The sequence below is a fragment of the Salinivibrio sp. IB872 genome (genome assembly GCF_001995345.1).
GTDB classification, from domain to species: Bacteria; Pseudomonadota; Gammaproteobacteria; order Enterobacterales; family Vibrionaceae; genus Salinivibrio; species Salinivibrio proteolyticus.
This window is the reverse complement of sequence record NZ_MUFO01000008.1, coordinates 1-57,671: the sequence shown is the minus strand read 5'-3', so window position 1 is coordinate 57,671 and position 57,671 is coordinate 1. Positions and strand designations below refer to the sequence as shown.

Sequence of the window (57,671 nt, the reverse complement as noted above, 5' to 3'; positions counted from 1 at the left end):
GCTTCGGCAATAAAGGCCAGCGAGCCTTCCGCGCCACATAGGACGCGGCCGATATCAAACCGACTCAATGCGTCATCATAGACATGCTTAAGATCGTAACCAGTGAGAAAGCGGTTTAAAGGCGGAAAGGTACGCGTGATCAAATCTCGGTGCTCTCGACACACCGACGAGACAGTCTCTAATGCACGACCGGCAAGATCGTCTCGCTCCATCGCATGATTTAATTGGTCACTATCTAAAGGTTGCGTATCTAACACACTGCCATCGACGAGTACCGCCTTTAACCCCAATACATGGTCAGAGGTTTTCCCGTAACGAAGCGAGCCTTGTCCCGATGCATCCGTATTGATCATACCGCCAATGGTGGCGCGATTACTGGTGGAAAGGTCGGGCGAGAAGAAGAAACCGTAAGGCCGCAGGATGTCATTGAGCTGATCTTTAATCACGCCAGCTTGTACCCTGACCCAGCCTTGCTCTGGGTTTACCTCCAATACCTGATTCATGTGGCGAGAAACATCTACCACCACATGTTTCGTCAGTGACTGGCCGTTAGTGCCCGTTCCGCCACCGCGAGGAGAGAATTTAATCGCATTGAAAGGCGGCGCTTGTACGGTGTGCCCAATGAGTGCGAGGTCGTCCACACTCGCGGGGAAAAGCACTGCTTGTGGCAGTGCCTGATAGACGCTGTTATCGGTCGCCACCGCCAATCGGCTCGCGTAAGTTGACTCAATATCGCCTTCAAAGCCTGCTTGCTGCAAAGCGGTTAGAAAATCAACGACGGCGGACGACAAGCCCGCCTGTGGGTGTATTGCCGGTATCATTGCTGTTCCTGTGCGCAGTATCCACCATGCCTGGTGTGACTTTTTGTTGTGCTGTCACTTTACCTTAACTCTACGCGCAGCCAAAGCGATCACCCATAATTCACCATCAACCCATCACAAAACACCGTTCGCCAAACGTAGCTATAACGATTGCATGCCTATTTTTCGGGCTAACCAACGTGCTAACTCAGGGCTGGCGATCAATGCCCAAGGCGGTATGCTCCAAATTGCCATGCACGTGAAAATCAGCAACACCCAACTGACCCCAGTTAACTGGCTGACACCATAAGCAATACCGAGAATGATCCCCGCGCCGAGAATAATCCACGCAAACGTGAATATTTTTCCGCCTCGTGTTTGTGCGGGTTTACGGGTTGGGAACAGCTTATGCCAAACTTGACCGGTATAAACGCCGGCCGCGAGGGCAGCGAGATACAGCAAATTTGGCAACTTCACCGCTAATGCTGCAAGCGCCAATATGATGCATACCAACAGCCATATCCGTGCGGTATTGAGCAGTGGCCGCGCATTTTTTACCGTCAGACCATCGAGTTTGACGGTCACACTTGCAATGCCGGCACCAATCAAACCGCCAATGATGACATCACTGGCAAAGTGTACACCGAGGTACATCCGATTCAGGCCCATCAATACAATCACTAATACTGTCAGCGCCAACGCTCCATAGGCGGGCGGATGCTCAGCGCGCCGCTTAAGATACCATGCCGTTGTTACCGCTGCCGCCAGTAAGGTGTGGCCGCTCGGTACTGTAAAACCTCTCGCATCACCGATTTTTAACTCGGGCCAAATAAAGAAAGGCCGAGGCATTGCAAAGCCGCTTTTTAGAAGGGTTGATACCGCGGCAGCACTGATCAGCAAAAACAACAAAGACAAGGCCGATTTATGGCCCCTGAAGACCAGAAATAGCGGCACAAAAGCAAGATAGAATGCCGTTTCCCCTAAAATATTGACCAGCCAAAAGACCTGAGTGGTGAACGAAGCCATGGTCTCGCCCATTGCGGCAACGGCTTGCTGAACACCTGAGACTAACCCGTACTGACTCACATAAAAGGCAGGGGCGAGTGCGCTAAAGTCTGCCAACGCGGTCACATCGCTGCTTGGCACTTTATCGACCAACGACCACAGTAGCGCTCCCCTGTCATTAAATCGGTATTGATAGTCTTCAGCGTGCGCTTTGGGTACGAGTCGGGCTTCGTCAATTTCAGAGGCAAAGTTCGGCGCCAGCCACGCAGGCAAGATGCCAGTACCATCCGCTTGGGAGACAACCGGTAATGGGGCCAGGCTGCGACAATCAAACAAGACGCCGCGATGATCCTGATAGCGCACCTTAGCAACATCGACGCGAATAGCGGTCTCTTCAAACACTTCTCGTGCTAATGCTTTTTGCGGGGATTCCGCAAGGCTTACACGGCCGCCCGGTAATCCATAGCGGCCACTGACGCGGTCTTTGACGAGCAGCAAGCGCCCTGCAGGATCAACCACCATACAAGCCACGCCAGCGATCCCTTGCTCAGGTGAAAACGTATTCTCTGCGTCGGCTAACACAGGACTCGACACCAACCAGCTAACAACTGACAATAGTAAGGCGATACTCCATTTCATGCGGCAGCTCCTGAATGCATGTGTCGTAACAAAACAAAAAAGGACAAAGGATGACGCAGCCTGACCCTCTTTCTCCCTATTATTATCATCATAACTTCCTATGCTTGATGGATTTAGTGTCTGAACGTGATTGGGATCTGCTCAATCACGCAGAGCGTCATTGGATCACTACCTTTCAACAGCTTAGCTTTAAGGCGCAATGTTTGCTGATCCGATTATTGATGCGTCGTCATGATTGGTTTGTCGCCGAAAAATTGGTGTATCACGAACTCGGCGACTTGTCTCCTTTACTCGACGAATTAGCCACGCAGGGCTATGTTCGCCTCACCCATCAGGCGGCCACCGAGGTGGTGCTGAATCTCCTGACCAAACCCCAGATGGCTCACGCTTATCCGCAGGCTGACGTGCTCAAAAGCGCCAGTAAAGCGCAATGGCAAGTCGCGATTCAAGCGACTTATGGCGACACCTTGACCAGCCCAACCATGCTCATTGAGTGTCTGCAACCCGAGTTGTTATCCGTATTTTTACTGCTCTACTTTGGTAACTCGCGTCAAGACTTGAGTCAGTTTGTGGTGGCCGAGCTGGGTATTCAAACCTTTGAATCTTACCCGCTCAGTCAATCAGAGCGCCTCTTTCAATGCCGTGAACATATCGACCATTGGTTGCACTTGTCGGCATTGAATGAGCATTATTGGCAAGCGAAAAAAGCCAAGCAACCCGACATCATTCTCGCCCTAACTGACCAGCTTCCTGCGCGGTACGCATGGCCACTACTGGAACGGAAACGCCAACGGTTAGTGAATCGCATTGCCCGTGAACACGAACGCCATGCAAACCTTGATACGGCACAAATGCTCTATCAAACCACCACACAGCCTCCAAGTCGTGAAAGACAAGCGCGGATAGCCATCAAGCAAGACGATATCGACTTGGCCGCCACACTGATCGGCACCGTGTTGCGCGCTCCTCATGATGAGGATGAACGTGACATCGCCTGTCGCCTCGCCAAACAAAAAAAGATCCAACAACATATTGGGCTCCATGAATTGCCTGCGACGCCGATCAGCGAAATACACACAGAGCACCTGGCTTTACCCTTGCACGATCGCGTTGAGTGGGAAGTTGCCGATTATTATCGCGCTCAAGGTTGGACAGTCTGGTACAGCGAAAATTGCTTATTGAACGCACTGTTTGGATTATTTTTTTGGGACATCCTTTTTATGCCCGTCCAAGGAGCATTTCTTAACCCATTTCAACGCGGGCCACGTGATTTATACAGCGAGGAGTTTTGCACTGCGCGCCAACCTGCCATTGACGATCGCCTCAGTGACATAGACAACGCGCGTGCGCTGATAAAGCAGCATTATGCAGAAAAGCACGGCATAACCAATGATTGGGTCCACTGGGGAGTTATCGAATGGCCGTTACTGGATGCAGCGTTACGCGCGCTCTCCACCCACCAACTCAAAGCGTGTTTCGAAAGAATATTGTTTGATCGACGACATAATCGCAGCGGTCAGCCTGATCTTTTTATGTGCCGAGCCGATGACTATCAGTGGGTCGAAGTAAAAGGACCCGGCGATACGCTCCAGCACCATCAAAAACGCTGGCTGCACTTTTTTAATCATCATGCCATCAATGCAAAAGTCATCTATGTGCAGCGCTGCCCGCAGTGATAATGATGCGATTACTGGACAGCGCATGGCGATGCAAGGCCTCGCCTAAAGAGAGTGGAGGGAGCTTAAAGTGACACTGTCACTCATCACTTTCAACGGTGGGATTAAAAATGTAGCGTGAGCCGTCAAAGACTAAGCGTTTAATCAATTCACGACAGTGCTGAAGTCCCGATTGATCAAAAGACAAGCCGTAGCGCTGCATGCCCCACTTTTGTTGACGATTCTCTACTTGTCCACTCAGTACAAAACAGTCATCCCCGTGAGAAGGCCGGACTTGAATCGCGAGTTGGTGCTTCATTTCAAACACGGGAGCAATAGCATCAAAACTAAATCCACAGCCACCGGCGGAGATATCGGTTAGGTTGACCGACAAACGTCGCTTCTCAAGTGGGATTTCACCTTTGACGTTGAGCTCATAACGGCTTTCTTTCCGCTGTTGAATCAGCTTGGCTTGCTGCGGTAATTCCACCAGCATAATCGCGACTGGCGACATCATGATGTGTGAGATCCGTGAGGCAAAACGAATTTTGGTGCCTTCTCCCTCATCCGATACGCCATCAACCGCAATGCGATACCCTTCGACAAAGAACTGGTTTAACTGCTTAATGTTACGGGTGGGAATGGTAAAGAACAGTCGCTGGTCGCCATCAAAGCCAATGAAGGTACTCTGGCAGCTAAAAATTTGCCCAACCGGGGTTTTAATTTGTACGTGAGTGGCGGTGCCATGTTTAAGAAAGCCAACCGCACGTAAGCCAATCACGGCTTCTTCACGCACTGTTTTATACTTTTTGGCTTTAAGATCGGGGAGTGCTTGGGTCATGAATTATCTTATAGCGTTATAGTTATCAACTATTTATACAGCTAGCGAAATAAGGGGTCAACAATGGAGCACACTAAGACTGTGCCCCATCACTGATTGTGTTAGATCATTAACATCGCAAATAGCATCAGCGGCATCGACTCGCCATTGCTAGACACAATTTGATTACCCTCAATAGTGGCAGTGAGCTCAAACTGTCCCTCATTCATCGTCGCGTATCCCGCTTTGATCAACTGCTGTTTTTTCGCCTGCCATTGCGGCTGGCTTAGCAATGCATCTGGCACGGTAATGTCGATATTGCCTGACAAACGGCTGACCAAGGCATTTAAGTCTAACTGCGCAGCGGCTTGTGGGTCCGCTTTGGCTAAGTTCAGCGCAACATTAGCGCTTACATCGCCATCCGGTAAGGTGATGCTCGCCGGTGCAATATCTAACGCTAGTCCTTGCTGTAATAGCGTCATCATCGCTTGATCCAGTGCGTCAACTTGCTCTGGGTTCTCAAGATCAGATGATAGGCCGGCGATGGTCGCCATCGCCTGATAGTCTAGCCCTTTCGCATCAAAGACCAACGCGATGTTGCGCCATTCACTGTTATCCGGCAACGTAAATGAAGACACGGTAATGCGGTTCGCATTATCAATGCGCGCACGCGTGTTTTCGTCTGCATTGACCATCTGGTTGCTGATCTGAATTTGACTTTTTCCGACTCGATAAGCTTGATTGCTGGTATCAACCAGACGCATGCCTTCAACCGAAAATGCCTGCTCACCAATCCAAAGATCATCTTGTAAATAACCCCGTCCTTGACCTTTAGCCGTATCGATTTTTATCTGCTCGCCGTTATCGGCGTTCAGCGCCGCCGCTGGCCAGTTAAAATCGAAGGTAATTTCACCATCGCGTGCCAAGCTCCCCATCAAGGTTAGCTCGCTGGCTGTCAGATTCTTGCCTTCATTCGTGAATGAGAAAGGCGCGACGGTCAACTGATAATCCGACGCTCCTGTCACAAGCGTTTCCATGTCCAATCGGATAGGAGTCGGGTTACCCGGCCATAGGCGCTGGGTGAGTGTTTGTAGATCGGGGGTCAACACTAAGGTATTCGTCGATGATACGCCGAGCACACCATGCGTGATCTCTGAGGAAAGATCATACTCACTGGGCAGGCCCGCTTCTTCTAAGGCTAGTTTGACGTCACCTTTAAAGTGCAAACGCGTCACAGCACGAGAATCAAGGTAACCGCGATGGTATTCCCGTTGTTCAACCGTAATGTCTGGCGAGCTAAATTGTGCCACTTCGCGCTCATACATAGATTGCGCGATTTGACCGGTGGCAAACGGCCAACATGCCGCCACCGCAACAGCGCCAGCCATGGCGCCGTATTTTCCTAGAAACATATCTTTTGCCCTCAAGGCATTCGAAAAGCTCTAGTGTAACCAAAAATAGACGGTGACGATAACACTGACATGAGTCTTTTGGTCGGATGGTTGTTCCACCGCCGTACGCGTAAACGCCGCAGCCAACTCACCACCGAACAGGAAACCTTGATCGAGTAATACTGAGTACAAGGCGTCAGCACATCATGGGTTGGCGCCTATTTTGTGTAAGGATGTGACAAAGTGCGTTATTGTCGACCGATTCGCATCATCGCTGGCTAAATCCGCTTACAATGCAAAGCATTGAGCAGAAATTCAGCGATTCCCTATGAATGCCTACGTGATTTTGTGCGTCGACCACGATCCCATCATTATCGAGAAGCTCACTCACGATTTAGCCCCTTTTCGGGATGTTTTCGATCTGTGTAGTGCCGATAACCCTGATGACGCCAACGCACTTCTTGATGAATGTCAGCATCAAGGTCAACAAGTGGCAATGTTGATTTGTCATAATCAACCCGGTGATGACAGTGGCATCAATATGCTCGTCAACATCGATAATCACCCAGCTAGCATCGGTGCGCGCACTCTATTGCTCAGTGATGCGCCACAGTATGATGCCATTTTGCAGGCGGTGAATGAGGGACGGTTAAACTATTGCATGCACAAGCCTTGGCGTCGGGATGAACTACAACGCGTGGCCGAAAAAGAGCTAACCACTTATGTGTTACGCTACTGCCAGCATGATTTACTCCGCTATGCTGAAGCGCTCGATCACCGCGCCTTGCTTGATGCACAAGTGGAACGCGAAATTAACCAGTTCCAATCTCAACTGTTCTCCCCCTCAAGTAGTGACACCCGCGCCATTGCCGACAAAGTAATTCAAGGTCTCTATGCTTTTTTCGAAGGGAATGATGAAAGCAAAGCGTGTCGCACTTACAGCCCTCACCATGTTCTTACCAAAGAAAATCAACCCAATGCATTTCTCTGGTTTATTGCCGAAGGCGAAGTGGGGTTGTACAAAACCGATGACGATGGCCAAGAGCATCATGTTTCTACTCTAAAAGCAGGCAGCTTGATCGGCAGCATGTCATTTGTCACCGGCGAAGTGTCTTTCTCAACGGCCCGCACCCTGACACGCACCCAGGTGATCAAAATTGACCACGAGCTATTTGCCAAAATCATGCGTAGCCGCTCGGAGCTATTGCCGCTGTTTATCCAGCACCTACTACTGCATTTTAACCAGCGCTTAAAGCGCAGTATTGGCACCGAAATTCAATTGCAACAAACCCTCGCCTCATTGGACGCCGCCAATCAGCAATTGGTCGAGAAGGAAAAAATGGCGTTGCTTGGGCAACTCGTGGCCGGTGTCGCCCATGAGCTAAACAATCCCGTGTCGGCCATTCTGAGAAATAGCGACGCCCTCGGTGATGCATTACAAGCGGTCGCACAAGCACCATTAACGCCTGATAGCCTTGAGCAAGCACTCACATTATTGCAGACGAACCGCGAAGCTACGCCTCTCTCGACGGCTCAAGCACGCACCTACACTCAACACTTAACCGACCAAGTCAGCGAACGTCATCTTGCCCGTGATTTAGTCGGGATGGGACTGTATCAAGCTGATGAGGTCTCGCACTGGCAACAGCAACTGGGCGATGCCTTCTCGCCCACGGTGGAAATCTGGCGACAATACGCCCGCTGCGGCCGCTTGCTGCGTTCAAACCATGTCTGTGCCCAACGCATTGCCGATTTAGTCAAAAGCTTACGCACCTATGCGCGCCAAGATACTGAGCAGCGTCAGCGCACCCAGCTGCTGGAAGGCATTGAAGACACCCTGACCTTATTTGAGCATCGACTGAAACCCCATCAATTGGATAAACGCTACCACCCATTGCCGGAAATTGTCGCCCAGCCCTACGCGCTGGCGCAAGTGTGGACCAACTTAATCGCCAATGCGCTCGACGCCATGCCAGAGCCCGGCACACTCAAGGTACAAACCGACCTTGTCGATAACGATGAAGCAAGTTACATCCAAGTCGCGATTTCAGATACCGGCGTGGGCATGACGCCAGAGCAACAAGAAAAAATCTTTGCCTTAAACTACACCACCAAACGCGAGGGCCACTTTGGCTTGGGCATTGGTCTGACCGTGTGCCAACAAATTATCCAGCAACATGGTGGTGATATTCGTGTGTCATCTGTTCAGCAACAAGGCACCACAATGACAGTGACACTACCCGTTTCGCTCTCCCCTACTACCCGTAAGGAGCCCCAGTTATGAGCCAGTATATGATTTTATGCGTGGATGACGAACGTGACGTGCTTGATAGCGTCATGGATGACTTACAAAGCTTTTCTGATCATTTTGAGTTAGAAGCCGCAGAGTCGGTTGCAGAAGCGCGCGATGTGATTGAGCAAATGGCGGCGCAAGGCACGCAATTGGCACTTATCCTGTGTGATCACATTATGCCAGGTGAACTTGGCGTCGATTTTTTGATTGAGCTGGCGAAACAACCGCAAACCGCAGGGGCGCGTAAACTGCTTCTCACCGGCCAAGCGGGACTGGAAGACACAGTATCGGCGATTAACCACGCCAGTTTACATTACTACATTGCCAAACCATGGCAGAAAGCGACGCTTACCAGCGTAGTCACCGATCAATTAACCAGCTTTATGATTGAGCACGAACCAAATCTGTTGCCATGGACCAGTGTACTTGATACGCCAAGACTTGTGGACGCCATCAACAAGCATAAATTCGAGGTGGGCGGCGAATAAGCGCTTTTTGCCTGAATACCCGCCATTGGGTCAGAAATCGGTAAAAAAGCCACGTCTGCCACACGGATGTGCTTGTTTATTCGTTCAATCGTCTTATAGAATGATTTCAACACCAATAACAAGTGGAATTGATAATGCGTAAATCTCTATTAGCCGGCGCTATTGTCGCTCTGGCCTCATTCAGCGCCGCGGCCAATGAAGACGACGCCAGCCTGAGCACCATGAGTAACTTCAGTTACGATTACGTTGAAGGGCGCATTGGTGTCAGCCCACTCACCTATGGTGCAGGATTTAGCATGTCTATCCATCCTAATGCACACATTCGCGTTGAGGCAGACACCGAGTTTGATTCAGACTGGGATACATCAGCTGGGGTTGGCTTTCATGCCCCGATTAATAACTGGGCAGACCTGACCGGTGAGCTGCTTGCTCGTGGCGTGAACAAAAAAGATTACGACAGTGATGTGGGCCTAGAAGTGAACCTAGGTATCCGTCAGTGGTTGGGTCCACAGGTAGAAGTTGGCGGCCAAATTGGTTTGCTCACCGTTGATGACGAAGAAGATACCTTTGGCTCTGCATACGGCCGTTTCCACGCCACCGAACTCTTTTCTTTGGGTGCCGAGTATCGTGTAAACGAGTGGTATGGCGACCAATTTATGTTTACCACACGCTTTAAGTACTGATCCCCAAACGTACTAAAGACAAACGGTCAACCGATACAAAAAAACCCGCATCATGCGGGTTTTTATTTGCTTGCTATCCGGCGCGGTTAGCGGATCAACAGCATAGGCACCGTTGATTCAACCAGCAGCTTGGTGGTGTTGCTGCCCAAAAAGAACTGACGCAGTTTCGAGTGACCATAAGCCCCCATCACAATCAGTCCAACTTGGTTGGCCGCTTGATAGTCTAGGATAGCGCGGTGCACCTCACCGGTTAACTGCACTTCAACCACATCGACACCCGCCGTTTTCAAGCGCTCTGCCGCACGTTTAAACGCTGCCAGCTTTTCTTGTGAGTCTTCTACCATAACCAAATGACATGTCATCCCTGCCAACAGCGGCGTGCTCAAGGCTTTTTCTACCAACTTTTCGCTGATGTCGCTGCCATCAAAGGCCAATAAGTAAGACTCTGGCGCACTGAACTCACCATTCGCGACCAAGGTATGCGCCTTGATAGAGCGGATCACACTTTCCAGCTGCGATCCAATCGCTTTGGTATCGTTTTGATGCAATTCACCCGATTTACCCAATACCAAAACACGAGTTTGTGGCTCAAGCTCAAGTAATGTTTCTACTAAATGGCCGTGGCGTTGCAGTTTACGCACATCGTCCAGCCCTTTGGCTTTGGCGTCGTCTTCCAGCTCAGACAGCAGCGCTTTGCCGTGTTTCATTTCCAGCTTGGCACGCTGCTCATCCAGCGACACCAGCTCTTGTAGCAATTGTTCACGGCTACCCACGCCCAGGTTGCCTGATAGTTCAGGCTCCGCTTGGTTTGAGGATTTATCCAGCACATGCAAAAGTGTCAAGGGCACAGACAAGCGCTTGGCGGCCCAAACGCTTAAATCTGCGACTTGCTTTGAATAATGCGGGCCATCTACGCACGCGGTAATTTGTTCCATGGTCGGTCTCCTTAGTGGCCACCCATCATTTTTTCTACTTCTTCCGGCTTATCGTGCACGCCGAACTTGTCGACGATGGTCGCCGTCGCATCATTCATACCCACGATGTTAACTTCAGTGCCTTCACGACGGAATTTAATCACCACCTTGTCGAGTACAGACACGGACGTAATATCCCAGAAGTGCGCTGCAGAAAGGTCGATGGTGACACGCTCCACCGCTTCTTTGAAGTCAAACGATGATAAAAATTGATCTGACGAGGCAAAAAAGACTTGGCCAACAACGCGATACGTGCGCTCGTCGCCATTGTCTGCATTGTCGCTTTTGACCACCATAAAACGACCAATCTTGTTGGCGAAAAATAGCGCCGCGAGTAACACACCCACAAACACACCAATCGCCAAGTTATGGGTGAATACAACCACAGCAACGGTCGTCAGCATAACGATATTGGTCGACAGTGGGTGCGACTTCAGATTAATGATGGACTCCCAAGAGAAGGTACCGATCGAAACCATAATCATGACCGCGACCAACGCAGCCATCGGAATCTGGCTAATCCAATCGCTGAGGAACACCACCATGATTAGCAGCAAAGTACCGGCGATAAAGGTCGATAGACGTCCGCGGCCACCCGATTTCACGTTGATAACGGACTGACCAATCATCGCACAACCGGCCATACCACCAAGAAAACCGGTCGCAATGTTAGCCACACCTTGGCCTTTACATTCACGGTTTTTATCGCTGCTGGTATCGGTCAAATCGTCCACGATAGTGGCGGTCATCATCGATTCCAACAGGCCGACCACAGCCAGCCCCGCAGAGTATGGGAAGATAATCGCCAGCGTGTCCCAATTTAGCGGCACGTCCGGCCACAAGAATACAGGTAAGGTATCCGGCAGCTCACCCATATCTCCGACAGTACGTAGATCAAGGTTATATGTCATCGCGATGCCGGTAAGGACCAAAATACACACTAACGGAGAAGGAATGGCTTTACCGATACGCGGGATATACGGGAACAAATAGATAATGCCAAGGCCCGCTAACGTCATCGGATAGACATGCCAGAGGATATCGCCCTCGCGCATGATCTCGGGGCCAAACAGCTCAGGGAGTTGCGCCATAAAAATCAAAATCGCCAAGGCGTTCACAAACCCTGTCACCACTGAGCGCGAGACAAAACGCATAAGGTTGCCGAGTTTTAGATAACCCGCACCGATCTGCAGAATACCGGTTAGCACGGTAGCGGCAAGTAAGTATTGCAAGCCATGCTCTTTCACCAAGGTGACCATCAGCAATGCCATCGCACCGGTGGCTGCCGAGATCATCCCCGGACGACCGCCCACAAAGGCGATAATCACGGCAATACTGAACGAGGCATACAGACCGACTTTGGGATCAACGCCGGCAATAATCGAAAAGGCAATCGCTTCAGGAATCAAAGCCAATGCCACCACGATACCCGCGAGGATATCGCCGCGTACATTGGAGAACCAATCACGCTGAATTCTATCTATCATGAACGTCTCTATAAATTGGGATTAAAAAGTGATGTCGCGTTCTGATCTCGGGCCTACTGCAACCCAGAAAATCAAAGGGCGTGATCCTAGTCAGTTATTAACCAAGCGTCAACCGTCACATTTTTATCAATAAAAGGCGTTATTCCTATAAATCAAAGTCTTATTGCGTTGATGTGATATTTTTAGCGTAGATTTATTGCCATCTTTTCTTGATACACGCTTTTCCGTATTGTCTGGACAGGTGATTAGACTTACAAGCGCGGATACACAGGCACCAACAGCACGGTAAAGGAAAGAATCATTCCAATGAGTGCATAAGTCATCTCATTAAGCGTCCAGCCGATATCGATAACAATACCAAACACCCAAGGCGCTAACGCGGTGGAAAGGATCATCATGCCCGTGACCAAAGAGCGAATGGCACCAATATGCGAGACTCCGTACATTTCCGCCCATAAGGTATTAATCACCGGATTGGTTGCACCAATCGCTAAACCAAAAAGGCACATAAAAAGCGGCGCCGCTAAGGTGTGATTGACGTTGGCAATCACCATCAACCCGAGCAACAGTGGAATGGGGATTAAGATAAGTACATTTCGCGAACGGTATTTATCAATCAAGCTGCCTGATATCACTGAACTTAGCCAATGCACGGCACCGTAAAATACGAAACTGCCTGCTAGCACGCTAGGTGTCCACCGTTTCGCTTCTAGGATAAAGTCCTGTTGGATAAATACGCCGGTGACCAAAAACGGCGTCACCAAGGCTATCGGTATGATCATCCAAAACCGCCAGTCGCGAATAACTTGACGCCGACTCGCATCACTGGCGTGGTTTTGATTATCTGCCTCAATACGCGTCCGTTTAAGATCTGCTTTTCGGATCAGCAATAACACTAATGGTAAAAACACCACTAACAGGGTGGCGCCAATGAACAACCAGCTTTCACGCCAGCCTAAAAACGCGATTAAGCCAATGACGATTGAGGGTAAAACCACCTCGCCAATGGCGACACCACTGCCGACCAAGCTAATGGCTTTACCTTTATCCTGCTGCGCACGCTTAATCACAGTGGCTTGCGCAATGTGAGGTAAAAAACCTTGTCCGCAAAAACGCAGTAAGAAAAAAACCAGCAGCAGCCCTACCACACTATCAACCGAATACATCAACGCACACGCGACCATCAGTAACGTGGCAAAAAAGATCAGTAATTTGTCGACCCGCACCCGATCGACCACACCACCAAAGCTAATCACCAACACACTGCTGGTCATGGTCGCAATAGCGTAAACCCCGCCGTAGGTTGCATCGCTCAACAACAGCGCATCTTTAATACTACTGCCATACCAACTGATGAAAAACGATTGACCAATGTTGCCAAAAAAGATCGATAGAAAGCCAAAAGCAATTAACGGCCATTGGTGCTTAATTAATGTCACATACGATCGCGCTAGCATACGCCCCCGTTGTCCCCTGTCATTCCATTTTGAAACGTCATATATCAACACGCCTTCAAAGGTTTACTTAATGCATGAGGTGAAAGCTGACTATGACATGCCTGCACTGAAGAAAAAATGAAACCCGACCCGCTTACGTTGGTTTTGTGATGCCTTTTAATCCATATTGGCGATGAATCAATCGCTTATTCATGTTTTCACCGCTTACTGACACACAAACGGGCTGAGATGCGCTAGGCTTTGCGCCCTCTCAATATCACAGACAATAACAACAATATGAATCCAGTCATGTCAGCGCCAACCAAGATGGCGTTACGCTTCCCAAAAGGGCGATTCGCCATGTTGAGTGTGTACAGCTTTACCGGTGCCGCTATTGTGGCTTCTACCATTTTTTCCCTGCTGCTGTTCTTATCCCTTGACGACAACCCGCTAATGCAATGGTTGTTCGGGGCATTGGCAGTGATTTTTGAAGCGGGTAAGTTTTACGCATGGTACGAGTTTGGTGAGCGCCGAGCGCACGGCAACTATGTGGGTGCCCTGTCAGCCTTGGCTTTTTATCTCATTTTGGCCTTAATCTCGATCGGAGGCAGTATTGGCGGTATCAATAGTGCCACCAATGCTGCGCAAAGTGAGCAGCGCCAAGCCCAAGCGCAGATTGACGCTTATAATCGGCAAATCGACGCTATCGAGCAACAAATCACATTGAATAATCAAGCCGCTGAGCGTTATATCGAATTGGATAGAATTGCTACGGGTGTGGCGCGATTACAAAAAGAAAACAACCAATTACGTAAAGAGCAACAGCAGCTCGCGTTCGAGCGCGATAGTTTGCCCGCGGTGGCACAGGGATCCATCTTGGGGTTGATTAGCAACCTTGCTAACACATTAGGCATCAGCGCCGATCAAGCCCAATCTTGGCTGGTGATTTTTCTCTCTGTGTTGCTCGACCTATTCGCCGCTTTCTTTGTCGGCGTGATCGGTGAAGAGCAGCGTTTCCGCCATTGGTATCGTCACCCACATACCACACCCTCTACGCCAGTGAGCACCAAAGCGTCAGCTCGAGCCAATGAGATAGACACGAAATCCACAACGCCTTCAGAGGTTCCTAACGAGGATGCGGATGCGCCTTATGCCGATATCAAAGCCGCGTTAGCCGCCAAAACGCTACGTTGTAGCAAGAAAGCCGTAATGGCGGAGTATGCGCTCAGCCAAGAGGCTGTCGATGCCCTATTTACCCACTTACAACAACAGGGATTGGTCGCCAAAAAGCCGAACCACCATTATCACTGGGTGGGTTAAGCCACCAACATCAATATACCGCTGAGTATCATGGCGGGAAGCCCACTTAAAAACAGCCACAGTCCGAGCTTGTCATCGGGCGGTGACGATGAATCGATCACCATCGCGTGTTGTTGAGCCGTGAGCGCCCGCCGTGTTACTGAATCACGATACCAATAGCGGCTTTTGTAACGACTATACGTCACAAGCCCCGCTGCCGACCAAACGAGCCCCCCGACGTAAAATGCACCATCCCCAAACGTCGTCAATGTTATCCACCCCGCCTGCCATGCACCAACCACAGCGGCACTGGCTATTGCCGTTGACACTAACCAAACATAGAGAAAATGCACGCTTGGCGGTGTTGATCCCTTCAGGCGATGCGGTGCTTTCATCGTGTTTCCTTTCTGTGTCTTAGTGAGCCACTCTGGCTGTTGATAATCCCATCTCTTTGCGGCATGGCGGTGATGTGATACAAACATCTGGTAAGTTTGTTAATCAGTACGTTACCTGACCTTTTAGCACCTTACCGATAAAAACAATTTATAACTAAGCAAATACAACAAAAAGGTGATCTATGCATAAGGCTGCACAAGAGGTGCATGCGCCTGAGGCATCAGTATGGCGCGCATTAGGCGATGTGAGTCCGTTGTGCCTCGCCGTCCTGCCTTGGGGGATACTCTGCGGTTCATTAGGGCTGCAAATGGGATTCAGTGCGCTGCAAACACAAGCCATGTCATTACTGGTTTTTGCAGGGGCGGTGCAATTGTCTGGCACCATGATGGTGGGCAATGCGGCGGGCTTGCCAGCGGTGCTCGGTTCCACACTGGTGATTAGCGCACGGCACCTTCTCTATGGTGCCCACTTTCGTCAGTACATCACTCCCTTGCCACTTAAATGGCGTCTCGGCCTCGGCTTTTTACTGACCGATGAAATGTATGCGCTTTCAACCGCACACACCAGCAAGCAGGGAAGATTTTCTAAACACTACGCCCTGTATACGGGCGCCGCGTTTTATATCGGTTGGAACCTTGCTACCTTGGCAGGGATTCTCGCCGGTTCTCAGCTGAAAGCCTTGGAAGCCATCGGGCTCGACTTTGCCATTGCGGCCACCTTTATCGCACTGACCGTGCCCAGTATAAAAACCCGCCCCGTGCTACTTTGTGCCTTGGCGAGCGGTGTCAGTATGCTGCTATTCACCTATTACCACATCCCCAATGCGTTAATCATTGCAACCGGCGTAGGTATGGTCGCGGGGCTAATGGCTGAGTCTCTACCGACACGGAGGGCAGCAACATGAGTTACTGGTTTATCATTGTCGCGATGGCGCTGATCACCTTCTCGGTACGTTATCTGTTGCTTGCACGAAGTATCCCTGTACGCATAGGTCCGCGGTTACAACGACTCCTGACCTACTCTGCACCGGCGGTTCTAACCGCGCTATGGGTGCCGATTGTCTTTTTCCCTGAAGGACACCTCTCTGTCACCCTAACCAATCCTTACTTATTAAGTGCACTTTTAGCGATCGGTTTAGCCTGTACACGTTTATCCACCTTGTTAGTGGTCGGGCTATCGATTGGCTTTTTTATTGCCCTTCAGCTCTGGGTTCTGGGATAAATAGCGATAATAAACCAACCAGTGCGATGCCACCATAGCAAGAGGCAGGGTCATCACCCTGCCTCTTGGGTTTATTCGCCTCTTGGCTCAGAGGCTAATGAATTTATAATTGATTGAGTAACCGTTTGTTATGCTGTGTTCTGTGCCCGTTGTTGCACGCGCGAGACATGGACCAAGCTCATCAACTTGATACTCGGTTTTAACAGCAGCTGCGCGCTTCCGACAATGAAAAGCCAGGTACCACTCTCCATCAATGCATCGTTTAAGAAGAAAAAACTGCCAATCAAAAACCAAATCGCGATTAAAAGGTCGTTAAAGGCCCCACACGCCTCATAACGACGTTGAATCACCAAATGTTTATTACCGATATCAATATCCAGTTCTCGGCCGTGACGTTCAATCATGTTGCCTCCTCTGGACCTTGGTATCAGCAATCAAGGTGTTGGCGTTTAACGATCAATACCGTTTGTACCATTTTAAACGCAAAAATCACCGCGCTCACCGCGAGGAATAGCCATGCAAGAGGGATAAACGCAAAGGGTTCTTGCAGCGTGCCGTTGGCAGCAATGTTCGGAGTGGATAAATTGAACGCTAAGAGGCATCCAATGCCAAGCAGAAAGAAGATAAATGAGGTACGAAAATTTCGTAATAGGGTTAGCATAAAACCTTTTTGTTGTTGCTTCAGTGCTTAGTGTGACCAAGCTCACTGAATAAAGTTCCGTTTTATCTTCATTTTTTTCAAAAAATCTGGCTACCCCTTGGCGTCAGGGTAGCCAGATGCGCGTTTAAAGTTTGTAGGTTGCCACTTTTTCGCTAAGGTTCGCCGCTTGAATACGCAACCCATCCGCCTCTTCAGACGCATCGTTCGCACTATGAACAAGGTGCTCAGACACATCTTTAATTGAGGTAATATTTTGCGTGATCTCGCTAGTCACATGGGTTTGTTCTTCAGCAGCCGTTGCAATTTGAGTCGCCATATCGCTAATTTGGTTAACCGCCGCGTCAATCTCACTCAATGCCGCAGTGGCTTTATCAGCGTCCGCGACTGAATCACCGGCCAATGATGAACTGCTTTCCATAATAGAAACGGCATTGGCTGTGGTGGTTTGCAATGTCTCAATCGTGGATTTAATTTCTTCAGTCGATGCATGGGTGCGCTGAGACAAGATGCGCACTTCATCGGCAACTACCGCAAAACCACGGCCCTGTTCGCCTGCACGCGCCGCCTCAATCGCCGCATTCAGCGCCAACAAATTGGTTTGCTCAGCAATATCTTGAATGGTCGACAGAACGGTCGAGATTTCTTGGGAGTGACTATCCAACTCCGCCACGATGGTACTGGCCTGCTTCAACTCATCGGCCAAGCGCGTAATTGACGTCTTGGTGTTCTCCACCACCGCCCGACCATTATTGGTGCTTGCGGTTGAATCTTGTGCGGTGCTTGCGGTGTGCTCTGCATGAGAGGCAATTTCCTGCGTCGCCGAGGCCAGTTCTGTCACGGCCGTCGCCACCATGGTAATTTCTTGTTGTTGCTGATTAATATCATCCACATTGCGTTGTGCACGATCGGTACTGCTTTTTGATTGCGATGTCAGCTGACCGGCCTGCTCTCGAATATGGCTGATGAGTTGGTGCATACTTCCGACGAAAGTATTGAAATTGTGCGCCAACTGCCCGACCTCATCTTCACTCTCTACTTCAATCCGCTGGGTCAAATCACCGCTACCATGGGCAATTTGCTCAAGCGCATTCGACACATTGGTCAGTGGTTTAAACAGGACGTTAACCAGCAGGTTAAATAACAAAGTACACGCAATCACCACCCCGATGGTCACGGCAATTTGTCCCCACACCGCATCGAACAAAGGCGCTACCAGCGAGTCATAATTGATCACTGTGACCGTCATTAACCCTGTATCGGCAATCGGTTTGGCATACACCACACTTTGCTCACCGTTCACCTCTGCCATGAGATCTTGGCCCGAATTAGCGGCATTTTTTACCGTACTTAACGATAGGCCTAAATCACTGACGGGTTGGTTAAGAAGATCCGTATTGGCATGGGTAAAGATGTTGCCATCGCCATTGGCAATCAACATATAACCGCGCCCAGGCAAGATAACCTTCTCAAGCCCCTCAATGATGTCGCCAATTTCAACGTCAGCACCCAGCACCACCATGTCGCCACCCAGTTGCAAGGCTTTACCTAAAGAGACCACATTGGCGCCCGTCGCTGCGGCTACCGTAGGGTTATCCATAAACACACTGGACGGATCCGCTTTGGCATTGATGTACCAACCCCATTTGCGTGGATCATCATTACCGGGTGGGAGGACCACACCGTTCGCGTTGTCTTGGCTACCATCGGGGTAAGCAAGGAACACATTGTCAAACCCACCCGAATCGCGAACCTGTTTTAAGTGCGTCACAATGCTATTAAGGTTGGCGTCACTACTTAGCGACGTCATCGCACGTTCTTTCGATACGATCCAATCCGCCACATACTGGTTATATGAGGCCGTCGTGCTTTCGAGACGTTGCGATACCTCGGTATCAAGCCGTGATAGTGACGCCCGAAATGAGAGAGCTTCAACCAATAAACCACCAATGATGATGGCGACACTCGCCGATAGCGCAAGCTTATTTTTTAATGAAAGTTTTTTAAACATAACTGCCTTGTTTGTTTATCAAAGTCTGATTGTGATTGTTGTCTAGTCAGTAAAACTGTGATCACAAAAGCCCGCAAAACCGCTCACTGTCAAATGGTATCCGCATCACAACAATCTTACTGATGCGTTACGCAACACGTTGAATGACGGCACTGTTTTATCCGCCAAACCGCCAAACTTGTGCAATCGACTACATCCGATAAGCGGGTGCGTCTTCCAGACTATCAAAGACAAACAGAGCTGTTATGTGCTAGATCAGTGATCTCTAATGAGGTATCGAAACAAACTCACTAATGCAGCAACATGATTCTAATTGAATGCGTTATCCCAACTCGCAACTTTTATTTTGCTCAACTACGCTTTAGTTAATTACGAAGTACGCGAATAGAGGCGAAGATCATGGACTTGTTTGCGGATCAGCGTGACAACGCATCTCCATCCCCACCAGAAGCGAATCAGGCTTCCACTCACGAGCCTTGGCGTATTCTGTTGGTGGATGATGATGATTTGATGCACGAGGTGACGCGCTTGGCGTTAACAGGGTTTACGTTTCAAGATCGCCCGCTCGAGATTTTATCGGCATTATCAGGGCAAGAAGCAAAAGACATTCTCGCAAAAGAGGAAGGTATCGCCCTGGCACTTGTGGATGTGGTGATGGAAACCGAGCACGCGGGTTTAGATCTAGTGCGATATATCCGCGATGAGAAAAATGACCACGTGATCCGGTTGGTATTGCGGACTGGCCAAGCGGGACAAGCCCCCGAAGACAGAGTCATCCGCGAATACGATATTGACGATTACAAAGAAAAAACCGAACTCACCACCCAAAAGCTAAAAACCTTACTCTACTCTATGCTGCGCTCTTATCGCGATTTGTGCATGATTGAGGAACAAAAACAAGGATTAAAGCGGGTGATTGAGGCGTCGGCCAACGTCCAAAACACTACTAACCTGCAACACTATGCGACAGCAGTGTTGGAGCAACTTACCTCATTGCTACACATTCATGACTCAGCCTTTTACTGCGTGGTACAACCTCGCCCTGGCGCAGAAGAGTCACGCGCACTGACCCTCGCCGCGACAGGGGAATACGTCGATTGCTACAGTGAATGTGCGTTTGAGAAGTTGCCTAAAACAGTTTCAGAGCGTTGCCAACAAGCCCTGAACAAACAACAAAGCATCCAATTTGATGATGGGTTTGTGCTGTTCCATCGTGACGAGGAGGATGTTGAATTTCTCCTTTACGTGAATCACGCGAAAACACTCTCCGAGCTCGACCAACATTTGCTGAAAATATATATGCAAAACATTGGGCTCACGTTCGAGAATCTCAGCTTGATGGTGGATTTACGTGAAACTTCCAAAGAGCTGGTTTACAACCTCGCCAATGCGGTGGAGGCGCGGAGTAAAGAAACGGGGGCGCACGTACAAAGGGTGTCTTTGTTCTGTGAATGTCTCGCTGAGCTTTATGGTCTGAGTGAGCAAGAGGCCACCATGATTAAACACGGCTCACCTCTGCATGATGTGGGCAAAGTGGCTATCCCAGATGCCATTTTGCACAAACCTGGCAAACTCGATGCTGACGAGTGGGAGATCATGCAAAAACATGTGGAATATGGTGTTGAAATTCTAAGCCATTCCAAACGCCGTTTAATTTTGGTTGCCAAAGAAATCGCCGCGACTCACCATGAAAAATGGGATGGCAGTGGTTATCCCAATAAATTGGCAGGGGAAAACATCCCTGTCAGTGGACGGATTTCTGCATTGGCCGACGTGTTTGATGCACTCGGGTCAAAACGGTCCTATAAAGATGCGTGGACTGATGACGACATTCGTAACGAGCTGGTCGCACAGCGCGGCAAACATTTTGAGCCCAAACTGGTCGACTTGCTGATCGATAACTGGGACGACTTTATTGCAATCCGCGAAGCGCATCCAGACTAACCGTATGCTTTTACCCAGCAATCAAAACGCGCCGTTTGAGCGCGTTTTTTGTGCGTGTTATCCAAAACGATTGCTTATCCCAAAATGTGCTGACCAACGTTATCGTCAGCACTTAGGCTTTCATCCTCACGCCATCAATCAATGTTTTGCCACCGTGAAGAAGGCGTCAACGACCAGCGTTCCATTTCACTGGCACTATAGATCGCACGCCCTTGGCGACCAATTTGAATCGGTATCGTGCTTGCGTCAGCACCAGCATTAATTTGTTTGACGAGCTCGGCGGCATGTTGGCCTTGTGACTCACCGAATAGCACAACGCCACCAGCGGTCTTCCCTTTACCGACGGAAAAGTCCCAAAAGCCAAAGGTCGGCACCTCCACATGTTGATTAGTCCAACTGAGCACCTGATTTGAATCAACATTGTTTCCTTCACTGTCCACCAAGGTTTGATATAAGCCAACAATCACTGCATCAAAGCCACCGGATTGTGTGGCGGCGATTTCTCGTTGCCAGCCTTGAAAGGTCACGGCATTAGCAATATTGATTTCAATACCCAAGCTTCGTCGAATTTGCTCGTATTGACGCAATATATACTCGGCAGCAATTTCGGAAGTCACCCCCGAATCGAACATCACTTTTACTTTGATGTTTTTCTTACCTAGCAGCATGCTGATTTCACGCATATTCCGTACAAATAACGGCAACTCCAGCACCCCCGTGACTTTTGCCTGCCCCTCATACTCGGCAAGCAAATGGCGAGGGTTAGAGTTAATACCTAAAAAAACAATCGAAATGGGCTCATCATAGAGCCTTGGCAACATGTATTTCAGCGCATTATCATCGCCGAGTACCACGATTTCAGGCTTTTCTGCTTGGTATGCGGCAAAGGCTTTATCCGCCTGCTTTTCAAACTCACGGGGTGGCAGCCGCTTGGTATCCATTTCAAAGCGAGATAGCGTGTAATCACTGCCCAATGCCTTTTCTAGACCAGCGATATAGCTTTTATCCCAATCATAGCCATAGTGATAGCTTTGAATCAGCATCACATTCGTGGCCCAAGCAGGGGCCGTTGCAAAAAGGAGTAAACTAATGAGTACTTTTATCAACCGGTGCATGATGAGCTCCATAGTAACCGAACCTTTTTAGTGTAGGCGAGCCAAGACAGATACCATGGGTATGACATCCTGTTTTTTCATCTACACTTAAATTTGATTCCGTTGCCATCGATGACTGTAGACGTATGAGCAAAAGCCATAAATTCGATGAAAGTATCCGTAACCCTTTCTTCAGCCTTGTTGGCCGTCGAATTTTGCTGATCATGATTTTTCTCAGCGGCTTCTTCACCATTTTCACCACGCTTTTGCAAACGTATTGGGACTATGACGAAGCATTCAACAATGTGGATAGCCGTCATTATGAAATTGAGAATATTCATGCCGATTTATTGGCAAGCTCGCTTTGGATTTATGATCTAAGCAGTGTGCAAGAGCGTCTGGATGGCTTGGTCAACCTTCCCCATGTCAATTATTTATCCGTACGCTCAGAGAACTATTTGTTCGACGCTGGAGAACCTGTCGAGGTCAGTAAGCTCGTCAATGAATACCCACTCGAATATGATGATCCAGACACAGGGCGTACACAGCGTATCGGGACGATTTATGTTGAATCGGACATCAATACGATATACACACATTTGATTCAGCAGTTTTTTCTTACTTTGCTACTCAACGCTATTAAGACCTTGCTAGTTTGTTATCTGATTCTACTGGTCTTTCATCACACTGTGAGCCAGCGCGTATTCCATGTTGCTCAATTTTTACGGGGCTACAATCCGCTAGACCCAGCACACAAAACGCTCACTCTGCCAAAAACGAAATACATCATGGAAAAGGAAGACGAGCTCGACTGGCTTGCAGCTGAAACCAATAAAATCACCGACAACATGTCAACGCTGTATCGCAACATCATGCTAGAGCGAGAGCGCCTTTCTGATTTCACCCATGTGTCCTCGGATTGGCTGTGGGAGACCGATGCCGACCTCAAACTCACGTTTTGCTCTGACCCGATGCGTCACGCTTTGGGTATCGATGCTAAACAGTTACCCTATTTACATGACGTGCTCACCACCATTGGTTGTAACCAGTTCATTGGTAATTTGCAGCGTCAGCAAGATTTTGCGATGTGTGAGGAAATCATCCAAATTGATGAAGACACCCGCTATTTCGTCTTTCAGGCACTCGCCCACTATGGTGTTGATGGATTTCGTGGGTTCCGCGGTACTGGTATCGATATTACGGAGCTCAAAAAGACCCAATTTGAGCTCGAAACGTTAAACCAGAACCTCGAAGTCACGGTCGATGAACGCACCCGCGAGCTACAAGAAAGCATGGAGCGACTAAAGGCCGCGCAGGATCAATTAGTGGAGTCCGAGAAGTTAGCCGCACTAGGGAGCTTGGTGGCTGGCGTTGCGCACGAAGTGAATACCCCGCTAGGCATTGCAGTCACCGCCTCCTCGGTGGTGAAAGAGATCACCACGTCGCTCAACGAGGCCTTCAAGGAACAGACACTGACGAGCACTCAGTTTGCGTCACTGATGAAGCAGGTAGATGATAGTATCAACATGCTCGAGCATAACCTAAATCGTGCGTCTCATTTGATTCGCGACTTCAAGCAAACCGCTGTCGACCAAGTTTCAGAAGCACATACTGAATTTGATGTAAAAAGAACCATCGATGCACTTATTGCCAGTTTACATCCTGAAACGCGTAAAGTGCCCGTCGAGCCGATAGTGAAGGGCGAGGAAAAAGTCATCATGCACAGCCTTCCCGGCGTGCTCACTCAAGTTATTTCCAATTTGGTGATGAACAGTATTAATCATGCATTCGACGATACCAACACACCACAAATTCTGATTGAGTTTGAACGCCAAGATGAGCACCTCTATCTGTGCTACCAAGATAACGGCTGTGGCGTTCCCGAAGAGTTGCATCAACGCATTTTTGAGCCCTTTTATACCAGCAAACGCGGACGTGGAGGCTCAGGGCTTGGACTGAATTTGGTTTTTAACTTGGTCAAGCAAAAGCTACAAGGCGAGTTACAGTTTGAATCGACGTCCGGAGACGGCGCCAAGTTTATGTTTTTAATTCCATTGAACCTCGCCAATATCACTTCGCAACAACAACGCGAAGATGATCAGCATACGATAGGGAAGCAATGAGTCAACTGCAGAAGTTTGAGGAGAGCATTAATCACCCGCTGTTCAGCATTGTCGGACGGCGGATCATCTTATTGATGGTGTTTTTGAGTAGCTTTTTTACCATCATGACGACCCTGCTGCAGCTTTCATGGGACTATGAAGAAGCGTTCGACAACGTCGATCGTCGCCACTACGAAATTGAAAACGTACATGCCGATTTGATTGCCTCCTCCCTGTGGGTTTTTGACTTGGTGAGTGCACAGAATCGCCTCGATGGGCTCGTGAACTTGCCTTATATCGACTATTTGTCAATTGAGTTCGATGGTGTCGTCCTTGATGCGGGTCAACCTATTAGCCAGAACAGTGTGATGAGTAGCACTGAGCTAATTTATTTTCATCCTGACACAGATCGACGCATTGAGTTAGGTACCTTAACTATCAAGTCAGACGCTAAAAAAATCTACGACATTTTGTTACGTCAGTTCGTTATCACGCTACTCCTCAACGGCATCAAAACCCTGATTGTCTGCTCATTAATTATGTGGGTGTTCCACCAAAGCGTCAACCAGCGGGTCTTCTCAATTGCCAAACACCTAAGTCATTTTGAGCCGTTAGCTCCCATTCATCAGCCACTGGAACTAAAGCATCGCAAGTTCATCATGGCAAAAGATGACGAACTTGACTGGCTTGCCGAAGAGACCAACAAAATTACCCAGCGTATGGCTAACCTATACCAAAATATTATTTTGGAGCAGGAGCGTCTTGCGGACTTTACCAGCGCGTCATCAGATTGGTTGTGGGAAACCGATGCCGCACAGCGTCTCACGTTTTGCTCAGATGCCATGCAAACAGCACTTGATATTGATATACACAATACGCCCAAAGTCCGCGATCTGCCTTTACTCGCCAACTGCCAGTCGTTACTTGACCATCTTGAAGACTACGAGAACTTCACCATGTGTGAAGAGCAAGTACTATTGAATAAGCGTCCTCATTACTTTGTTTTTCAGGGCATTGCTCACTTCAACGATGAAGGATTTGTCGGTTTTCGCGGAACGGCAATTGATATCACCGAGCTAAAGCAAACCCAGCTTGAATTGCAATTACTGAACCATAACTTGGAGAAAACCGTCCATGAACGGACTCAAGATTTAGAACAGAGTATGGAAAATCTGAAAGCGGCACAGAACCAGTTAGTGGAATCAGAAAAACTGGCTGCTTTGGGAAGCCTTGTTGCCGGTGTTGCGCATGAAGTAAACACACCACTCGGGATCGCGGTGACTGCCAGTTCGGTGATTAAAGAGGCGGTAGCCACACTCAATCATGCCTTCGCGGACCAATCCCTTACCAGTCAACAGTTTGAAGCGGTGATGAAGCAGATCGTCGATGGCTCCGACATGTTGGAAAACAACCTCAATCGTGCCGCCCGCTTGATTCGTGATTTCAAACAAACGGCCGTCGACCAAGTCTCAGAGAGCCGCAGTCAGTTTCGCGTCGTGCAAGCGCTAGACGCGCTTATGGGGAGTTTACGCCCTGAAACCAAAAAAGTGCCCGTCGTCCCCATTATCGAAGGTGATGCCAACCTAGAAATGAGTAGCTTGCCCGGAGTATTGACCCAAGTCGTCTCAAACTTGGTAATGAATAGCGTGCGGCACGCATTTGAGAATATCGAAAACCCAGAAATAAATGTTAAAGTCAGTGACTTAGGCGACGAAGTACAAGTCGTATACACCGATAATGGTGTAGGTGTACCGTCTGAACTGCATCAGCGAATTTTTGAGCCTTTTTACACCAGTAAGCGAGGCAAAGGAGGCTCGGGGCTTGGCCTCAACTTAGTGTTTAATCTGGTTAGACAAAAGCTTCAAGGCAAACTAAGTTTTGACTCAGATATCAACCAAGGCGTGATGGTGGTGCTCACGTTACCGAAGTTCTTACAAGTATCCGCCCCATCGGAAAGTGAAAGCGTTTCACGATAAACCTGGTCTTATTCTCTACATCTGCTTAATAAAGGTACGCGTGATGAAATGGTTACGTCAGTGGCTGGCCGCCGCACCGAGCGATAAGCAAGCACAGCGCTTATTTCAAAGTCTGCTCACTTTGGCGTGGAGCGTGGAATCGAAAGACCCGTATACCGGTGGGCACCTTTGGCGAGTATCGCGTTTTGCTTACACACTGGCGGAGGAGGAAGGCTGGTCAGAGGAAGATCGCGCTGCGGTTACACTTGGAGGCTTTTTACACGACTTAGGTAAAGTCAGTGTGCCCGATGAGATCTTGCGCAAGACAGCTCAACTCACCGATGACGAGTTCGCTGTGATCCAGAACCATCCCAATGAAGGCTTGTATATCCTTGAAGGCCACCCTCTCGCTACTATTGTCAGTAATGCCGTTGGACTTCACCATGAGCGCATTGATGGTAAAGGTTACCCCAATCAACTTCACGACCACCTTATCCCAGCGGATGCCAAGGTAATTGCCATTTGTGATGCGTTTGATGCAATGACCAGTCAACGCCCCTACCGCAATGCCATGCCAAAAGAAAAAGCCATTGCCATTATTGAAGAGAACCTTGGCACGCAGTTCGATGAAAAGCTGGGCGCGCGCTTCGTTGCGTTAGCCAAGGCCGGTAAACTGGATTCGATCATTGCGCACACCGACGAAGGGATCCCCTTATATCATTGCCCCACATGCGGCCCGACCATTACACGGTATCGCTCTGATAAATCAGGACACCTCCTCCACTGCCCCGTTTGTTTGCAACAAGCGAAGCTGGTGAAGGCTGACGGCACTTACACCCTCGCACCCACCGGGGTTCAACTTTCACCGGCTAAACAGCGTCGCAAGCCTGATACGGCATTAATTCGTCGGGTGATCCAAGAAACCATCGATACAATCCCCACCCAAGCGCTACTTGCTCGGGCGAATGAACGTCATCTTGGTCTGGACACCTGATGCGATCGCTCATTCGCATACTCGTAGAGCGAAGCTTGGTCATTAACGCGATCAAAATAGCTTTAGTGGTGGGGACAATACTCAATATTATCAATCAAGGCGATGCGCTGTGGGCCGATGGCTCATTTAGTATCGGCCATGCCCTACTCAACTATCTCGTTCCCTACAGCGTGGCAAGCTATAGCGCGGCAAAGTACCAACTCAACCAGTCAACAAGCCCTTCAGATAACACGGACAACGCCCCATAAAAAAGCCAGCATTCTGCTGGCTTTCATCCGAAAACAGCGGCCGATTACGCCACGTCAGCCGTCGCTTTTTCTACCGACTGAGATCCAGTTTCTGGCACATAACGGTAATACTCAGCGTCTTTCGCGGGTGCGAGCGTATGCCCCATGATCATATCTGCCGCCTTTTCAGCTACCATGATCGTCGGCGCATACAAGTTACCATTGGTAATCGCAGGGAAAACGGACGCATCGACGACACGTAGATTTTTCACCCCATGCACGTTCAAAGATTCATCCACGACCGCCATTTCATCGCTCGCCAAGCCCATTTTGCAGGTACAGCTGGGGTGGTAAGCACTTTCCCCTTCGCGTGCCACAAATTCGAGGATCTCTTCATCGGTTTGCGCATCGCTGCCCGGTGATAACTCTTTACCGCGAAGGTGGTCAAACGCAGGTTGCGCAATGATATCTCGAGATACGCGAATCGCTTCCACCCACTCTTTACGCTCTTGTGGCGTAGAGAGATAGTTAAAGAAGATCTCTGGCTTCTCATCTGGATTGGTGCTGCGAATTTTAACGTAACCGCGCACATCGGTATTCATTGGCCCCACATGCAACTGGAAGCCATGTCCTTTGTTGGGTGCCGAACCATCATAGCGAATTGCCAGAGGTAAAAAGTGGAACTGCAAGTTCGGGTACGCCACCTCATCATTACCGCGTACAAAGCCACCCGCTTCAAAGTGATTGGTCGCGGCAGCACCTTTACGACGGAACAGCCAATCAAAACCGATTTTCGGTTGATTATGGAACTTAAGCGCGGGATACATGCTGACTGGCTCTTTACATTCATACTGCACGTAAAGCTCAAGGTGGTCTTGCAAGTTTTCACCCACCCCCGGCAAATGGTGAACCGGCTTAATCCCCAAGTTTTTCAACATGATCTCATCGCCAATACCCGATAGCTGCAACAGCTTCGGTGAGTTGATTGCACCACCACAACTAATAATCTCGGCACCATAGGCGGTTTTCTTCCGTCCCCACTTGCGGTATTCCACACCGATAGCCGTTTTGTCTTCAAACAGCACTTTGTCGGTTGTCGCGCCCGTGATCACGGTAAGATTTTTACGATTCATCACCGGGTGAAGATACGCTCGCGCAGCGCTGTGGCGACGACCGCGATAGATATTTTGGTCGAAAATGCCAAACCCTTCTTGCTGATAACCGTTCACATCGTCGGTTAATGGATAGCCCGCTTGCTGGGTGGCATTAAAGAAAGCACTAAACAAAGGGTTATCGCAATCTGCTGTACTGATTGCCAGTGGGCCATTGTTGCCATGGTAGTCATCTTGGCCCTGCAAACGTGTTTCACACTTGCGGAAATACGGCAGGCAATGGGCATAATCCCACTTTTTCAATCCGTGCTCGTTGGCCCACTTCTCATAGTCCATGGCGTTACCACGGATGTAAATCATGCCATTAATGCTGCTGCAGCCGCCAAGCACTTTGCCACGAGGCTGCGCGATACGGCGATTATGCATGTTCGGCTCGGGCTCGGATTCATATAACCAGTTATAGGTGCCATCAGTCAGCAAGTATGTCAGTGCGGCGGGCATATGAATGCGAAAATCAAGTCGATAATCAGGACGACCCGCCTCAAGAAGTAGCACCTTGTTATCTGGATTGGCGCTCAAACGGTTCGCCAACACACAGCCTGCTGAACCCGCGCCAATAATGATGTAATCGTAGTTTTGTTGCAGTCCCATAAAACCTCCAGTTTTCCTTCCCGCGCGCAGTGACGTGTTCGCCATCTTGGTGGCGCGGTTATGGGTGAATATAGTTAGAGGTTTCCTTTTTGAAGTGTTTTTTATTATTTGCTTGATGCTTGTGCATCAATGCATTGTTGTAGCAACCGATAGTGGTGGCTGATCGTTGCCTGCGCCTTAAAAGGCTCTGCGGCAACAATGTGGTGGACGGTCTGCTGCCAGTTTTCCACCGTTTGGCGACGATACTCCGCCACCTGATAAAGGGCATAATCGTGCGAGCTAAAGCCTTGTTGCAGCGCATGCATCACCCACTCAAAAATTGGGTTGCCTGACATTTCAGCAATCAGCAGGTTTAGCGCCCGATCTAGCTCCCCTAATCGATCAAGATCTGGGCTCACACTCGCCGCTTCAGCTGCTAAGGCTTCTACGGTTTCCTGCAGTGTGACTTTCTGCGCCTCACTCCCGCGACTCATCGCAAGTAAAACCAAGCTTTGGTCGACCGTTTCACGAAACTCCGCCACTTTCTCTGCATTGATATGGCTTTGCTTGAGAAACAGCGCCAGTGATTCACTGATATGATGGACATCCACTTGGCGTACGACAGCACCGCCTTTCTGACCCTTGCGGATTTCAATCAGGCCTTTTTGCTTGAGTGCCTGAATCGCCTCACGCACCACACCACGCCCTGTTCCGAACTGTTGCTGAAGCTCACGCTCACTGGGTAGTTTGTCACCCGGCTTTAGCGCCTCAGACAGAATCGCTGACTCAATTTGTAATGCCACATCTTCACTGGCCCGGCCCATTTGCACCGGATGAAAAAGGCTATTAGTGGATGTCGTCATGATTACCCCTTCTATTTTGGTAGGACCAAACTAACAAAAAAACACAATATTAGTCAAATAAAGAGGTTTTTACTATTTATGGTAGGACCAAACTTCCCCTTACTGCTGCAGTAAGGGGAAGATAAAACAGCTATCGGAACGAGCGTCCTTTAAGTGGTAAATGAGTGTGGTTTTTTGGTAAGTCTCGACTCGGTGTGTCGATCTGCTTTTTAACGATACCCAAAGGTTTCAACGCATTCGGCAACATCAAATCTTTACACAACGCATCAATACGCGCTTCGCTGACATCCCACATCGTGAATAGATGCACGTATTGCCTCTGAAAACTATTGTCATTGGGATCTGTGATCGTCTCTTTCGCTAACGAATATTTAGCAATAACTTCATCACTCGGCTGCGAGAAGATCAGTGATAACGATAGTGGAGTGTGCTGCAACCACAGCCCATCAGGCGGGCATTCCTCCTCGGGGCGACCTTGAGACACTTCACGCCAATAGGCTGCTACCTCCTTTAGCTTCTCAACGGCATAATAAGCAAGTTCGATGGCATAAAGCGCTTTTTCACGTTGTTGTTGATAGCTATTGGTAGCGAAGAAGTGCCATAAAATCAATGGTGATAAACCGCTCCGTGATCCCGCGAAGGTAGTATCTGGCGAACCAATATATTCAGGATCGTCTGGCGGCGAGACCATGTATTTTTGTTTGGTCATATACACGCCTGTTGGCCATGGACTCCCCGGCCATTTATGACCACTCGCAACCATCGAATGTACCATTGGTAAACTGAAATCAAATGCTGGCATCGCTGCAATGTCTTCCTTTGGAATGCGCGTGCCGAGTTCATTGTGAAGGGGCATATCGTGTGGTGACGCCATTTGAATAAACGGCGCATAATTCGCCCCCAGAGCGCCGTCTATATGAACCCAATAGCCACTCCGCATTTCCTCATAGGTTTTACCCGTGTCCGTTTTCACCGTGACTTTTCGTTCGAAAAGTCCGGTCTCTTTGAGTACTTGCTCAAGTTCTGATAAAGCCTTGGGAATATCATCGTACGCCCCTTTAAATGTGGTACCAAAGTTCAACACAACCAAAATCGGGTGCCCCTTTTGGGCAAAGAAGCGTACGAGTGTAATTAGACTATCAATATCAACAGCCCCAGACCCTACAGGAAGCGCCTCCGTCGGCCCTTGAGATGGGACAGCATCAGGCCAAGGTTCTCCTTCGTTAAGTGGGTTTTGTTCGGGGTATAACCGGCGACCTAAGGTTGCGAACGTATCAATTTTCTCTACTTCCATCGCTTTTACGATGGAGTAATGTGTATCTTCTGAAAAAAATGCGACGGGGTGATACTTAGCCTCGCCGGTGTCCGGATACACAGAAAAGTACTCACTTTGCTCATCAATACGCGAATTTTTCTGTGCACTCAGTGCTTGTTCAGCCAGTTGGTCGCGTAACAACATTCGTCCTGACAGATAGTCACGTGCATTAAGCATCGCATATAAGTTCCCTTCTGTGCTGCCCATCGTCAGCACATATCCCCAGTAACTTTCATTTTGCTGTGCAGGCGTTACGTGCTCAGTCTGTGGTTGATAACCCAGTGATGGCCATTGAGCTCGCCACAGGCAGGCATAATAATCTAACACCATACGCTCAATATTTTTTGAGTTGAGCGTGAAGTCACCATCGACAAACGGATCCCCAACATTATTGAGGCTCATAGTCAAAAACGGCGCAATGCGTGATGGATAGTCGACTTGGCGCCAATTCCCTTGTTCTGAGCCTGACTGCACAGGCGCATAGTCACGGTCGCTTGGCTCTGCCAGCATAAACCTCGATTCGACTTGATACCCTAAAAATCGATCAGCTTGTTGCGCGCTATAGACATAAAATGTCCTCATTGCTTGATATTGCTCTGTATCCGATAAACCAAGTGGAGGGATCTCAAAGTCTTGACTGCAAAGAGACGTTTGCTGCAACGCAAAGGACTGGTTTCGCTGCTGGTAGACGACAAGAGGATCATGGGTGGGCGCCGACACATAGTCTTTCGCAAAGTCAGGCACCTGTTCGCACCAAGGGCGCTGCGAAGGCCCATAGGGAATATTTGTCTTTTTCATCAGACACTCCATATGAAAAGAAAGTGATATTTGGCCAGCGCAGGCTGACCCTGGGGACAACTAACCAACTTTCTGACTATAGACCGTATTGCTTATTGCCATACAGAGTGTCTTATTTTTTAATCACAAATCACATTACTGACTCAAATATTATTAATTGCCAGAATAGACCATTCGCCACTCACGCTCTCCGGTATGTGGATCCGTTTGCTCTTTATCAACCACAAAACCGTGACGTAGATAAAAAGCGTAACTGGCGGTATTTTTCTGATACACAGTGAGGTCGATAGTGGGCTTTTGCAGTTTGGCATGATCGAGCAATTGACTGCCCACACTGGCACCCTGATGGGCAGGATCGACAAAAATCGCCGCCAGCGTATTACCATGCAATGCATAAAAGCCAAGGATAACCTCTTGATGGGTTCCTACCCACACCTCAGCCATCGGTAAATAAGAGGCACGCATGGCATCACGTTGCTGATGCCAGAACGCCTCATCAATGAAATCATGGGCCTGCAGTGAGGCATTTAACCAGATATCTAGAACCGGCTCCGTATCGTCCGGCCGCATACGACGAATGGTTAATCGATTGGACGCCGTCGTTGACATACTGTTCCCTTTTTATTGCTCGGAGAGTAACGCAGGCTGAACCACCAAATTACGTACACCGTGCGCATGATGCTCTTCAAATACGTTTGCCTGACACCAGCGCTGAATACTTGCGATGTTGACCTTTTTGACCTTCGGGCGGACCCGCCACGTTACTTGGTACGGCGATCCTTTCTCGTTGTAGGCCGGGCCGGTCGTTGAGCCGAGATAGCTTACCGCCTGACCACTATCTTCGGGCAGGTGAATCGCTTGATAGCGCCCTTTGCGCTGACCAACCGCCGTTAGGCGCGTGAAATCAGCGGCACTGTCATCATTCACCGCCACAAGCACTTGTGCCTCAACCCGCAACTGTGGATTCACCGTCGCATCACTTAAGCGTGATATGCCATGCGCTCAGCGTCGGTTAATTGTCCCGTATAAAGGTAACCGGATTGGTAACCCTGCCCGTCCCCGATCCCAGCATATCGCGTAAATTCGCCGCCTTTATGCTCTGCGTTTTTATGAAAATGAATATTGCACAAATTCATCTGCGGTGCGGCAGGTGCGTACTGAAACCGTTGTGGGTTAGTGCCTGAGAGTTGATCGATATCTCGGGGTGACTGAGGACCAAAGCCCTTACCTAACGTCGCTTCAGTAAGGGATTGATGCTGGTTAGCCAGTAATGTTTCATCATTACTGACGGTCGCGAAAACGGAAGTGGAAAGCAGCACACTGAGGGAGGCCGCTAAAAATGAACGTGATGTCTTCATGATTCCTTTCTATCTGTGAGTCAAAAACTTGCGAGTCTAGTCCTGTTACTCGCAAGTATATTGATCTCAGCCGTAGCCCGTTGATAAACCACACAACGCGACCCGTTTTTTGGAATCTTTATCACTGTTTTATCACGACAAATCAGTCAGTTGCTTGTCGGAATGAGAATTTAACCCGCTCAATGTTCGACTCAGTCCGCAAGCTTTTTAGTCATAAAGTGCAGAGAATGGTTGAGGGGATAATCATCTAACGTCATCTGACATTGATAGCCATGTTTTTCATAGAAAGGTTTAGCTTGAAAACTAAAGGTATCGACAAAGGCCATCTTACAACCTACCTCTTTGCCGTACTCTTCCAAATTGCCCAATAGATGACTACCAACATGGCGTTGACGAAAGGCGTCATCCACCCAAAGGTATTTAATCAACAGCCATTGTCCCCAGGTGTTGGCTATAATTCCACCCACTCGCTCATCATGATCATTAAAGGCATAACCAGCTAACGACCCTTCTGGGATCCCGGCAAGAAACGGGTGATTACTTTGCTTTAACCCTTGGCGAATGGCTGTAATATCATCATCACTCGGGTTAGCATCCATACGATATTTCATGTGTTTACGTATCCATACTGATTAACACAGAAACGAGTATGCCTTGGGTGGCATGGACAATCTGTGTCCATGCGCACTTTATCGGTTCTTACTCCGCATTGATTGGCTTAGCTGCCACCGAACATTGGGTTGTTACCGTTAGCTTTGGCCAATGGGTTAGCCATTGCTTGTGATCAATTCGCTGCTGGAATACCGACCAAGGGCGAGCGGGATTATGGCTGAGTTTCAGTTCAAACAAAGACTGTACACCGAATGCAGCGATCACTTCACAGCGCTGATTCATATCGAGGCGAACCGCAATGGCCGTTTCCTTTTCGGGCCAAAAACGCATCGCATCCAGTGTGCTCGCATACGGCCGATCTTGATGCTTCTCATGCATTCTTGCTTGGTTGCGCACCTGCCAAGTCATCTCCGGCATGGTTTTTTGCAACAAGGCTTCAAGGTATTGCTCGCGCTCAATGCTGGTGTCTGAGGGATCAAAGTAGATCACATCAATATCATTGAGCGCACTCGGCGGGTACTTATGGCATGCATCCCAGACCAAGTTGCGAACAAACCCGGCGGCGATATAGCACTGGGGTAAATTGAGGGACTGAACACATCGCAACGCACGCATCCTCACAGGATCTACCTCAATCAAATCAATTAAGGCGCGACGATATGTCTTCTGGCATAAAAAGAAATGGTGCTGGTGACGTTTACGGATCCGACGACGTTTCATGAATTAGTCACCACGACGGACGTGTTCGAATATTTCGCGTGATACATGATAGTTATACTGCCTGGCAATTTTCTGGGCAAAAAACAGCTGTGGTAACTCAAATAGCACTAAGCCAACCAAAATCAACGCAAAATAAGGCTGACTCATCACTAAGCCGATAACGGCGATCACCAATAATGCACATTCTACGACAAACAACCCATACCTTCGCAAGTAAAGATGATGAAAGCCACCAAGGAATGCCCAATTCAGCGCCGCATAGGTATCGGGATCTTTGAGCTGTCTGGCTTGCTCGGCAAAATAGCGTTTTTTCTGGCTTTGGGTCAAGCCATTCACCTGCTTCCTCAGTGCTTCTTCTTGCGCCTCCAGCGCTTCGATCGGTTGGGTAAAACGCATTAAGGCACCTCGTCGTGAATTTTTTCAATCGCATTGGGATTATTACAGCGGCGAATGCGCGCCAATCCGAGTTGCCAGCCTCGGAGTGCGCCGTATCTTTCGATCGCTTGGCGCGTGTACTCCGAGCAGCTCGGCTCGAAATTACACTCAATATTGAACCGTTTCTTTGATCCACCTTTAGCTTGGTAACGATGGATCAACGTAAGCGACAAATACTTGAGCATTAGCGACCTAGGGTGACAATCACTGCCTCACGCTGCCAAAACAGCATGTATCTTTTCTTTTCAATGACTTGAAAAACAACCTGCCAGCCATCTTGCGCGTATTGATTGAGTTCGGCTTCGAGGCGTTGCAACGGCAAGCCACTTGAGCCCAGCAATAAGGTGCCGCAACCACCTTCAACAATATGAACGACTTTGTACTCGGTAAACTGACTCATTTTTTCTCCTGACAGTTAAATGGATAAAACGGAATGTCCGACTGGTGATTCCACGACTCACTCTTCCATTGAAGGATTGAGTTTGGCGGTGAGGACATGATCTTGCCAGCGGCCATTGATTTTGAGGTAACGGCGAGCATAGCCTTCGCGCTCAAACCCCAGCTTGGTAAGTAGCCGCTCACTGCGCGTGTTGTCCGGAATATAGTTGGCCATCACACGGTGCAACCCAACCTGATCAAATACAAAACGGATGCCTGCTTGGATGGCTTCATGCATGTAGCCCTGCCCTTGATAATGCTTGTCAGCGGCATAACCTAACAGGCACGCTTTAAAGGCGCCGTGAATGACATTGGTAAAATTGCACACCCCTATCACATCGTCCCGTTCATGATGCAAAATCGCAAACTTAAAGGCTTGCTGCTGTTGAAACAAGTCTTTCGCTTCTTGCAGCGCGCGATGCCAATAGTCTTCGTGATAAAATGCGGCAGGACGTATGGGCTCCCATGGGGAAAGGTGAGTACGATTTCGTTGATAAAACTGCGCCATCATGTCGGCTTTTTCTGGGGGAAGTAAAACTAATCTCGTCCTTGGGGTGCTCAGCACTTGGGGCCTCCTTACATCTGTTCGCTCGACAGACAGTACCAACATCTATCGCAAAAAATGCCGCCCTAACGGCGGCATCCGAGATTACCAGATATTCACCCGCTGATCTTCGGGTAAATACATGCCATCACCTTCTTTAATATCAAAGGCTTCATAGAACGCAGGGACATTGCGCGGCGCACCGAGCACGCGATATTGCGGTGGCGCATGCGGACCCAGCGACACACGCTCACGCAGGGCATCTTCACGCATCTTCATTTTCCAAATCTGTCCCCAACTGAGGAAGAATCGCTGCTCGCCGGTATACCCATCCATCACTGGAGACGGTTCTCCGTGCAACGATTTTTGATAGGCGCGGAAGGCGGTGGTCAAGCCGACTAAATCACCAATGTTCTCACCCAAAGACACTTTGCCGTCAATGAACAAGCCCGGCAATGGCTCAAACTGGCTAAATTGCTCAGCCAGCTTTTGGGTGCGTGCATCAAAGCGCGCCCGGTCCTCATCCGTCCACCAATTGGATAGGTTGCCATCACCATCATATCGCGAGCCCTGATCATCAAAACCGTGCCCCATTTCATGACCAATCACTGCACCGATACCGCCATAGTTCACGGCGTCATCCGCATTCATATCAAAAAATGGTGGTTGTAAGATCCCGGCGGGGAACACAATCTCGTTGGCAGTTGGGCTGTAATAAGCGTTGACCGTTTGCGGGGTCATGCCCCACTCTTTGCGATCAACCGGCGCACCAATCCGCGACAACATATCTTGATAGCCCCAGCGTGCGGCACGTTTGCTGTTGCCAATCAAGTCATCGGCGTTGATGGTCAGCGCGCTGTAGTCTTCCCATTGCTCTGGGTAGCCGATTTTAGGCGTGAATTTACTCAGCTTATCCAATGCTTTCGCTTTGGTTTCATCACTCATCCACGCTAATGATTCAATCGAGTCTTTAAACGCGGCACGCAGGTTATCAATCATGGTTTCCATACGTGCTTTGGCTTGCGGTGGGAAGTAGCGGGCGACATATTCTTGGCCAAGCGCTTCACCCAATACCCCTTCAGTGGCTTGCACGCCGCGCTTCCAGCGGTCACGCTGCTCAGGAATACCGTTAAGGGTTTTGGAATAGAACGCAAATTGACGTTCAACCAACTCATGATTTAGGCGCGGTGCAAACGCATTGAGCGTGCGGATGGTTAGATAATCTTGCCACGCTTGCAGGCTGGTTTGCTCAAACACCTGCCCTAGCGCCTCAAAATAAGACGGCATGCGCACCACAACCTCATCGGCTTTGTCGATACCCGCGCGTTTGGCAAAGCGGGCATAATCAAACTCACCCATCAACTGGTTGAGCGCCTCAATGGGCATTTTGTTGTAGGTGGCTTGCGCGTCACGGCGTTTAGCGCGTGTCCAATGGTGCTCTGCCAGTGTCTTTTCCAGCTGATAAATTCGATCCGCGCGTTGTTTGGCCTGATCGTAGCCCGCTAAGCGCAGCATGTCTTCGAGATAGCGTTTGTAAGCGGTGCGGATACGCTCAGCGTCCTCGGTGTCTCGGAAATAATAGTCTCTATCCGGCAAGCCCAACCCGCTTTGGCTCAGATACAGAGCGTTATAGTCAGGGTTTTTCGCATCGGCCCACGCATAAAAACTAAACGGGATCCCAACACCAATTTGTCGCAAATCGGCCATCGCATAAATCAACGCAGGCTTCGAGGAAATCGCCGCAATACGATCAAGCTCAGGTTTGATTGGCGTGACTCCTAAGGCATCAATTTTATCTTGGTCCATATAGCTAAGATAAAAATCACGCAGCTTTTGCTCGTTGGAGCCAGGCTTAAGATCATCACGCGCCACCAGCTCATCAATGATGCCTTTCAGACGCTTTTCGTTCTCTTCCGCTAAGATACGGAACGCACCATAGCTGGACATATCACTGGGGATTTGGGTTTGGTCGTACCACGTGCCGTTCACGTGACGGAACAAGTCATCTTGCGGGCGAACCGTTCGATCAAAATCTTGCAGATGGAGCCCAGACGCTCGCTGCACCTGAACTTGTGCAGCGTCAGCCGCATGCACCGTGGTTGATGAAACGCTAAGCCCCATGCCAAGTACAACACTCAGTGCGACACGCGTCAGTAGCAGACGTTTTTTCGGTGTTTTTATCATTTTGCTTTCCTATATGACTCAGTCACTTTCCCTGTTCACTATCGTGATGGTGTCCTCACGTCTAAATCGCGATAGAGCACCAAACAGTGGTAATCTCGTCCTTCATCTTGCTCGGGTTCAAAATGGGAAATACGACAGAACCCTTGCTGATACCAGAATCGAAACGCGCGAATGTTTTCGGCGTAAACATTCACACCCATGCGTCGATAGTCCCCATAAGCTTGCACGGTTTCAATCACGCTCGCAACCGCTTCGCTGCCATAGCCATGTTTTTGATATCTTGGAGAAATAGTGAGCATGGGCAGCCAAACACTCTGTGCATCCGGCGCATTGAGTGAGATTTGTAAGTAGCCAATATCTTTACCGTCATGGGTCTGAATGCGACGAAGGTAAAAGGCCTCTTCGACGTCGGGCGCCTTTTTCTCCGCACTATCCGCTATCAATGCTTGATAAGTCGACAACGACCAAGGTTTAAACGTGGGATCTTGATATTGCAGATGCTGATTTTGCTCAAACAGCGCTTTAACGCGCTTTGCATCACTGTACTCAAACGCACTAAAACACAGGCGTTCAGACCGCCATGTTACTGGAAACATGTTCCTATTCCTTTCAATTCAATCCCATGACTGCCATTAATCATGAGCCGCTAGCGCCCGTCGATGACTGACATCAGCGTGATTCATCATACACGTACTAACTAGCATCGCGCATATCTAGATCGTGTTAAAAAAGCAACCTCACCTGGTTCACTAAACCGTCGTTCTCATTGCCCGTTGGCAGACACCGACACACGCGACGCGAAACGGTCACCATTACTATGCAATCCACAAGCAATAGCTAACGCATCATAAAAACCAGTGCATCACAAAAATGGCTGACGGTATAGGCAGTTAAGGCTAAACTCGCTACGCTATTAAAGCTCAGGGGCAAGGCTCGGTTGGGCATTGGATTGCCGCCATCGCTGCCCATCACAATCGCCAACAGGCAAGAGGAAAGAAACGTGAATTGGATAAAAACGTTATCGCATCGCCGTCAACGCATGAATACGATCATGCTAGTACTGGTAACTCCCCTTCTGTTTCTTCCGCCGGCCTATGCCGACCAAGCGCCGGCGCCGACTGAGCAAAGTGTCACGTCGAGCGATACCTCCTCATTAGCGCATCAAATAGCGCGCACCAAACAATATATTCAGACCCTTGTAGAAAGCCTTGAACAAGCAAAAGGCGATGACAAAGATGCGATTCAATTGCAGCTGTTTAACAAAAACGAGGAGCTAAGAGAGCTGCTCACCGACGCCATCAATCAACAAAGCTTGGATAACCCGCAGTTGGTTCAACTGGTCACGGCGCAACGGCGGTATACGCAAGACGCGTATCAATACATCACGGCCCGTCTCAATACCCTCAATGAGCAAATCACTCAAGCCAGCCAAGAGCAACGCTTACCACTCATCAATGAGTATGCGGAGCTACAGCAATACCTCAGTACTGTCTTTGAGGCGAGTTGGGAAAACATACGCTGGCTTGAGCAGCTCGATCAGCCGACACAGGAAACACGAAACACCTTAGAGCAACGTCTTAACCAGCGTTTACGACTTCTTTCCGCATCTATCGACTACCTACGTCAGCAATACACAGCGCAAGAAAAACAAATCAAATCGAGTCCTGATTCCGAAAAACCCGCGTTACAGCTGACGCAATTGAACACCCAACAACGACTGACTATCGCCACTGATGGCTTAAAGCGCACCTATCAGCTCGCCGATCAGTTGGGGATCGAAACCGCAGAATATAAACGCCAGCTATTTGGCGTTACCGGCAACATCACCCAAGATATTCTGGATGTGGATGTCGCGTATTCGATCCTCTCCCATTGGTCCGCAAATGCCCTGAACTGGGCAGAAGACAATGCACCACAGTTGATTTTCCAGCTCATCATTTTTGTGCTGATTTTGTTGGTGGCAAAACTGCTCGCAAGACTTACCCGCTCCGTTGTGAAATCCGCGGTCGCCAATAAAAACTTTAAGTTCTCTCAGTTAATGCAAGACTTTTTCGTCTCGATGTCCGGCAAAGCCGTGTGGGTAATTGGGATCTTGGTCGGTCTCTCGCAGATCGGGGTCAATCTTACTCCGGTACTCACTGGCTTTGGTATCGCTGGGGTCATTATCGGTTTTGCGCTGCAAGATACACTATCAAACTTTGCTGCGGGGATGATGCTACTGATCTACCGCCCTTTCGATGTAGGTGATTTTGTCTACGCCGGTGGCGTGGATGGCAAAGTAGGCAATATGAGCTTGGTGAATACCACGATTCGCACGTTTGATAATCAAATTATCATTGTCCCGAACAGCAAAATATGGGGAGATGTGATTAAAAACGTCACTCGAGAGCGGATTCGGCGGGTGGATATGGTGTTTGGTATTGGCTATAAAGATGACCTTCTTAAAGCAGAAGCCGTGCTCACCGAGGTTGTTCAATCACATCCTGCGGTACTTCGCACACCGGAGCCCATGATCAAAGTACATGTTCTGAATACCTCCTCGGTAGATTTTATTGTCCGACCATGGGTGAAAACCGATGATTATTGGGACGTCTACTGGGATGTCACCAAAACAGTCAAATTGCGCTTTGATGAAGAAGGCATCTCGATTCCATTCCCGCAACAAGACGTCCATCTGAATTGGGTCTCGACAGCGCCAGAGGCTCGGTCAGATTGAGCCACCTCTCTAACAATCATGACGGCTCAGTGATTCAAACTAGCCGTCATTCGTTCGTGACTTTCATCACATAAATAACGTACGTTTTTGATAAATATAACTTACACTGACATCGCGGCGCTGATGCTGTTTCATACCACTACAACCAGTCAATTACCTTCTAGGAGTCCCTGCGTCATGCTAGATTCAAAGCTTGGGTTTACCCTGCGAAACGTCCTCACCGTGGCGGCCTGTGTCGCTATGCTCAATTCACTTACTGCGTGTAGTGAAGCGCCGCAACAGCAAGACACAAAAACTGCGCCGCGTCCAGCACTCGTCGAAATCACACAAGCGCAGTCAAGTGCAAACCTTAGTTTTAATGGTATCGTCAGAGCATCAGAGCGCGCAGAACTTGCTTTTGAAGTCGGTGGACGTTTAACGTCGCTTCAAGTGGAAGAAGGAGACGCTATCACTCAAGGACAGCTGCTCGCCTCATTAGATCAGGAGGATGCGCAAACCGCGCTCAATTCCGCAAACATCGAGCTTAACGATGCCAATATCGAGTACAAGCGCGCCAAAGCGATTTTTGAGAAGAGCCAAGCCATCTCCCAAGCGGATCTCGAGAAAATCAAATCACGGCGTGACCTCGCGCAAAACCGTGTCGCCGAAGCAAAGCGTGCCCTAGCTAATACGCAGCTGCGCTCACCGTTTGATGGCATCGTCGCGCGACAACATGTCGACAATTTCAGCCAGCTGCAAGCGAATGAACCTGTCCTCACCGTTCAAAATATCAATAACTTAGAAGCGGAAATTCACGTGCCACACCGCGTGGTAATTTCTGGTGTTCAGCGCACCCGCGCCATTGGCATTCTTTCAGCTATTCCCAATAAACAATTCCCTTTGGTGTTAAAGACGTTCGCCTCCGAGCCTGACCCTGTGTCACAAACGTACCCAGTGGTCTTATCGTTTACCGATTTGAAGGGTGAGCGCATTCTGCCAGGCATGTCACTAAAAGTGATGCCTGCAATACCAACCAGTAGTAAGGATGCAAACCCATTAATCACATTACCGCTTACTGCAGTGGTGCCTGATAATCAGGGAGGACAGTTCGTTTGGGTGGTAAACAAAGACAACATCACCGAGAAACGCGCCATCAATATAGGCGAACTAAATAAAAGTCGCATCGTGGTCACTGGTAATCTATCTGTGGGCGAAAAAGTCATTATTGCAGGTGTGTCCAGTGTGAAACCAGGCATGGAAGTCCGTCCTTATACGGAAGAGAATCACGGAGCGTTATAATGGATATTGCACGCTATACGATCGCTAAGCGCTTCAGTGTTTGGGTACTCATTGCGCTTGTTTTGCTGGGCGGTTATATCAGCTACCTGAAATTAGGGCGGTTTGAGGACCCAGAATTTGTTATTCGCCAAGCGGTCATTATTACCCCCTACCCTGGCGCTACCGCGCAAGAAGTGTCCGATGAGGTGACAGACGTCATCGAGGGCGCGGTTCAATCGATGCAGGAACTGAAGCAGGTCAAGTCTGTCTCGCTTCAAGGACGCTCCGAAGTCACCGTCGAAATTAAGCTTTCTTTCTCAAAGACCGCCGCAGAGTTACAACAAGTCTGGGACAAAATGCGCCGCAAAGTTGTGGATGCACAACGACAACTTCCGCCCGGAGCGGGCTCATCCATCGTTAATGACGACTTTTCTGACGTCTACTCATTATTTTTTGCCGTCACTGGCGAAGGCTTTAGTGATAAACAACTTCAAGATTATGTCGACACCTTAAAACGAAATCTCGTGCTCGTGCCTGGCGTGGCGAAAACGGCGACCTTAGCCGACAAGGATGAAACCATCTTTATCGAGATAGCGGGCGATAGCCTATCGAAATTTGGTGTATCCGCTCAAAATGTTTTCCAAACACTGCAAAAGCAAAATCTGGTCACCGTTGCCGGAAACATCGACGCCCAAGACATGCGAGTGCCGGTGATCCCTCGCGCAGATATTGGTTCCGTCCAAGATCTTAAAAACGTGCAAGTGTCCGTAGGTGACAATAATACCGTATTAACGCTCGGTGATATTGCAACGATTACACGCGGCTATCAAACGCCACCGTCCATGCTAATGCGCTATAACGGTCAGCGCGCCATTGGTTTTGGTATTTCAAACGTCAGCGGTGGTAATGTTGTCGAGATGGGAGATGCGGTTAAAGCCCGCTTAGCGGAGTTAGATAGCCAGCGCCCCCTAGGGATGGAGCTGCATACCATTTCGATGCAATCAGACTCAGTACGTGATTCCGTCGCCAATTTTATCGATAATCTAATTGCCGCTGTCGCGATCGTTTTTATCGTGCTTTTGCTGTTTATGGGGATCCGCTCCGGCATCATTATCGGTTTTGTCCTGTTGTTAACGGTTGCCGGTACGCTCTGCATTATGTATATCGACGATATTGCCATGCAACGAATCTCACTCGGGGCGCTGATTATTGCGTTAGGCATGCTGGTTGATAATGCCATTGTCGTGACCGATGGTGTCCTCGTCCGATTGCAACAAGATACAGAAACTGACAAGAAAACCATTGTGTCAGACGTCGTCAATAGCACGAAGTGGCCACTTCTCGGTGGCACGGTTGTGGGTATATTCGCGTTTAGCGCAATCGGCCTATCTCCGTCTGATATGGGAGAATACGCCGGCTCTCTGTTCTGGGTTATCTTGTATTCAATGTTACTCAGCTGGCTATTTGCGGTTACAATCACGCCACTACTCTGTCACGACTTCCTGAAAACCAAGCCTGTTGCTCCCTCGCAAGCACCCGGACGCATTGTAACCGCTTACAAAGCGCTGCTCGCTTGGGTCCTCGCGCATCGCGCCCTGACCAGTGTGATTTTAGTCGGAACCTTAGCCCTCGCCCTGTGGGGAACTCAGTTTATTCCCCCTGGCTTCATGCCAGAGTCACAACGCCCGCAATTTGTGGTAGATGTCTATCTTCCGCAAGGCTCAGACATTCGGCGGACAGAATCGGTTGTTGCGAGTATTGAGCAAGATGTCCAAGCCAAACCCGGCGTAACCAATATCACCAGCTTTATTGGCGGTGGCGGACTCCGGTTTATGCTGACCTACTCGCCGGAGCCCCGCAACCCGAGTTATGGACAACTGCTGATTGATATTGATGACTACACCAAGATTGCCCCGCTACTCAGCGAGCTTCAAACTGAACTTGATAGTAAATATCCAGACGCATCCATCAAGGTGTGGAAGTTTATGTTGGGCCGTGGTGGCGGTAAAAAAATTGAAGCCGGATTTAGTGGTCCTGACAGTGCCGTATTACGCCAGTTAGCAGAACAAGCAAAAGCCATTATGCTGAATGATGCGGATTTAATCGCAGTCCAAGATGACTGGCGCCAGCAAGTGCCCGTTTTACGTCCCCAGTATGCGACAACACAAGCGCAACGCTACGGGCTAACCGTACAAGAGATCAGTGAGGCCATTGCGCAAACATTGACGGGACAACGCGTCGGCGTTTATCGAGAGGGGAATGATTTAATTCCTATCGTCGTGCGTGCGCCAGAAAGCGAACGCCAACAGATCCGCGCCATCGAAAACACCGAGGTATATAGCCGCCAAGCTGGAGAATATGTGCCTGTCAGCCAGCTCATCACCTCGATTGATGTGGAGTATCAAGATGCATTGTTGCGTCGGATTGACCGTATGCCAACCATTCTTGTACAAGCAGACCCTGCCCCTGGTGTGCTCACCGCTGACGCATTTGACGCGCTTCGCGGCAAAATCGAAGCCATTGAGTTACCAGCGGGTTACAACCTGACCTGGTACGGTGAATATAAGGCCTCCAACGATGCCAATGAGGGGCTTGCGGTGTCTGCGCCTTATGGGTTTGCCGCCATGATTCTCGCCGTGGTGTTTATGTTTAACGCATTGCGCCAGCCTCTGGTGATTTGGATGACGGCGCCGTTGGCGATCATCGGCGTCACAGTCGGGCTGATTGTCTTTCAAACACCGTTTGAGTTTATGGCAATACTCGGCTTCTTAAGTTTGATTGGGATGATGGTTAAAAATGCCATCGTGCTCGTCGATCAAGCCGATTTAGAGCGACAGAATGGTAAAGCGCCCTACGAAGCGATCATTGAAGCGGCATTAAGTCGAGCCCGCCCTGTGCTGCTCGGAGCCCTGACTACGATTCTCGGGGTCGCCCCATTATTGATTGATCCCTTCTTCAAAAGTATGGCGGTGACCATTATGTTTGGTCTCTTATTCGCCACCATTTTGACACTGGTCGTGGTGCCTTTATTTTATGCCATATTGTTCCGTGTTCGTCTTCCTGACACGGTAACTCGCTAGTAAAAAGCCGCCCGCCTTACATCAAGGCGGGCGGATGAATCCACTTTACATTGGAACCCTTTAGGTTCAACTATAACCAACCTTCAATCGGCAACCAGCCACTCAGCCAAGCGCCCATTGATCGCATCTTTCCAACATCAGGATCACTATGGAAGCGCTCTCCGGTTTGATGGTCAATCCAGATCAAATCTTCGTCCTCGAGTCTCAGCTCATAAGCACTCACCATAAGCCCTGTGCGAAGCTCTCTTAATGCTTGCCTGACATAATCAGGATGCGTTACCACCACACCCATTTCCGTGTTTAAGTCCGCAGAGCGTGGATCGAGGTTCATCGATCCGACAAAGAGTTTCTGGTGGTCTAGAAGCATTAACTTGGCATGCAAGCTTGCGCGGCTACTCCCTGTGACGCTCCATTGCGATTTTTGTTTGATAAACGGCTGGCTTTTCATTTCCCAAAGGTGCACGCCACCTTTAACCAACGCATGGCGATATTTGGCATACCAGCCATGCACCGCAAAAACATCATTAGACGCTAAGGAGTTGGTTAAAATCGTAATGTCTTTGCCTTGTTTAACCGCATTGATCAACGCTTGCGTTCCCGTATCTGTCGGCACGAAGTAAGGTGACACCAGAACCATATCGCTTTCTACACCTTGAAGTAGCTCAACGATTCCCGTGGTCATATCACTTTCATTCAACGTGATTTTTTCCGGTTGATCGTACATTAGCCTAATTGGCCCCCACCTCATCGGCAGTTGATGATTTTTTAACGACTCATAGAGTGCCAGCGAGTGAAAATTATAGTTTTCGCGTGTAAATTGGTGCTCAATATTGGCTTCTTTTCGCCACTGCTCTATATCCTCACGACTCGGTGACCTGTCACTGCGCAAGATGTCTGACATCTGGTGAGCATAATCACTGTTCCAGTAATCATCGAATTGCTTTTGCGTTTGAGACACCACATCGCCATAAAGCATAAGGTCAAAGTCGCTGAACTCCACCGATGATTGATAAGAAAAGTACTCGTTGCCGATATTACGCCCACCGACAATCGAAAAAACACCATCAGCAGAGAAAGACTTGTTATGCATGCGCCGATTTAACCGCTTTCCATCGGTTAACCATGAAAGCACACGCGAGATACGATACTGATGTGGATTAAAAAGTCTCACTTCAATATTCGGATGCGCGTCAAGGTAGGCCAAACTGCTATCGTCACGACTTTGCATATCGTCAAGCAATACTCGAACTCTTACACCGCGCTCTGCCGCCTCATAAAGTCGCCATATAATCAGCTGACTCGTTTCGTCACTGCGAAAAATATAGTACTGAACATCCAAGGATTGAGATGCCGACTCTATCATTGCTAAGCGAGCTAACAACGCATCACGACCGGTTTTTAAAGGGAGAAAACCAGCATAGTCAGGAGGGATACTTGTTGGGCGAGCCACATAGTCGCGAAGGGAAGACTCCGAATAAAACCCCAAGAAATGTGAAGGCAATTTATCATCCGAGTTCGCAATCGACTGGCACCCTGTCAATAGAAGCAAGAGACCAATAAGGATAGTTAACTGTTTCATTCTCTCCTCAACGGTTATCAACAAATAACATCACAGTGATGCATTTATTTTCCTTTCGCTTCAAGCTTAGAGCACTGGCCTCGTTTATGTAGATATTGCTCAAGAGAAAAGGCAATAGACTCTTTTGCTATCGATCGTTTATCGAATAATCCATTTGCTTGGCCACGCGCTGGGCTAAATCCTCGCTATGCAGATCAGCCACCAGCTGCAAACTCATATCAATACCCGCAGATATGCCCGCGGAGGTAAGATATTTTCCATCCCTCACCCAGCGCTTACCTGGTACCACGCTTAATGGCGGATAGGCACGGCTGAGGTCGTCCATATCTTCCCAATGTGTGATCACTTTTCGACCATCGAGTAGTCCGGCCTCTGCCAGTATGAACGCCCCCGTACAGACAGAGGCCGTGCATTGGGTGATCGCATCTTGTTGCTTCACCCAATCGATCACCGACGGGTTAGTGACTTGCTCATGGTGAACGCCGCCGACAACCAGCAGCACATCCAGTGTGGGATGATTGGCGAGATGATAATCCGGCACGACACGCAAACCGCCGCGCGCGAGCAAAGGTGAGTCTTGTTCAGCAATCAGTCCAACCTGCCAACTGTCCGCGCCCAAACGTTTTGCGGTGCTAAACACTTCAAAAGGTCCGGCAAAATCGAGCACCTCTGCGTGCTCATACACATAAATACCAATATTCATCGTTTGTTCTTACATCCATGTAAGTTTAAGATTCTACTAAGCGCTCTGTTTTAAATACTTCTTCACCTTTTTTAAGGCCATTTGTCGTTTTAATGGCGAGAGATAATCGATAAAAAGGTTTCCAGATAAGTGGTCGATTTCATGCTGCATAACAATGGCAAGAAAATCATCGCGCTCTATCGTGATCGATTGACCATTGCGATCAAGGGCCGACACCACAACAGACGAGTATCGCTCGACATCTGCATAATAGCCGGGCACGGATAAACAACCCTCCTGACCAATGGCTTTGTCAACGCCAGATACAACCACCGGATTAATGAGCACTAAAGGGTCATCCCGGCGTTCAGAAATATCGATGACGACAATCGCCTCTTTACGACCCACTTGCGTAGCAGCCAATCCAATACCGTTGTCAGTGGCATACAACGTCTCAAGCATATCATCAATCAACGTCTGTACGGCGGTAATATCCGTGACTGGCTCTGCTTTTATGGCCAGCCTTAGATCTGGCGCGGTAATGATTTCTAACATACGGGCTATCTATTTCCCAGGTTAAGGGTGATGAGGAATAAACTTATCAAAGCGGCTCTCCATATTAACCTACCTTTAACCGCATGGATGATGAGTCAGCGTGAGTCACAAAGCCACCAATCTTATGACGACGTGGCTGCGAGGCGTGTTTTCTCTCGCACCGATAAAAAAAGCATACCGATGCTGGCACACATCGCCATAGCGATAACAAGCGACCAAGTCACCGAATAACCGAACGTGTCGATGACATAGCCAATCAATACAAAGCTTGGCATCAGCAACAAACTACGCAACGTGATCAATACCCCTTGAATACGACCGCGATGGCTCGCCGGTGAGTTGTTGGCAAGATATACGCCTTCTTTGGTCAGGACCAACACCTCACCAGCGGAAAGAAAAAACCACGCTAAAAAGTGAACGGGAATCGTAGGTGCCAACATCACAAGACCATACCCCAGCACAAATAAGAGTCCTGCATAGGCCAACCCCATCGTCTCAGTATGTCCAGACGTGACGCGGAGCAATAGCGGCGTGATGATCACCACCAACACGCACGCATATGTCATCAATTGACCAAAACGCACGGGCCCTTCTTGGCCAAATAAATGACTCAAATAAAGCGGGCTGGCCATCGTCATTTGGTTCAAAGCAAACCAAAGCATGCCGCAAAGTAAAGTGAACGCAATGAGATAAGGACGTGATTTAAGCACCGACCAGACACTGCCTTCTACCGCACGCTCAAGGTCAGAGTCAGACTCGGGGACGGCTTGCTCGGTCACATTAACCAAAAAGGCCACCACAAGAATACCCACCAAGACGGCGAGTCCGTTACCAAAGAAAATCCATTCAGTGTGCTGCCAAAACAAATAGCCCGCTAAGATGGGGCCAATCGCTGAACCCAAGTTATAGGCAAGGTAACTAAGCGACATCACCGCATCGCGATTGCCTGCGTGAGATAAATCGGCCACCAATGCATTACTGGCCGGCAACGCCACACCAATAAAAAAGTACGCAGCGAATAATAACACCGGCACCATCACCGGGGCATCGGGGGCAAACCCACATATCAGCAGCAAGATAGCGCCGACACATTCCCCCGCCACCATAGTGTTTTTATGGCCTACCCAATCAGAAAGCTTGCCACCAATAAAACTCCCCAGCAGGTACAAGCCAGTAATACTCATCGCCAATGTACCCGCCAGCGACGTGGAGTAGCCGAGCTTATCGGTAAACAAAAGCACGAGGAAAGGAATAATAAAGTTGCCCATCCCGAGGATCATGCGGGCCAGTGCAACGTAGTAAATATTGCGGTGCAATCCTTTATACATCGCCACCGCAGAAAGAATCTTGTTGATTGTCGTAATCGTTAAACGTCCGTGTTAAAAAATCAGCACATAATGTACATGATTGATAAATTTATAAAAACTCGTCATTCACTAACGACCAATGGTGCGGCATGAGCTCGCGCACAGTTTTAAAAACTAGCTGGTTGTCTGGCGTAGAAATCGCGGCTTTTACGCAATTATTGTGCCCAAAAGAGGTAAATACGAGGCTTGCGCTTTTCTGTTTTTAGAAAAAATAAAGTCCTTAATATGGTGGCTACGTTTCGACCTCTCCAGAGACACTTCGATGGATGATAACGCTCGGCAACTGCTTAATCACCTATGCCACGGCTATGACCAATTAGCTCAACGTCACCAGACGCGCGCTTTTCCAGAGCTCTCCACCGCTATCAAGCACCCACTCGGCTATTGTCTGATTCACTGCCCGGTCGGTAGTCAGCGATTATCGATTGTTTCGCTACAATTTGCCCCCAGCGTTCGCGGCCAAGGGGTGCTGACGGCGTTTATCGATTATATTCAAGCACATCCGCATCACTACCGCGGCATTGAAGTTGCCACCATTCAAAATCAAAGCTTAGCGAAACGGCTACTGGCACTGGGTTGGCGATATAAGTCTGTCCTAACAAAACTATTTCGCGCCAACACACCTACCTTGGTGCATGATTTCTAATCAAAATACGGAAGTTTTCGCTAAGGTGGGTTCCTATTATTGCCGGCGTTTGCCAACCCTGAATGGCTTGTCCAGCGCCTCTATCAAAGACTGTTCTCATCGACGCCGAGCTCGGCTCGTTTCACTTTACTCAAGCCCTGACAAACAAGCTGATACGATTGCGCCACATAGTACTTTAAGTCTTCATCAAGCTCCCCAGTGGTATGGGTTTGTTGAATCCATTTCATACCACGGTTAGCAAAATACGGCGCCGGTACGTAACCCTCAAGATCGCACAAAAAGGCATAATTTATTGGCGAGGTTTTAAAGGTAAACGCCGGTTGACCGCTTTTACTACTGGTGCCAATGGCAAAGACTTTCCCACCCACTTTCCAGACGTCTGAGTTGCCCCACTGCACCACATGTGTCGCGGCCGTAAACGCGCTGCAATATTGATTAAATGTAGAATGGTCCATGTGGCTCTCCTTTCGACGCCTCAATGACAAGGTAGGAAGCAGTATTGTTTCTGTCAGTTACAATGCGGCTGACAGCTTCTTAAGGTAGCCTTTTGCTAACGCGTTATTTCCACGGCTCAGCCATTTGATGCAATCAAACAGCTCCCAAATCAGCCCTTCATCCCCGCTGGTGTACACAGGAAAGTTCTCGTGCTTAGGGGCTGGCTCATCCGTCACTCGCGCTGGAACGATGTCTGCTTTATCAAATAAAACCATAAAGGGCTGCGCGAGCTGAAATGGCTCACTCACGTCCAAACAATGGATTTCGGCACTGGTTAGATCCGTGAAAATATATTTTTTAAACATCGCCTGTTCATTGTGATCACCGGACAAGCAATAGAAAATGTCTTTTCCGGCCTCAAAGCGCGCAAAACATGACGCTGCCGAGCGATGAAAGCCGTGCTGTGTAAACACGACAATATCCGCATCGGACACGCGATCGCCTTTGCCTGCGGCGAGAGATCCGACCAATACTGCCGCAATCACATCCTGCTCTGAAGCAAATGCGTCGCAGGCCGATTCAATCAATGCCTGCTGCAAAGGTAAATGCTGTCCATTTATGTCATCCTGAATCATAGATATTTCCTTATTGTTTTGAACGAGCCGCAACGGCTGTTGGGCTTACTTAAAGCAGACTTCCGCCCAACGCGCTAAGCCTGCAGTGACTGAGCCAAAGTAGTCACCACTCACCACAGGAATGTTCGGCAACTCTGCTTGTACAGCCTCACGTAAAAAGGGCGAGCGTGCCGAGCCACCTGTCATAAAAATCACGTCAGGCTTTACACCAGCCTGAGCGACCACATCGTGTACTAAGGCGATCATCTTACGTTTGGGCGCTTCAATCGCATCAATCATGTTATCGCGCGATACATCAACGTCCACGCGCTCGGAGAACAATTGAATACCCGCTCGGTATGCAACTTGATCCGACAACGCAATCTTTGCCTCTTCCGCACGACGGACAATGTTGTAACCCAGTGACTCGTGATACACCTCAAGCAAACGGGCCAGTTTATGTGGCTCTTGCGCTTGCTTGTGCAGCCCTTTGAGCACCGCCAAATTTTCAAACGCATAGAAATCGTTTTGCGCTTGTACGTTGTTAATCGCGATAGGGTTGGAAAACTGCGTAATCGGCATTTCAATGCCAGATTCCATCTTGCTGCCCATCCCAAACGGGAACATCATTTGTTTGAATGCCAACGCAATATCTAAGTCATTGCCGCCAATACGCTGGCCTTTGTGCGCTAATAAACTTGCACTACGATCGCTACTACCGCGCCATGATGGCCCCATCTCAATCAACGAACAGTCTGTGGTCCCCCCACCGATATCGACCACCAGAACAATTTTGTCTTCGCTCAATGTGGCTTCATAGTCCAGGCCAGCCGCTACCGGCTCAAACTGAAATTCAATCTGTTTAAAGCCCGCCCGCTTAGCCGCATTGAGCAAAATAGCTTCGGCTTGGCGGTTTGCCGTCTCGCCTCCACGGCCTTGAAAGTTGATCGGCCGACCGATCACCGCATCATGAATACTCTGTTGGGTTTGGTGTTCGGCTTGCGTTTTGATGTTATCCATCATTGCGCATACGAGGTCTTCAAAAAACCGAAGCTGGGCATCACGTAAACCTGACGCGCCAAGGAAAGATTTAGGCGATTTCACGTAGTACATATCGCGCGGATCATCGAGATAGCGGTCGAGCGCCGCTTGACCAAACGCCATGTCCTCCGCCTCAAGTTCAATGCTTTCCTCTCGGTTTACATGAATGGCGCGGCGCAACATCTGCTCGCCAATCGCATCTAGCGGCTTGATGCCCCGATGACGAAACAAATACTCAGACACTGATTCGCGCGTAGGTGCGGCAAGGGAGGAAGGAATAAACGTGCTGTCCACTTCTAGACGCAACAGCGTCGGCTGACCGTTTTCAATCTTCGCCACCGAGCAATTTGCTGTACCATAGTCAAAGCCGATATACATAAATGCCTCTCACCGCAGAAAAAGTCGGCAATGCTACCTCAACCGTCGCGGGATTTCTAACATCCGTGTGCCCAAGCCAGTCCGGCTGTCTGGGCCAGTGCCCCGCTACCCATTGTCATCTTGGTGAACCTGAATTACACCTTGTCGGCAAAATAGGCCATGATTTCTGCAGTCGTCATAAATTATTTTTCACCATCTCTTTGATGGTTCTTGCCTTAACAAAATGATCTAATTGATGGGTCTGTATCCACCAGGTTGCGGCTTCCATCAACTGCTCTGGATTGTCATTTTTGTTTTTGAAGAACGCATAAAATGACACACCGACATTCTCACCTTTCGCTTTGATTTTTTGATCACATACCGCCAGGATTTTCGCTCTTAGCTCCGCTCTCATACGCGCCCACTTCTATCCTTAAATGAATAAGTTCTGTTCTAATTCTAAAAGGCGCTTTTTCAGTGACAGACCGCCACCGTAGCCAATAAGCTCCCCTTGGGTGCCGATAACCCTATGGCAAGGAATAATAATCGCCAACGCATTTGCCCCGTTGGCATTGCCAACCGCTCGTACTGCGGCTTCATTACCAATCGATACTGCCAACTCTTGATACGTCACCCTGTCACCGTATTGAATGTTGCTTAATGCACTCCATACCGACCGTTGAAAATCGGTACCCGCCAAAAGTAAAGGCAAATCAAAAGTTTTTCGCTCACCCAAAAAATATTCCTCGAGTTGAGCTTGAGTAGCCGCTAAAACATCATCGCTCTTTTCTACAAACTCAGCGTTAAGAATCCGTTTAATGCGCTCATCAACAGCACTTCTCATTTTGCGATATCGGAAGTCACACAAGCAAAGCTTACCTTGATACGAACCAAGGATAAATTCGGCATAAGGGTGTTTATAATACTGGATATTTACTGTGTTCATTGTGTCTCTTATAAATGATTTATCCATACCAATATGGATACTTGTCTTATCTGTTTTAACTTCTACGTTAATTACCCCTAAGTGTTTCTAAAATTCTCATACCATCGCTTTTGCAGCCACTGTAACCACCAAAAATCGTGGGTATCTTATGGGCATTTCGCAGTTGAACCCACGAATCCCTAGTTGCTTAAGAAAAGAATGCATTTATGGTTGATATAATCAAACCCAATGCTGGTGCGAACAAACATAGAATTGCAAGAACGAATAGTACGAGAATACGTTTCCAAGACTTTGCTGCTTCTTGGGAAAATTTAACTGTCAACCAAGAATCCGAAGCAACTAACATTGTATCTTCCTGATTCTTTACATACTTCTGTTTGTCATAAAGTGACATAAGCTAGACTCCACCTACCTACAGATGCTAGCACACGAGAGTCGGTGCTAGCTCCTTGTGTTTGTTATGCGACGCGCACACCTACTTTTTCCAGTTTTTGACGGATGCTGTCGATTGACTCGTCATATTCCCAGTACATCATACGACCGTGCGATCCAGTCACTAAAAGATATTGCTCACTAACAGACTGCAGCCTCTCGATCGCAACGAGCTTTGTGACGTACTGCTCCTCATTCACTGTTTCTGTAATTTCTTTATGATTCTCGTCATAACCGTGAACGATAATCGCTGTCTTGACATTTACCTCTAGGTATTGCATCTATTTGATTTCCTTTTCTGTCCGTTTGTATCGCTAGATTGTGTAGTACTCAACCGCGTTGTTGATCAAATTAGTCACCTAACGCACTGATCCAAACTAGATTATTCCCGCCAATCAGCTATACCTCAGCTAATCCATTGCGTAGACACCAAAGCTGATTAAAACTGAAAATGCCAAGCGCTGAAGATTTCTCTTAAACACCTTGCCAGTTGCGTTCTAACCACTCCGAACGCAGCATCCCATATTTAACTGAATCGTAGTACTTGCCCTCGTAGTAACGCACTTTTCGCAATCTAGCTTCTTGCTGGAAGCCTAATTTCAATGCTAGCGACATCATGCGAGGATTACCCGACCAGGTTGTCATACCAACACGCTCAATTTCTTTAGTATTAAATAAGTATGAAACCCATAGAGGAATGGCTCGTGCTGCGATACCTTTCCCCCAATATGCAGAATCGTAAATGATGATACCAGCTTCAAGCCAGCGAGTTTCTTCACACTCCCAGTAACAATTTACTGTCCCAACAGGTACATTATCTACAGTGATTACCTGTAAGTCTGAACCATTTAATAATCTTTGAAATAAAGATTTCTCAAACTGTTCTAGTGATGGATTTGAGTAAGGAAAGTAAGGGCCATTAAACTTTGTCCATTCATCGTTTGAAACAACCAAAGAATGGAGAGATTCCAGTTCGTCTTCCTTGGCTGGTCTAATATCTACTTTCATATTTTCCTTAATACTTCGCGACTCTTTGTAGCAAACTAACGAATGACATCATTCCCTCTCTTGATGCTCTACCATACTTAGGTGCGGCAGAGCGACGTGTGGAATAAGAACCTCGCCGAAATCTAAAAATTGATGACATACACTTTTGTTATGGCGCTCGATTTTCAGTCAGTTCCTGTATGTCGATTAAATCCACTTCTCTTTTCAGTAAGCACTTGTACTTTATTAACTCGTCTTTAGGGATTACTGGCACTTCGACATTTTGGTAACACATTGAAACCGAGTTAGAAACATCAATTTCTAACCTGTGCCATGAACCATCAAGAGCCGATTGAATTCTAGTTCCTTTAGACAAACCAACTTCGATTTTTTGAGAATGGTAGATTAATTGGAAATACTCTAAATCCCAACCGTATTCCACGTAATGCGTTAAAGGTTTGGAGACATATGAACCAACCTTTGCTAACAGTTTTTCTGCATTGACATTGTGGATAAACAAGTCAATGTCCGCAACTGCTCGGCTACCACCGTAAATTTTTGCAGCCAAACCACCAACAATTTGATAGTCAATTCGCTCTGATTCCAAGATCCCCTTAAACCAAATCAATGCTTCTTTTACCCTATCGCTCATCTTGAGTACCTAGTTAGTTTAATCGTGCGCTATAATTCCAGCATAATACGTTTGCTACTATGCAGGCTTAGCTGAGTTTTACCGCCTTAATCACTAAAACTAAAGACAAACTGACAATGCCGAGTATAGCAAATCGTGTCGATGCATTTGTTATAACACTTACGTCCGCTTATCGAATTACTAACTCGTGAGTGGTTGTATCGAATACGCCAATACAATTTTTATCGAAGGGCAATTGCGCAATAATGTCACCATGACTTGAGATTATCTTACTACCGCCTAACCCTTTATCATTGGAGTTATTCAAAGAATTAGGCCAATTACATTGAATAACCATAGCAGAGAGTGATTTAGCTATCTTTTTTGAGCCCTCCTCATAATTTGTACTTTCAGTGTTTACGGAGAATTCAGATTGCCCAATATAGCTTGGCCATAGAATGTAAGATGGCGATTGAACTGATAATTGTTCAACAACCCAATTAAAGTCGCTTGCCTCACGGCACAAATAAGAGCTGAACGTCCCAAGTGGATGTTCCAAGATACTACGCTTATCACCAGATTCAAAAAATGTACACTCACTTTGAGTTAGCCCTACTTTTCGCCAAACTATCTCTAAAGTGCCCATCTCATTAATAGCAGAATACACATTATAAACCTTATTATTTTCATTTAATGGGTAGCCGATGAAGACCAATGTATTTGACAGTTGGCATTGAATTGAAACTTCATTCAGTGCATTGTCGACCAAATGTTTCTGTGCCTGATTTTTAATATCTCGATGGAAACCAGTAATTGCCAGTTCAGGAAACACAAGAACATCCAAGTCATGATTCTTGTTAACGACATTACAAATCGTTTTTGTGTTCCCCTCAACAGTCCAATCCATAGGCATTTGGGCTATACCTACTTTCAACGAATACCCCACTAACTATAAAAAATGAACCGGTGTTATAGCGCCGCTATCTAGCGAGTCCCCTCATAAATATCTTTTGAAACAATGAAGCAGACACGCATCGCTCCCTCTGATCGAATGAATTTCGCCAAAAACACACTCGATACAGACAGATTCAATAGCGATGCTAACGATGCATGATGATCAAACCCTACTACAAACACTGTCAAAACAGTGCCCCAAAATTCACAAAAAACGGCTTATTTCTCTTACTCTTGCCACTAAAACCTTACTCGACGGCGCTGATTTACCCCAAACCAGCTTGGGCGTGCGCTTGAGACGTAAACCTCAGTTAAACATGCGATTAAACATATAGAGCGCCTGTTAGGCAATACACTGTTGTATCAAGAGAAAACCCTCATGCATCGCTGGTATTCCGCCAGCACGTTTCGAACGCCTCTTGAAAAGTTTGTTGGCTTAAATAATGTGGCACCAAACTAGGCCACTCCAAAACAGAATATTCAAAGTCCAGATTATTACACTCTGAACTGGAAACATATGAAAAACTAACTGAGGACATGCCTTAAGCTCACTCGCCGAGAACAACATTTGCGGTTGAAGATCCCAACTTGTAGCTAAACACAGACCTCTTTTATACCTAGGGTGATTCACCAAGTACTCAGCGTAGGATGAGTACATTGTCCATATCCCTAAAAAACCAAGTAATTCAACTAGTGCTATCACTTCTATACTAAATGGTAACAGTGAAGGTCCTCCAATGAGGAAAATAGCTGCAAATATCCATTTTCTATTTCTCATTACATATCCTTGTTAATGATTTTAGCGAACAAC

General features: G+C 48.5%; 53 protein-coding genes and 2 pseudogenes (1 of these 55 running past the window's edge). 16 read left to right on the top strand and 39 right to left on the bottom strand.

The annotated features are described in order from the left end of the window. Window positions 1–821, bottom strand: partial view of a D-2-hydroxyglutarate dehydrogenase YdiJ gene (gene ydiJ / locus BZJ18_RS05595; RefSeq protein ID WP_077455659.1) — the 5' portion only. 2,275 nt of this gene lie to the left of the window's left edge; 821 of the gene's 3,096 nt are visible here — the first part of the coding sequence; the start codon lies at window positions 819–821; its stop codon lies beyond the left edge, outside the window. Window positions 822–962: 141 nt separating this feature from the next. Continuing rightward, complete coding sequence (locus BZJ18_RS05590; protein ID WP_077455658.1) at window positions 963–2,444, bottom strand: bifunctional NUDIX hydrolase/phosphatase PAP2 family protein; 1,482 nt, start codon at window positions 2,442–2,444, stop codon at window positions 963–965. Between the two features lie 50 nt (window positions 2,445–2,494). Between BZJ18_RS05590 and BZJ18_RS05585 the strand changes: the two genes are divergently transcribed. Continuing rightward, complete coding sequence (locus tag BZJ18_RS05585) at window positions 2,495–4,120, top strand: VRR-NUC domain-containing protein (protein ID WP_077455657.1); 1,626 nt, start codon at window positions 2,495–2,497, stop codon at window positions 4,118–4,120. Window positions 4,121–4,199: 79 nt separating this feature from the next. Here the strand turns inward: BZJ18_RS05585 and BZJ18_RS05580 are convergent, their stop codons facing one another. Beyond that, on the bottom strand, window positions 4,200–4,940 hold the full coding sequence (locus BZJ18_RS05580) for a PilZ domain-containing protein (protein ID WP_077455656.1): 741 nt from the start codon (window positions 4,938–4,940) through the stop codon (window positions 4,200–4,202). Between the two features lie 101 nt (window positions 4,941–5,041). After that, entirely contained in the window at window positions 5,042–6,331 is a 1,290-nt protein-coding gene (locus BZJ18_RS05575; protein WP_077455655.1) for a DUF945 family protein, read from the bottom strand. Between the two features lie 307 nt (window positions 6,332–6,638). On the opposite strand from BZJ18_RS05575, the gene BZJ18_RS05570 reads away from it, so the two are divergent. From BZJ18_RS05570 to BZJ18_RS05560, 3 genes are all read left to right on the top strand, one after another. Further along, window positions 6,639–8,594 (top strand): ATP-binding protein, encoded by a 1,956-nt coding sequence (locus BZJ18_RS05570; RefSeq protein ID WP_077455654.1) that lies wholly within the window; start codon window positions 6,639–6,641, stop codon window positions 8,592–8,594. Then, window positions 8,591–9,091, top strand: a complete 501-nt coding sequence (locus tag BZJ18_RS05565; RefSeq protein ID WP_069587088.1) for a response regulator — start codon at window positions 8,591–8,593, stop codon at window positions 9,089–9,091. Before BZJ18_RS05570 ends, BZJ18_RS05565 begins: the two co-directional genes overlap by 4 nt. A 134-nt stretch (window positions 9,092–9,225) precedes the next feature. Continuing rightward, window positions 9,226–9,774, top strand: coding sequence for a hypothetical protein (locus BZJ18_RS05560; protein WP_077455653.1), 549 nt, complete (start codon window positions 9,226–9,228; stop codon window positions 9,772–9,774). An 86-nt stretch (window positions 9,775–9,860) separates the two neighbouring features. Here the strand turns inward: BZJ18_RS05560 and BZJ18_RS05555 are convergent, their stop codons facing one another. From BZJ18_RS05555 to BZJ18_RS05545, 3 genes are all read right to left on the bottom strand, one after another. Next, window positions 9,861–10,709: a universal stress protein gene (locus BZJ18_RS05555; protein ID WP_077455652.1), complete on the bottom strand. Its 849-nt coding sequence runs from the start codon at window positions 10,707–10,709 to the stop codon at window positions 9,861–9,863. Window positions 10,710–10,720: 11 nt separating this feature from the next. After that, window positions 10,721–12,235: a SulP family inorganic anion transporter gene (locus BZJ18_RS05550; protein WP_077455651.1), complete on the bottom strand. Its 1,515-nt coding sequence runs from the start codon at window positions 12,233–12,235 to the stop codon at window positions 10,721–10,723. A gap of 251 nt (window positions 12,236–12,486) precedes the next feature. Further along, on the bottom strand, window positions 12,487–13,692 hold the full coding sequence (locus BZJ18_RS05545) for an MFS transporter (RefSeq protein ID WP_077455650.1): 1,206 nt from the start codon (window positions 13,690–13,692) through the stop codon (window positions 12,487–12,489). A 288-nt stretch (window positions 13,693–13,980) separates the two neighbouring features. On the opposite strand from BZJ18_RS05545, the gene BZJ18_RS05540 reads away from it, so the two are divergent. Next, window positions 13,981–14,991, top strand: coding sequence for a Preprotein translocase subunit SecY (locus BZJ18_RS05540; RefSeq protein ID WP_077455649.1), 1,011 nt, complete (start codon window positions 13,981–13,983; stop codon window positions 14,989–14,991). Here the strand turns inward: BZJ18_RS05540 and BZJ18_RS05535 are convergent. Beyond that, window positions 14,988–15,365: a hypothetical protein gene (locus tag BZJ18_RS05535; protein ID WP_077455648.1), complete on the bottom strand. Its 378-nt coding sequence runs from the start codon at window positions 15,363–15,365 to the stop codon at window positions 14,988–14,990. The genes BZJ18_RS05540 and BZJ18_RS05535 overlap by 4 nt on opposite strands. A 182-nt stretch (window positions 15,366–15,547) precedes the next feature. Here BZJ18_RS05535 and BZJ18_RS05530 point away from each other — a divergent pair, with 182 nt between their 5' ends. Continuing rightward, a complete protein-coding gene (locus BZJ18_RS05530) occupies window positions 15,548–16,270 on the top strand; it encodes an AzlC family ABC transporter permease (protein WP_077455647.1) in 723 nt (240 codons plus the stop codon). Then, entirely contained in the window at window positions 16,267–16,587 is a 321-nt protein-coding gene (locus BZJ18_RS05525; RefSeq protein WP_077455646.1) for an AzlD domain-containing protein, read from the top strand. Before BZJ18_RS05530 ends, BZJ18_RS05525 begins: the two co-directional genes overlap by 4 nt. A gap of 128 nt (window positions 16,588–16,715) precedes the next feature. On the opposite strand, the gene BZJ18_RS05520 is transcribed toward BZJ18_RS05525, so the two are convergent. From BZJ18_RS05520 to BZJ18_RS05510, 3 genes are all read right to left on the bottom strand, one after another. Next, window positions 16,716–16,991 (bottom strand): YrhK family protein, encoded by a 276-nt coding sequence (locus BZJ18_RS05520; protein ID WP_077455645.1) that lies wholly within the window; start codon window positions 16,989–16,991, stop codon window positions 16,716–16,718. Window positions 16,992–17,014: 23 nt separating this feature from the next. Continuing rightward, complete coding sequence (locus BZJ18_RS05515) at window positions 17,015–17,248, bottom strand: DUF3955 domain-containing protein (protein ID WP_069587075.1); 234 nt, start codon at window positions 17,246–17,248, stop codon at window positions 17,015–17,017. A gap of 124 nt (window positions 17,249–17,372) precedes the next feature. Next, window positions 17,373–19,256 carry a methyl-accepting chemotaxis protein gene (locus BZJ18_RS05510; RefSeq protein WP_077455644.1) on the bottom strand — a complete coding sequence of 628 codons (1,884 nt, stop codon included), beginning with the start codon at window positions 19,254–19,256 and terminating at the stop codon, window positions 17,373–17,375. Window positions 19,257–19,655: 399 nt separating this feature from the next. On the opposite strand from BZJ18_RS05510, the gene BZJ18_RS05505 reads away from it, so the two are divergent. After that, a complete protein-coding gene (locus BZJ18_RS05505) occupies window positions 19,656–21,200 on the top strand; it encodes a DUF3369 domain-containing protein (protein WP_077455643.1) in 1,545 nt (514 codons plus the stop codon). A 134-nt stretch (window positions 21,201–21,334) separates the two neighbouring features. Here the strand turns inward: BZJ18_RS05505 and BZJ18_RS05500 are convergent, their stop codons facing one another. Continuing rightward, window positions 21,335–22,303 (bottom strand): ABC transporter substrate-binding protein, encoded by a 969-nt coding sequence (locus tag BZJ18_RS05500; RefSeq protein ID WP_443216500.1) that lies wholly within the window; start codon window positions 22,301–22,303, stop codon window positions 21,335–21,337. A 137-nt stretch (window positions 22,304–22,440) separates the two neighbouring features. On the opposite strand from BZJ18_RS05500, the gene BZJ18_RS05495 reads away from it, so the two are divergent. From BZJ18_RS05495 to nrtS, 4 genes are read left to right on the top strand one after another with little or no spacing between them, the layout of a single operon-like run. Beyond that, window positions 22,441–24,417, top strand: a complete 1,977-nt coding sequence (locus tag BZJ18_RS05495) for a sensor histidine kinase (protein ID WP_077455641.1) — start codon at window positions 22,441–22,443, stop codon at window positions 24,415–24,417. Continuing rightward, window positions 24,414–26,372: a sensor histidine kinase gene (locus BZJ18_RS05490; RefSeq protein ID WP_077455640.1), complete on the top strand. Its 1,959-nt coding sequence runs from the start codon at window positions 24,414–24,416 to the stop codon at window positions 26,370–26,372. The genes BZJ18_RS05495 and BZJ18_RS05490 overlap by 4 nt, the downstream gene beginning before the upstream one ends. Before the next feature lie 43 nt (window positions 26,373–26,415). Further along, entirely contained in the window at window positions 26,416–27,345 is a 930-nt protein-coding gene (locus BZJ18_RS05485; protein ID WP_077455639.1) for an HD-GYP domain-containing protein, read from the top strand. Further along, window positions 27,345–27,593, top strand: coding sequence for a nitrate/nitrite transporter NrtS (nrtS, locus tag BZJ18_RS05480; RefSeq protein WP_077455638.1), 249 nt, complete (start codon window positions 27,345–27,347; stop codon window positions 27,591–27,593). The genes BZJ18_RS05485 and nrtS overlap by 1 nt, the downstream gene beginning before the upstream one ends. Before the next feature lie 44 nt (window positions 27,594–27,637). Here nrtS and betA read toward each other — a convergent pair whose 3' ends face one another. From betA to BZJ18_RS05415, 13 genes and pseudogenes are all read right to left on the bottom strand, one after another. Continuing rightward, window positions 27,638–29,335 (bottom strand): choline dehydrogenase, encoded by a 1,698-nt coding sequence (gene betA / locus BZJ18_RS05475; RefSeq protein ID WP_077455637.1) that lies wholly within the window; start codon window positions 29,333–29,335, stop codon window positions 27,638–27,640. Window positions 29,336–29,439: 104 nt separating this feature from the next. Further along, window positions 29,440–30,177: a FadR/GntR family transcriptional regulator gene (locus BZJ18_RS05470; protein WP_077455636.1), complete on the bottom strand. Its 738-nt coding sequence runs from the start codon at window positions 30,175–30,177 to the stop codon at window positions 29,440–29,442. A gap of 130 nt (window positions 30,178–30,307) precedes the next feature. Continuing rightward, the gene (locus BZJ18_RS05465; protein ID WP_077455635.1) at window positions 30,308–32,290 is read right to left on the bottom strand and encodes a hypothetical protein; all 1,983 of its coding nucleotides are present in this window, start codon (window positions 32,288–32,290) and stop codon (window positions 30,308–30,310) included. Between the two features lie 153 nt (window positions 32,291–32,443). Beyond that, window positions 32,444–32,899: a GNAT family N-acetyltransferase gene (locus BZJ18_RS05460; protein WP_077455634.1), complete on the bottom strand. Its 456-nt coding sequence runs from the start codon at window positions 32,897–32,899 to the stop codon at window positions 32,444–32,446. Between the two features lie 12 nt (window positions 32,900–32,911). Next, window positions 32,912–33,648: pseudogene (locus BZJ18_RS05455) on the bottom strand (delta-class carbonic anhydrase). 191 nt (window positions 33,649–33,839) lie between these two features. Continuing rightward, window positions 33,840–34,259, bottom strand: a complete 420-nt coding sequence (locus BZJ18_RS05450) for a GNAT family N-acetyltransferase (protein ID WP_077455633.1) — start codon at window positions 34,257–34,259, stop codon at window positions 33,840–33,842. Window positions 34,260–34,347: 88 nt separating this feature from the next. Next, window positions 34,348–34,875, bottom strand: a complete 528-nt coding sequence (locus BZJ18_RS05445; protein WP_241824921.1) for a nucleotidyltransferase family protein — start codon at window positions 34,873–34,875, stop codon at window positions 34,348–34,350. A 108-nt stretch (window positions 34,876–34,983) separates the two neighbouring features. Continuing rightward, a complete protein-coding gene (locus BZJ18_RS05440; RefSeq protein WP_069587063.1) occupies window positions 34,984–35,376 on the bottom strand; it encodes a hypothetical protein in 393 nt (130 codons plus the stop codon). Beyond that, complete coding sequence (yidD, locus tag BZJ18_RS05435; protein WP_021022755.1) at window positions 35,376–35,600, bottom strand: membrane protein insertion efficiency factor YidD; 225 nt, start codon at window positions 35,598–35,600, stop codon at window positions 35,376–35,378. Before yidD ends, BZJ18_RS05440 begins: the two co-directional genes overlap by 1 nt. Next, window positions 35,600–35,815, bottom strand: coding sequence for a DUF4177 domain-containing protein (locus tag BZJ18_RS05430; RefSeq protein ID WP_069362674.1), 216 nt, complete (start codon window positions 35,813–35,815; stop codon window positions 35,600–35,602). Before BZJ18_RS05430 ends, yidD begins: the two co-directional genes overlap by 1 nt. Window positions 35,816–35,872: 57 nt before the next feature. Beyond that, window positions 35,873–36,418, bottom strand: coding sequence for a ribosomal protein S5-alanine N-acetyltransferase (gene rimJ, locus BZJ18_RS05425; RefSeq protein ID WP_198532184.1), 546 nt, complete (start codon window positions 36,416–36,418; stop codon window positions 35,873–35,875). A gap of 84 nt (window positions 36,419–36,502) precedes the next feature. After that, window positions 36,503–38,581 (bottom strand): M13 family metallopeptidase, encoded by a 2,079-nt coding sequence (locus BZJ18_RS05420; protein ID WP_077455630.1) that lies wholly within the window; start codon window positions 38,579–38,581, stop codon window positions 36,503–36,505. Between the two features lie 38 nt (window positions 38,582–38,619). Beyond that, window positions 38,620–39,177, bottom strand: coding sequence for a GNAT family N-acetyltransferase (locus tag BZJ18_RS05415; protein ID WP_077455629.1), 558 nt, complete (start codon window positions 39,175–39,177; stop codon window positions 38,620–38,622). 455 nt (window positions 39,178–39,632) lie between these two features. On the opposite strand from BZJ18_RS05415, the gene BZJ18_RS05410 reads away from it, so the two are divergent. The 3 genes from BZJ18_RS05410 to BZJ18_RS05400 all read left to right on the top strand — a co-directional run bounded on the left by BZJ18_RS05410 (window position 39,633) and on the right by BZJ18_RS05400 (window position 45,634). Then, the gene (locus BZJ18_RS05410; RefSeq protein WP_077455679.1) at window positions 39,633–41,297 is read left to right on the top strand and encodes a mechanosensitive ion channel family protein; all 1,665 of its coding nucleotides are present in this window, start codon (window positions 39,633–39,635) and stop codon (window positions 41,295–41,297) included. 177 nt (window positions 41,298–41,474) lie between these two features. Next, the gene (locus tag BZJ18_RS05405) at window positions 41,475–42,575 is read left to right on the top strand and encodes an efflux RND transporter periplasmic adaptor subunit (protein ID WP_077455628.1); all 1,101 of its coding nucleotides are present in this window, start codon (window positions 41,475–41,477) and stop codon (window positions 42,573–42,575) included. Further along, window positions 42,575–45,634 (top strand): efflux RND transporter permease subunit, encoded by a 3,060-nt coding sequence (locus BZJ18_RS05400; RefSeq protein ID WP_077455627.1) that lies wholly within the window; start codon window positions 42,575–42,577, stop codon window positions 45,632–45,634. The genes BZJ18_RS05405 and BZJ18_RS05400 overlap by 1 nt, the downstream gene beginning before the upstream one ends. A 70-nt stretch (window positions 45,635–45,704) precedes the next feature. Here the strand turns inward: BZJ18_RS05400 and BZJ18_RS05395 are convergent, their stop codons facing one another. From BZJ18_RS05395 to BZJ18_RS17545, 5 genes and pseudogenes are all read right to left on the bottom strand, one after another. Then, entirely contained in the window at window positions 45,705–47,213 is a 1,509-nt protein-coding gene (locus BZJ18_RS05395) for a phospholipase D family protein (protein ID WP_077455626.1), read from the bottom strand. 127 nt (window positions 47,214–47,340) lie between these two features. After that, window positions 47,341–47,916 carry a DJ-1/PfpI family protein gene (locus BZJ18_RS05390; protein WP_077455625.1) on the bottom strand — a complete coding sequence of 192 codons (576 nt, stop codon included), beginning with the start codon at window positions 47,914–47,916 and terminating at the stop codon, window positions 47,341–47,343. 36 nt (window positions 47,917–47,952) lie between these two features. Next, on the bottom strand, window positions 47,953–48,450 hold the full coding sequence (def, locus tag BZJ18_RS05385) for a peptide deformylase (RefSeq protein ID WP_077455624.1): 498 nt from the start codon (window positions 48,448–48,450) through the stop codon (window positions 47,953–47,955). 122 nt (window positions 48,451–48,572) lie between these two features. Next, window positions 48,573–49,778, bottom strand: a complete 1,206-nt coding sequence (locus BZJ18_RS05380; RefSeq protein ID WP_077455623.1) for an MFS transporter — start codon at window positions 49,776–49,778, stop codon at window positions 48,573–48,575. An 88-nt stretch (window positions 49,779–49,866) separates the two neighbouring features. Beyond that, a pseudogene (locus BZJ18_RS17545) lies at window positions 49,867–49,968 on the bottom strand (cytidine deaminase); the annotation flags it as partial. Window positions 49,969–50,079: 111 nt separating this feature from the next. Here BZJ18_RS17545 and BZJ18_RS05370 point away from each other — a divergent pair. Beyond that, window positions 50,080–50,463 (top strand): hypothetical protein, encoded by a 384-nt coding sequence (locus BZJ18_RS05370; protein ID WP_077455622.1) that lies wholly within the window; start codon window positions 50,080–50,082, stop codon window positions 50,461–50,463. Window positions 50,464–50,546: 83 nt separating this feature from the next. On the opposite strand, the gene BZJ18_RS05365 is transcribed toward BZJ18_RS05370, so the two are convergent. From BZJ18_RS05365 to BZJ18_RS05320, 9 genes are all read right to left on the bottom strand, one after another. Continuing rightward, the gene (locus tag BZJ18_RS05365) at window positions 50,547–50,918 is read right to left on the bottom strand and encodes an MmcQ/YjbR family DNA-binding protein (protein ID WP_077455621.1); all 372 of its coding nucleotides are present in this window, start codon (window positions 50,916–50,918) and stop codon (window positions 50,547–50,549) included. A 57-nt stretch (window positions 50,919–50,975) separates the two neighbouring features. Beyond that, window positions 50,976–51,533, bottom strand: a complete 558-nt coding sequence (locus BZJ18_RS05360; RefSeq protein WP_077455620.1) for a nucleotidyltransferase domain-containing protein — start codon at window positions 51,531–51,533, stop codon at window positions 50,976–50,978. A 45-nt stretch (window positions 51,534–51,578) separates the two neighbouring features. Further along, window positions 51,579–52,931: a molecular chaperone gene (gene yegD, locus BZJ18_RS05355; RefSeq protein WP_077455619.1), complete on the bottom strand. Its 1,353-nt coding sequence runs from the start codon at window positions 52,929–52,931 to the stop codon at window positions 51,579–51,581. A 175-nt stretch (window positions 52,932–53,106) separates the two neighbouring features. Next, window positions 53,107–53,325 carry a DUF6500 family protein gene (locus BZJ18_RS05350; protein WP_077455618.1) on the bottom strand — a complete coding sequence of 73 codons (219 nt, stop codon included), beginning with the start codon at window positions 53,323–53,325 and terminating at the stop codon, window positions 53,107–53,109. Between the two features lie 18 nt (window positions 53,326–53,343). Beyond that, window positions 53,344–53,856, bottom strand: coding sequence for a methylated-DNA--[protein]-cysteine S-methyltransferase (locus BZJ18_RS05345; RefSeq protein WP_077455617.1), 513 nt, complete (start codon window positions 53,854–53,856; stop codon window positions 53,344–53,346). A 458-nt stretch (window positions 53,857–54,314) separates the two neighbouring features. After that, window positions 54,315–54,569 (bottom strand): hypothetical protein, encoded by a 255-nt coding sequence (locus BZJ18_RS05335; protein ID WP_074212458.1) that lies wholly within the window; start codon window positions 54,567–54,569, stop codon window positions 54,315–54,317. 193 nt (window positions 54,570–54,762) lie between these two features. Then, window positions 54,763–55,296, bottom strand: a complete 534-nt coding sequence (locus tag BZJ18_RS05330) for a GNAT family N-acetyltransferase (protein WP_077455616.1) — start codon at window positions 55,294–55,296, stop codon at window positions 54,763–54,765. Window positions 55,297–55,444: 148 nt separating this feature from the next. Next, a complete protein-coding gene (locus BZJ18_RS05325) occupies window positions 55,445–55,927 on the bottom strand; it encodes a MazG-related protein (protein WP_069586825.1) in 483 nt (160 codons plus the stop codon). Between the two features lie 169 nt (window positions 55,928–56,096). Further along, a complete protein-coding gene (locus BZJ18_RS05320) occupies window positions 56,097–56,840 on the bottom strand; it encodes a nitrilase-related carbon-nitrogen hydrolase (RefSeq protein ID WP_131825266.1) in 744 nt (247 codons plus the stop codon). Window positions 56,841–57,671 lie beyond the last annotated feature (831 nt).

What these genes read in the sequence shown, in the direction of transcription:
- BZJ18_RS05590 (WP_077455658.1), bottom strand. Translation starts at nt 2,444, where the DNA reads ATGAAATGGAGTATCGCCTTACTATTGTCAGTTGTTAGCTGGTTGGTG.
- BZJ18_RS05585 (WP_077455657.1), top strand. Translation starts at nt 2,495, where the DNA reads ATGACGCAGCCTGACCCTCTTTCTCCCTATTATTATCATCATAACTTC.
- BZJ18_RS05580 (WP_077455656.1), bottom strand. Translation starts at nt 4,940, where the DNA reads ATGACCCAAGCACTCCCCGATCTTAAAGCCAAAAAGTATAAAACAGTG.
- BZJ18_RS05575 (WP_077455655.1), bottom strand. Translation starts at nt 6,331, where the DNA reads ATGTTTCTAGGAAAATACGGCGCCATGGCTGGCGCTGTTGCGGTGGCG.
- BZJ18_RS05570 (WP_077455654.1), top strand. Translation starts at nt 6,639, where the DNA reads ATGAATGCCTACGTGATTTTGTGCGTCGACCACGATCCCATCATTATC.
- BZJ18_RS05565 (WP_069587088.1), top strand. Translation starts at nt 8,591, where the DNA reads ATGAGCCAGTATATGATTTTATGCGTGGATGACGAACGTGACGTGCTT.
- BZJ18_RS05560 (WP_077455653.1), top strand. Translation starts at nt 9,226, where the DNA reads ATGCGTAAATCTCTATTAGCCGGCGCTATTGTCGCTCTGGCCTCATTC.
- BZJ18_RS05555 (WP_077455652.1), bottom strand. Translation starts at nt 10,709, where the DNA reads ATGGAACAAATTACCGCGTGCGTAGATGGCCCGCATTATTCAAAGCAA.
- BZJ18_RS05550 (WP_077455651.1), bottom strand. Translation starts at nt 12,235, where the DNA reads ATGATAGATAGAATTCAGCGTGATTGGTTCTCCAATGTACGCGGCGAT.
- BZJ18_RS05545 (WP_077455650.1), bottom strand. Translation starts at nt 13,692, where the DNA reads ATGCTAGCGCGATCGTATGTGACATTAATTAAGCACCAATGGCCGTTA.
- BZJ18_RS05540 (WP_077455649.1), top strand. Translation starts at nt 13,981, where the DNA reads ATGTCAGCGCCAACCAAGATGGCGTTACGCTTCCCAAAAGGGCGATTC.
- BZJ18_RS05535 (WP_077455648.1), bottom strand. Translation starts at nt 15,365, where the DNA reads ATGAAAGCACCGCATCGCCTGAAGGGATCAACACCGCCAAGCGTGCAT.
- BZJ18_RS05530 (WP_077455647.1), top strand. Translation starts at nt 15,548, where the DNA reads ATGCATAAGGCTGCACAAGAGGTGCATGCGCCTGAGGCATCAGTATGG.
- BZJ18_RS05525 (WP_077455646.1), top strand. Translation starts at nt 16,267, where the DNA reads ATGAGTTACTGGTTTATCATTGTCGCGATGGCGCTGATCACCTTCTCG.
- BZJ18_RS05520 (WP_077455645.1), bottom strand. Translation starts at nt 16,991, where the DNA reads ATGATTGAACGTCACGGCCGAGAACTGGATATTGATATCGGTAATAAA.
- BZJ18_RS05515 (WP_069587075.1), bottom strand. Translation starts at nt 17,248, where the DNA reads ATGCTAACCCTATTACGAAATTTTCGTACCTCATTTATCTTCTTTCTG.
- BZJ18_RS05510 (WP_077455644.1), bottom strand. Translation starts at nt 19,256, where the DNA reads ATGTTTAAAAAACTTTCATTAAAAAATAAGCTTGCGCTATCGGCGAGT.
- BZJ18_RS05505 (WP_077455643.1), top strand. Translation starts at nt 19,656, where the DNA reads ATGGACTTGTTTGCGGATCAGCGTGACAACGCATCTCCATCCCCACCA.
- BZJ18_RS05495 (WP_077455641.1), top strand. Translation starts at nt 22,441, where the DNA reads ATGAGCAAAAGCCATAAATTCGATGAAAGTATCCGTAACCCTTTCTTC.
- BZJ18_RS05490 (WP_077455640.1), top strand. Translation starts at nt 24,414, where the DNA reads ATGAGTCAACTGCAGAAGTTTGAGGAGAGCATTAATCACCCGCTGTTC.
- BZJ18_RS05485 (WP_077455639.1), top strand. Translation starts at nt 26,416, where the DNA reads ATGAAATGGTTACGTCAGTGGCTGGCCGCCGCACCGAGCGATAAGCAA.
- nrtS (WP_077455638.1), top strand. Translation starts at nt 27,345, where the DNA reads ATGCGATCGCTCATTCGCATACTCGTAGAGCGAAGCTTGGTCATTAAC.
- betA (WP_077455637.1), bottom strand. Translation starts at nt 29,335, where the DNA reads ATGGGACTGCAACAAAACTACGATTACATCATTATTGGCGCGGGTTCA.
- BZJ18_RS05470 (WP_077455636.1), bottom strand. Translation starts at nt 30,177, where the DNA reads ATGACGACATCCACTAATAGCCTTTTTCATCCGGTGCAAATGGGCCGG.
- BZJ18_RS05465 (WP_077455635.1), bottom strand. Translation starts at nt 32,290, where the DNA reads ATGAAAAAGACAAATATTCCCTATGGGCCTTCGCAGCGCCCTTGGTGC.
- BZJ18_RS05460 (WP_077455634.1), bottom strand. Translation starts at nt 32,899, where the DNA reads ATGTCAACGACGGCGTCCAATCGATTAACCATTCGTCGTATGCGGCCG.
- BZJ18_RS05450 (WP_077455633.1), bottom strand. Translation starts at nt 34,259, where the DNA reads ATGAAATATCGTATGGATGCTAACCCGAGTGATGATGATATTACAGCC.
- BZJ18_RS05445 (WP_241824921.1), bottom strand. Translation starts at nt 34,875, where the DNA reads ATGCGTGCGTTGCGATGTGTTCAGTCCCTCAATTTACCCCAGTGCTAT.
- BZJ18_RS05440 (WP_069587063.1), bottom strand. Translation starts at nt 35,376, where the DNA reads ATGCGTTTTACCCAACCGATCGAAGCGCTGGAGGCGCAAGAAGAAGCA.
- yidD (WP_021022755.1), bottom strand. Translation starts at nt 35,600, where the DNA reads ATGCTCAAGTATTTGTCGCTTACGTTGATCCATCGTTACCAAGCTAAA.
- BZJ18_RS05430 (WP_069362674.1), bottom strand. Translation starts at nt 35,815, where the DNA reads ATGAGTCAGTTTACCGAGTACAAAGTCGTTCATATTGTTGAAGGTGGT.
- BZJ18_RS05420 (WP_077455630.1), bottom strand. Translation starts at nt 38,581, where the DNA reads ATGATAAAAACACCGAAAAAACGTCTGCTACTGACGCGTGTCGCACTG.
- BZJ18_RS05415 (WP_077455629.1), bottom strand. Translation starts at nt 39,177, where the DNA reads ATGTTTCCAGTAACATGGCGGTCTGAACGCCTGTGTTTTAGTGCGTTT.
- BZJ18_RS05410 (WP_077455679.1), top strand. Translation starts at nt 39,633, where the DNA reads ATGCTAGTACTGGTAACTCCCCTTCTGTTTCTTCCGCCGGCCTATGCC.
- BZJ18_RS05405 (WP_077455628.1), top strand. Translation starts at nt 41,475, where the DNA reads ATGCTAGATTCAAAGCTTGGGTTTACCCTGCGAAACGTCCTCACCGTG.
- BZJ18_RS05400 (WP_077455627.1), top strand. Translation starts at nt 42,575, where the DNA reads ATGGATATTGCACGCTATACGATCGCTAAGCGCTTCAGTGTTTGGGTA.
- BZJ18_RS05395 (WP_077455626.1), bottom strand. Translation starts at nt 47,213, where the DNA reads ATGAAACAGTTAACTATCCTTATTGGTCTCTTGCTTCTATTGACAGGG.
- BZJ18_RS05390 (WP_077455625.1), bottom strand. Translation starts at nt 47,916, where the DNA reads ATGAATATTGGTATTTATGTGTATGAGCACGCAGAGGTGCTCGATTTT.
- def (WP_077455624.1), bottom strand. Translation starts at nt 48,450, where the DNA reads ATGTTAGAAATCATTACCGCGCCAGATCTAAGGCTGGCCATAAAAGCA.
- BZJ18_RS05380 (WP_077455623.1), bottom strand. Translation starts at nt 49,778, where the DNA reads ATGTATAAAGGATTGCACCGCAATATTTACTACGTTGCACTGGCCCGC.
- BZJ18_RS05370 (WP_077455622.1), top strand. Translation starts at nt 50,080, where the DNA reads ATGGATGATAACGCTCGGCAACTGCTTAATCACCTATGCCACGGCTAT.
- BZJ18_RS05365 (WP_077455621.1), bottom strand. Translation starts at nt 50,918, where the DNA reads ATGGACCATTCTACATTTAATCAATATTGCAGCGCGTTTACGGCCGCG.
- BZJ18_RS05360 (WP_077455620.1), bottom strand. Translation starts at nt 51,533, where the DNA reads ATGATTCAGGATGACATAAATGGACAGCATTTACCTTTGCAGCAGGCA.
- yegD (WP_077455619.1), bottom strand. Translation starts at nt 52,931, where the DNA reads ATGTATATCGGCTTTGACTATGGTACAGCAAATTGCTCGGTGGCGAAG.
- BZJ18_RS05350 (WP_077455618.1), bottom strand. Translation starts at nt 53,325, where the DNA reads ATGAGAGCGGAGCTAAGAGCGAAAATCCTGGCGGTATGTGATCAAAAA.
- BZJ18_RS05345 (WP_077455617.1), bottom strand. Translation starts at nt 53,856, where the DNA reads ATGAACACAGTAAATATCCAGTATTATAAACACCCTTATGCCGAATTT.
- BZJ18_RS05335 (WP_074212458.1), bottom strand. Translation starts at nt 54,569, where the DNA reads ATGCAATACCTAGAGGTAAATGTCAAGACAGCGATTATCGTTCACGGT.
- BZJ18_RS05330 (WP_077455616.1), bottom strand. Translation starts at nt 55,296, where the DNA reads ATGAAAGTAGATATTAGACCAGCCAAGGAAGACGAACTGGAATCTCTC.
- BZJ18_RS05325 (WP_069586825.1), bottom strand. Translation starts at nt 55,927, where the DNA reads ATGAGCGATAGGGTAAAAGAAGCATTGATTTGGTTTAAGGGGATCTTG.